Annotated in this window: 55 protein-coding genes and 1 tRNA gene; 18 read left to right on the top strand and 38 right to left on the bottom strand. The window is 47.1% G+C overall.

From position 1 onward, the window contains the following. Positions 1-12 precede the first annotated feature (12 nt). Positions 13-858, top strand: a complete 846-nt coding sequence (locus M3630_RS28720; protein WP_251254461.1) for a DegV family protein — start codon at positions 13-15, stop codon at positions 856-858. A gap of 80 nt (positions 859-938) precedes the next feature. Here M3630_RS28720 and M3630_RS28715 read toward each other — a convergent pair whose 3' ends face one another. The 3 genes from M3630_RS28715 to M3630_RS28705 form a co-directional block, all read right to left on the bottom strand. Then, a complete protein-coding gene (locus M3630_RS28715; protein ID WP_251254460.1) occupies positions 939-1,853 on the bottom strand; it encodes an NAD(P)-dependent alcohol dehydrogenase in 915 nt (304 codons plus the stop codon). Positions 1,854-1,934: 81 nt separating this feature from the next. Then, positions 1,935-4,556, bottom strand: coding sequence for a winged helix-turn-helix domain-containing protein (locus M3630_RS28710; RefSeq protein WP_251254459.1), 2,622 nt, complete (start codon positions 4,554-4,556; stop codon positions 1,935-1,937). A 90-nt stretch (positions 4,557-4,646) separates the two neighbouring features. Continuing rightward, positions 4,647-5,150 carry a hypothetical protein gene (locus M3630_RS28705; RefSeq protein ID WP_251254458.1) on the bottom strand — a complete coding sequence of 168 codons (504 nt, stop codon included), beginning with the start codon at positions 5,148-5,150 and terminating at the stop codon, positions 4,647-4,649. A 145-nt stretch (positions 5,151-5,295) separates the two neighbouring features. Between M3630_RS28705 and M3630_RS28700 the strand changes: the two genes are divergently transcribed. Both M3630_RS28700 and M3630_RS28695 read left to right on the top strand, forming a co-directional pair. Then, positions 5,296-5,997 carry a response regulator transcription factor gene (locus tag M3630_RS28700; protein WP_251254457.1) on the top strand — a complete coding sequence of 234 codons (702 nt, stop codon included), beginning with the start codon at positions 5,296-5,298 and terminating at the stop codon, positions 5,995-5,997. Then, positions 5,987-7,345, top strand: coding sequence for a sensor histidine kinase (locus M3630_RS28695; protein ID WP_251254456.1), 1,359 nt, complete (start codon positions 5,987-5,989; stop codon positions 7,343-7,345). Before M3630_RS28700 ends, M3630_RS28695 begins: the two co-directional genes overlap by 11 nt. Positions 7,346-7,389: 44 nt before the next feature. Here the strand turns inward: M3630_RS28695 and M3630_RS28690 are convergent, their stop codons facing one another. The 4 genes from M3630_RS28690 to M3630_RS28675 all read right to left on the bottom strand — a co-directional run bounded on the left by M3630_RS28690 (position 7,390) and on the right by M3630_RS28675 (position 11,591). After that, positions 7,390-7,836 carry an SRPBCC family protein gene (locus tag M3630_RS28690; RefSeq protein ID WP_251254455.1) on the bottom strand — a complete coding sequence of 149 codons (447 nt, stop codon included), beginning with the start codon at positions 7,834-7,836 and terminating at the stop codon, positions 7,390-7,392. 87 nt (positions 7,837-7,923) lie between these two features. Next, positions 7,924-8,685, bottom strand: a complete 762-nt coding sequence (locus M3630_RS28685; RefSeq protein WP_251254454.1) for a DUF4253 domain-containing protein — start codon at positions 8,683-8,685, stop codon at positions 7,924-7,926. Between the two features lie 151 nt (positions 8,686-8,836). Beyond that, on the bottom strand, positions 8,837-10,933 hold the full coding sequence (locus M3630_RS28680) for an S-layer homology domain-containing protein (RefSeq protein WP_251254453.1): 2,097 nt from the start codon (positions 10,931-10,933) through the stop codon (positions 8,837-8,839). Between the two features lie 211 nt (positions 10,934-11,144). Beyond that, on the bottom strand, positions 11,145-11,591 hold the full coding sequence (locus M3630_RS28675; RefSeq protein WP_251254452.1) for an SRPBCC family protein: 447 nt from the start codon (positions 11,589-11,591) through the stop codon (positions 11,145-11,147). Positions 11,592-11,775: 184 nt separating this feature from the next. Between M3630_RS28675 and M3630_RS28670 the strand changes: the two genes are divergently transcribed. Then, entirely contained in the window at positions 11,776-12,159 is a 384-nt protein-coding gene (locus M3630_RS28670) for a nuclear transport factor 2 family protein (RefSeq protein ID WP_251254451.1), read from the top strand. 129 nt (positions 12,160-12,288) lie between these two features. Continuing rightward, positions 12,289-13,761, top strand: coding sequence for an MFS transporter (locus tag M3630_RS28665; RefSeq protein WP_251254450.1), 1,473 nt, complete (start codon positions 12,289-12,291; stop codon positions 13,759-13,761). 35 nt (positions 13,762-13,796) lie between these two features. On the opposite strand, the gene M3630_RS28660 is transcribed toward M3630_RS28665, so the two are convergent. The 6 genes from M3630_RS28660 to M3630_RS28635 all read right to left on the bottom strand — a co-directional run bounded on the left by M3630_RS28660 (position 13,797) and on the right by M3630_RS28635 (position 18,541). After that, positions 13,797-15,002, bottom strand: a complete 1,206-nt coding sequence (locus tag M3630_RS28660; RefSeq protein WP_251254449.1) for an MFS transporter — start codon at positions 15,000-15,002, stop codon at positions 13,797-13,799. Positions 15,003-15,076: 74 nt separating this feature from the next. Then, positions 15,077-15,628: a MarR family winged helix-turn-helix transcriptional regulator gene (locus M3630_RS28655; protein ID WP_251254448.1), complete on the bottom strand. Its 552-nt coding sequence runs from the start codon at positions 15,626-15,628 to the stop codon at positions 15,077-15,079. Positions 15,629-15,665: 37 nt separating this feature from the next. After that, positions 15,666-16,355, bottom strand: a complete 690-nt coding sequence (locus M3630_RS28650; protein ID WP_251254447.1) for a formylglycine-generating enzyme family protein — start codon at positions 16,353-16,355, stop codon at positions 15,666-15,668. Positions 16,356-16,362: 7 nt separating this feature from the next. Beyond that, positions 16,363-16,725, bottom strand: a complete 363-nt coding sequence (locus tag M3630_RS28645) for a DUF4180 domain-containing protein (RefSeq protein WP_251254446.1) — start codon at positions 16,723-16,725, stop codon at positions 16,363-16,365. An 11-nt stretch (positions 16,726-16,736) separates the two neighbouring features. Continuing rightward, positions 16,737-17,393 (bottom strand): TetR/AcrR family transcriptional regulator, encoded by a 657-nt coding sequence (locus M3630_RS28640; RefSeq protein ID WP_251254445.1) that lies wholly within the window; start codon positions 17,391-17,393, stop codon positions 16,737-16,739. A 128-nt stretch (positions 17,394-17,521) separates the two neighbouring features. Next, a complete protein-coding gene (locus tag M3630_RS28635; protein ID WP_251254444.1) occupies positions 17,522-18,541 on the bottom strand; it encodes an AraC family transcriptional regulator in 1,020 nt (339 codons plus the stop codon). A gap of 142 nt (positions 18,542-18,683) precedes the next feature. On the opposite strand from M3630_RS28635, the gene M3630_RS28630 reads away from it, so the two are divergent. Together M3630_RS28630 and M3630_RS28625 are read left to right on the top strand one after the other, a co-directional pair. Then, a complete protein-coding gene (locus M3630_RS28630; protein ID WP_251254443.1) occupies positions 18,684-19,259 on the top strand; it encodes an NAD(P)H-dependent oxidoreductase in 576 nt (191 codons plus the stop codon). 317 nt (positions 19,260-19,576) lie between these two features. After that, the gene (locus M3630_RS28625; RefSeq protein WP_173630126.1) at positions 19,577-20,107 is read left to right on the top strand and encodes an ECF transporter S component; all 531 of its coding nucleotides are present in this window, start codon (positions 19,577-19,579) and stop codon (positions 20,105-20,107) included. Positions 20,108-20,224: 117 nt separating this feature from the next. On the opposite strand, the gene M3630_RS31040 is transcribed toward M3630_RS28625, so the two are convergent. Further along, positions 20,225-20,347, bottom strand: a complete 123-nt coding sequence (locus tag M3630_RS31040; protein WP_285862874.1) for a hypothetical protein — start codon at positions 20,345-20,347, stop codon at positions 20,225-20,227. Between the two features lie 306 nt (positions 20,348-20,653). On the opposite strand from M3630_RS31040, the gene M3630_RS28620 reads away from it, so the two are divergent. Continuing rightward, on the top strand, positions 20,654-20,953 hold the full coding sequence (locus M3630_RS28620) for a hypothetical protein (protein ID WP_251254442.1): 300 nt from the start codon (positions 20,654-20,656) through the stop codon (positions 20,951-20,953). A gap of 322 nt (positions 20,954-21,275) precedes the next feature. Next, positions 21,276-21,593, top strand: coding sequence for a hypothetical protein (locus tag M3630_RS28615; protein ID WP_251254441.1), 318 nt, complete (start codon positions 21,276-21,278; stop codon positions 21,591-21,593). A gap of 240 nt (positions 21,594-21,833) precedes the next feature. On the opposite strand, the gene M3630_RS31035 is transcribed toward M3630_RS28615, so the two are convergent. Then, positions 21,834-21,962 (bottom strand): hypothetical protein, encoded by a 129-nt coding sequence (locus M3630_RS31035; protein WP_285862872.1) that lies wholly within the window; start codon positions 21,960-21,962, stop codon positions 21,834-21,836. 718 nt (positions 21,963-22,680) lie between these two features. On the opposite strand from M3630_RS31035, the gene M3630_RS28610 reads away from it, so the two are divergent. Together M3630_RS28610 and M3630_RS28605 are read left to right on the top strand one after the other, a co-directional pair. Further along, the gene (locus tag M3630_RS28610) at positions 22,681-22,920 is read left to right on the top strand and encodes a hypothetical protein (RefSeq protein WP_251254440.1); all 240 of its coding nucleotides are present in this window, start codon (positions 22,681-22,683) and stop codon (positions 22,918-22,920) included. A 98-nt stretch (positions 22,921-23,018) separates the two neighbouring features. After that, positions 23,019-23,324 (top strand): NIPSNAP family protein, encoded by a 306-nt coding sequence (locus tag M3630_RS28605; RefSeq protein ID WP_173608843.1) that lies wholly within the window; start codon positions 23,019-23,021, stop codon positions 23,322-23,324. A gap of 557 nt (positions 23,325-23,881) precedes the next feature. On the opposite strand, the gene M3630_RS28595 is transcribed toward M3630_RS28605, so the two are convergent. Continuing rightward, complete coding sequence (locus M3630_RS28595) at positions 23,882-25,195, bottom strand: MFS transporter (protein WP_251254439.1); 1,314 nt, start codon at positions 25,193-25,195, stop codon at positions 23,882-23,884. A 270-nt stretch (positions 25,196-25,465) separates the two neighbouring features. Here M3630_RS28595 and M3630_RS28590 point away from each other — a divergent pair, with 270 nt between their 5' ends. Together M3630_RS28590 and M3630_RS28585 are read left to right on the top strand one after the other, a co-directional pair. Further along, complete coding sequence (locus M3630_RS28590; protein WP_251254438.1) at positions 25,466-27,181, top strand: LytS/YhcK type 5TM receptor domain-containing protein; 1,716 nt, start codon at positions 25,466-25,468, stop codon at positions 27,179-27,181. Then, positions 27,153-27,896, top strand: a complete 744-nt coding sequence (locus M3630_RS28585) for a LytR/AlgR family response regulator transcription factor (RefSeq protein WP_251254437.1) — start codon at positions 27,153-27,155, stop codon at positions 27,894-27,896. The genes M3630_RS28590 and M3630_RS28585 overlap by 29 nt, the downstream gene beginning before the upstream one ends. A 343-nt stretch (positions 27,897-28,239) precedes the next feature. Here M3630_RS28585 and M3630_RS28580 read toward each other — a convergent pair whose 3' ends face one another. The 4 genes from M3630_RS28580 to M3630_RS28565 form a co-directional block, all read right to left on the bottom strand. Then, positions 28,240-29,085 (bottom strand): GIY-YIG nuclease family protein, encoded by an 846-nt coding sequence (locus M3630_RS28580; protein ID WP_251254436.1) that lies wholly within the window; start codon positions 29,083-29,085, stop codon positions 28,240-28,242. Between the two features lie 585 nt (positions 29,086-29,670). Beyond that, positions 29,671-29,859: a hypothetical protein gene (locus M3630_RS28575; RefSeq protein WP_251254435.1), complete on the bottom strand. Its 189-nt coding sequence runs from the start codon at positions 29,857-29,859 to the stop codon at positions 29,671-29,673. A gap of 71 nt (positions 29,860-29,930) precedes the next feature. After that, positions 29,931-30,006: transfer RNA gene (locus tag M3630_RS28570), tRNA-Ala, on the bottom strand. Positions 30,007-30,178: 172 nt separating this feature from the next. Further along, entirely contained in the window at positions 30,179-32,770 is a 2,592-nt protein-coding gene (locus tag M3630_RS28565; RefSeq protein WP_251254434.1) for an Ig-like domain-containing protein, read from the bottom strand. A gap of 180 nt (positions 32,771-32,950) precedes the next feature. On the opposite strand from M3630_RS28565, the gene M3630_RS28560 reads away from it, so the two are divergent. Then, positions 32,951-33,592, top strand: a complete 642-nt coding sequence (locus M3630_RS28560) for a YdcF family protein (protein WP_251254433.1) — start codon at positions 32,951-32,953, stop codon at positions 33,590-33,592. Here the strand turns inward: M3630_RS28560 and dnaI are convergent. The 3 genes from dnaI to nrdR form a co-directional block, all read right to left on the bottom strand. Next, positions 33,569-34,501 carry a primosomal protein DnaI gene (gene dnaI / locus M3630_RS28555; RefSeq protein ID WP_173608851.1) on the bottom strand — a complete coding sequence of 311 codons (933 nt, stop codon included), beginning with the start codon at positions 34,499-34,501 and terminating at the stop codon, positions 33,569-33,571. The genes M3630_RS28560 and dnaI overlap by 24 nt on opposite strands. Before the next feature lie 15 nt (positions 34,502-34,516). Beyond that, positions 34,517-35,956 carry a replication initiation and membrane attachment family protein gene (locus M3630_RS28550; protein WP_232773460.1) on the bottom strand — a complete coding sequence of 480 codons (1,440 nt, stop codon included), beginning with the start codon at positions 35,954-35,956 and terminating at the stop codon, positions 34,517-34,519. A 151-nt stretch (positions 35,957-36,107) separates the two neighbouring features. Next, complete coding sequence (gene nrdR / locus M3630_RS28545) at positions 36,108-36,587, bottom strand: transcriptional regulator NrdR (protein WP_012685137.1); 480 nt, start codon at positions 36,585-36,587, stop codon at positions 36,108-36,110. 137 nt (positions 36,588-36,724) lie between these two features. Here nrdR and M3630_RS28540 point away from each other — a divergent pair, with 137 nt between their 5' ends. Continuing rightward, on the top strand, positions 36,725-37,858 hold the full coding sequence (locus M3630_RS28540; RefSeq protein WP_232773461.1) for an HD-GYP domain-containing protein: 1,134 nt from the start codon (positions 36,725-36,727) through the stop codon (positions 37,856-37,858). 61 nt (positions 37,859-37,919) lie between these two features. Here the strand turns inward: M3630_RS28540 and M3630_RS28535 are convergent, their stop codons facing one another. The 5 genes from M3630_RS28535 to polA all read right to left on the bottom strand — a co-directional run bounded on the left by M3630_RS28535 (position 37,920) and on the right by polA (position 43,856). Further along, positions 37,920-38,966: a glyceraldehyde-3-phosphate dehydrogenase gene (locus M3630_RS28535; protein ID WP_106654629.1), complete on the bottom strand. Its 1,047-nt coding sequence runs from the start codon at positions 38,964-38,966 to the stop codon at positions 37,920-37,922. A 175-nt stretch (positions 38,967-39,141) separates the two neighbouring features. Continuing rightward, positions 39,142-39,705 (bottom strand): lytic transglycosylase domain-containing protein, encoded by a 564-nt coding sequence (locus M3630_RS28530; RefSeq protein ID WP_173608854.1) that lies wholly within the window; start codon positions 39,703-39,705, stop codon positions 39,142-39,144. Then, on the bottom strand, positions 39,702-40,310 hold the full coding sequence (gene coaE, locus M3630_RS28525; protein WP_012685133.1) for a dephospho-CoA kinase: 609 nt from the start codon (positions 40,308-40,310) through the stop codon (positions 39,702-39,704). Before coaE ends, M3630_RS28530 begins: the two co-directional genes overlap by 4 nt. A gap of 21 nt (positions 40,311-40,331) precedes the next feature. Then, a complete protein-coding gene (gene mutM, locus M3630_RS28520; RefSeq protein WP_251254432.1) occupies positions 40,332-41,159 on the bottom strand; it encodes a DNA-formamidopyrimidine glycosylase in 828 nt (275 codons plus the stop codon). Positions 41,160-41,207: 48 nt separating this feature from the next. Next, positions 41,208-43,856, bottom strand: a complete 2,649-nt coding sequence (gene polA / locus M3630_RS28515; RefSeq protein WP_251254431.1) for a DNA polymerase I — start codon at positions 43,854-43,856, stop codon at positions 41,208-41,210. Between the two features lie 141 nt (positions 43,857-43,997). Between polA and M3630_RS28510 the strand changes: the two genes are divergently transcribed. Then, positions 43,998-44,780, top strand: coding sequence for a divergent polysaccharide deacetylase family protein (locus M3630_RS28510; RefSeq protein WP_229087980.1), 783 nt, complete (start codon positions 43,998-44,000; stop codon positions 44,778-44,780). On the opposite strand, the gene M3630_RS28505 is transcribed toward M3630_RS28510, so the two are convergent. Beyond that, a complete protein-coding gene (locus M3630_RS28505; RefSeq protein ID WP_251254430.1) occupies positions 44,751-45,494 on the bottom strand; it encodes an N-acetylmuramoyl-L-alanine amidase family protein in 744 nt (247 codons plus the stop codon). The genes M3630_RS28510 and M3630_RS28505 overlap by 30 nt on opposite strands. Before the next feature lie 130 nt (positions 45,495-45,624). On the opposite strand from M3630_RS28505, the gene M3630_RS28500 reads away from it, so the two are divergent. Together M3630_RS28500 and M3630_RS28495 are read left to right on the top strand one after the other, a co-directional pair. Further along, positions 45,625-46,569 carry a DMT family transporter gene (locus M3630_RS28500; RefSeq protein WP_251254429.1) on the top strand — a complete coding sequence of 315 codons (945 nt, stop codon included), beginning with the start codon at positions 45,625-45,627 and terminating at the stop codon, positions 46,567-46,569. Next, positions 46,532-46,672 carry a hypothetical protein gene (locus tag M3630_RS28495; RefSeq protein WP_157696726.1) on the top strand — a complete coding sequence of 47 codons (141 nt, stop codon included), beginning with the start codon at positions 46,532-46,534 and terminating at the stop codon, positions 46,670-46,672. Before M3630_RS28500 ends, M3630_RS28495 begins: the two co-directional genes overlap by 38 nt. A 61-nt stretch (positions 46,673-46,733) precedes the next feature. Here the strand turns inward: M3630_RS28495 and M3630_RS28490 are convergent, their stop codons facing one another. From M3630_RS28490 to M3630_RS28450, 9 genes are all read right to left on the bottom strand, one after another. Then, positions 46,734-48,311, bottom strand: a complete 1,578-nt coding sequence (locus M3630_RS28490; protein ID WP_251254428.1) for a DHA2 family efflux MFS transporter permease subunit — start codon at positions 48,309-48,311, stop codon at positions 46,734-46,736. A 15-nt stretch (positions 48,312-48,326) separates the two neighbouring features. Further along, positions 48,327-49,556 (bottom strand): efflux RND transporter periplasmic adaptor subunit, encoded by a 1,230-nt coding sequence (locus M3630_RS28485; RefSeq protein WP_251254427.1) that lies wholly within the window; start codon positions 49,554-49,556, stop codon positions 48,327-48,329. A gap of 6 nt (positions 49,557-49,562) precedes the next feature. Beyond that, positions 49,563-50,222, bottom strand: coding sequence for an HlyD family secretion protein (locus tag M3630_RS28480; protein WP_251254426.1), 660 nt, complete (start codon positions 50,220-50,222; stop codon positions 49,563-49,565). Positions 50,223-50,231: 9 nt separating this feature from the next. Continuing rightward, positions 50,232-50,660 carry a MarR family winged helix-turn-helix transcriptional regulator gene (locus M3630_RS28475; protein WP_251254425.1) on the bottom strand — a complete coding sequence of 143 codons (429 nt, stop codon included), beginning with the start codon at positions 50,658-50,660 and terminating at the stop codon, positions 50,232-50,234. Positions 50,661-51,326: 666 nt separating this feature from the next. Continuing rightward, complete coding sequence (locus M3630_RS28470; RefSeq protein WP_251254424.1) at positions 51,327-52,271, bottom strand: VanW family protein; 945 nt, start codon at positions 52,269-52,271, stop codon at positions 51,327-51,329. Positions 52,272-52,363: 92 nt separating this feature from the next. Next, complete coding sequence (locus M3630_RS28465; RefSeq protein WP_173608863.1) at positions 52,364-53,452, bottom strand: PRK06851 family protein; 1,089 nt, start codon at positions 53,450-53,452, stop codon at positions 52,364-52,366. A gap of 255 nt (positions 53,453-53,707) precedes the next feature. After that, complete coding sequence (phoU, locus tag M3630_RS28460) at positions 53,708-54,364, bottom strand: phosphate signaling complex protein PhoU (protein ID WP_016738714.1); 657 nt, start codon at positions 54,362-54,364, stop codon at positions 53,708-53,710. A 108-nt stretch (positions 54,365-54,472) separates the two neighbouring features. Next, positions 54,473-56,236, bottom strand: a complete 1,764-nt coding sequence (pnpS, locus tag M3630_RS28455; protein WP_251254423.1) for a two-component system histidine kinase PnpS — start codon at positions 56,234-56,236, stop codon at positions 54,473-54,475. 13 nt (positions 56,237-56,249) lie between these two features. Beyond that, positions 56,250-56,945 (bottom strand): response regulator transcription factor, encoded by a 696-nt coding sequence (locus M3630_RS28450; protein ID WP_251254422.1) that lies wholly within the window; start codon positions 56,943-56,945, stop codon positions 56,250-56,252. Between the last annotated feature and the right edge of the window lie 600 nt (positions 56,946-57,545).

The following is a 57,545-nucleotide window of genomic DNA, read 5'->3' as shown; positions in this document are numbered from 1 at the left end:
GGACATGTTTCCTTGAAGAAAAAAATTGCCTGGGTTACAGACAGTACCGCACTCATACCTGATCACATCTTGGAAGAGCATGACATCTACGTCGTTCCACTGGAGATTATCTTTGAAGATGGCACTTATGAAGACGGCATTGATTTAGCGCCTGAACAGCTTTATCAAAAAATTGTACAGGCCAATTATGCTCCCAAAACGTCGCAGCCATGCTTAGGAAAATTTGTGACCCTCTACGAACGATTAAAGGAAGAGTATGAATGCGCGATTGCTGTACACCTCTCCCCTGATCTGAGTGGGACCTACAATACAAGCGCCACAGCAGCCAAGATGGTAGACTTTCCTGTCGAGTCGGTAGATTCCAAGCTGATGTCGTACCCGATTACCTCGATTATCTTAAACGGAATCGAGCAAGCCAAAGAAGGGAAAGGCTACCAAGAGATTGCGGCTTCCTTGCGCAAGGAATACAAAAAGTTCGAGAACTATATCCTCGTCGGCAGTCTCGACCAGTTTTACAAGGGAGGCCGAATGACCGGCTTGCAATATTTCATCGGCAATCTGCTTCAGATCAAGCCTATTTTTCAAATTAAGGATGGACTGTTTGAAGTATATGAAAAGGTTCGTACCGAAGGGAAAGCGGTCAAGCGCATGCTGGAACAGCTGGAGAACGCCAAGCAGAATTACACCGTGAAGCACGTTCAGATTTTGCATGGCAACGTTTTGGACAAAGCGCTGGAACTGAAAGAGAAAATTCAGAGCAAATACTCCGATGTCGAGGTATTGGTTGGACCAATCAGTTCCACGATTGGGGCACATGCCGGGATGGGGACGCTGGCGTTGGCTTGGCGGAATGAATAAGAGTGAAATGGGGCAGTCTCACATGCCAATTTTTTCGGCAAAGAGCTGCCCCCCTTTGACTTTATTTTGGCACAATTTCATCATGTTCCAACCTTAATCACTACATTCCCCTTCTTCCGCCCTGTCTCCACATATCGATGTGCCTCCGGTACTTGCTCCAGCGAATAACGTCTATCAATAACCGCTTTTATCTGCCCTGCTTCCATCAACTCTTTAAGAAAATCCAAATCCTCCGTCCGCACCTTTGCAATCCCTTGCCCATCGACTGTCAGGAATATCCCGTCAGGCGCCAGTGCTTTTACGCAATGGGACTTCGTTGCTTTCCCAACGGCATCAAATATAACGTCATACCGCTCTTCTTTTTTCGTAAAATCTTCTTTCGTGTAATCGATGACGGTATCGGCACCCAACGATTTCACCAAATCGAAATTGGCAGAGCTACATACCGCTGTCACCTCAGCGCCAAAATACTTGGCAAGCTGTACCGCGGAGGTCCCTACCGATCCAGAAGCTCCGTAGATCAGCATTTTTTGTCCCTTTTGCAGCTTTCCTTTTCGAAAAAAATGCAAGGCGGTCGTACCCCCAAAAGGAATCGCGGCGGCTTCTTCATGTGTTACATTTGTCGGCTTTACCCCCACGATTGCGTTTTCACGCAGACAGATGTACTCCGCATGCGCACCGCATCGCATCCCGCTTAATGCATAGACTTCGTCGCCTTCTTTAAATCGTTTGACATGTTTGCCGATCGCTTCGACTTCCCCAGATAGCTCCACGCCGAGAATTGGATTTCTCGGTTTTGTGAGTCCGAGCACGAGGCGCATGGGAATCCAGAGCAAGAACGGACTTTTGAAGGCGCGGATTCTACAGTCTCCGGATGTAACCGTTGTTGCATGAATTTTTATCAGGATTTCATTATCTTTAGGCATAGGCTTCTCTACTTCTCTTAGCTCCAAAACATCTGGTGATCCGTATTTCGTGCACACCACGGCTCTCATTGACATCCCCCTATCCGCTTTGCCATCAGTATAGCGGGAGTGCGGTATTGGAATACAGATACTTAAGTATTGTTTTGGAATTTACAGCAAGCCTAACTGGCGAGCCCGTGCGACTGCTTCTGTACGCCGCTGTACCTGCAGCTTGTCAAAGATATTCCGGTTATGCCCTTTCACCGTGCTAAGTGCGAGGAACAAGTGCCGGGCAATGTCACGATTCGATAATCCTTTTTCGATGAGCTGCAAAATTTCAAGTTCTCGCTCACTAAGCGGCTCGATCAGGGAATCAGTATGGTGGGGCTTGAATTCCGCAAGTAGTTTTTCTATATAGCTTGGCTTCGTTCCATGAACTGCCGCATCACACAATAGCCTTTTCATCGTGATACCTTCGTCGACAAAAGTACGTATGAATCCCCCCGGCTCCGCTAGTACTATTGCGTCTTTCACCATTTGCGCAGCTTTTACTTGATCGCCCAGCGCATACAGAACAACCGCTAGTAAAACCATGATCTTGAGTCGTTCATCCTCTAGCTGTTTTTCCTCTGCCTGTGCGAGTAATGGTTCGAGAACCGCAAGTGCTGCGGACGTATCTCCCTGTGCCAGAAGTACACGGGCTTGGAGTATTCGAAGGTCGTGCCTCTGTGCCAATCGGGCTGCCGCTGTCAGGTTGTCCTGCTGAAGCAAGATAAGGACTTGTGCTTCGGCAATAGGAGGCATTTGCATAAAAAAGCCATGCTTGCGAGCCACATACTCCGCATTTGCAATCATGGTAGCCGCTCCACTAACGTCCCCTCGTGCTAGCTTCAGTCTTGCGAGAAACACCTGCGCTGCTACGACTCTGTCCGTCTGTTCCAGCTGACCTGCTAATTGAATGGACAGTAGACCATGATGCTCCGCTGTACTCAGGTCGTTCCATTCATAAAAAATCCGGGCCAAGCCCAGATGCGCTTCACAAGCTGCTGGCAAGGGAGGGGAACCAGCCAATTTTCGTACTTGCTGATAAGTCTCAGCCGCCATGAGGAACTGATTATCTGCCTCCTGTAGCTTCGCTAATCCAAGCGTAGCCATCATGGTGATCACGACATGGCCAATCTTCTCGCTGATCGATAATGCCTCATGGTAAGCCTTGGTGGCTGCGGTACGATTCCCTTGCAGGTGATAAGCGTACCCCAGCGACCAAGAAGTGGCTGTGCGGACAGGCAAGTTGTCGGGATGCAGGTACTCTAAGGCTCGCTTGGCCTCTGCCATGATGTCCTCTGATTGGTGCTTACTAACAGCCAATGTTGCGCGTATGGCAGCGATATGCCCAAGAATATCTCTGGACCTGGCATCTGGCTCGAACCCTTGCAGTACTTTTTCGGCAGCTAACAATTTCGGTTCAACGCCAGTCATTTGACCAGTCATTAGCAAGGCTGAGGCGTACATCGCCCACAGCGCTGGCCTTGCATCCATCTCCTCATGTGGTAAAGACTCCAGCCAGTTCAGTACAGGAACTACCCCTCCACGAAAGAGCAGCGGCATCCTCTCTCCCTCCACCAGTATGGCTGCTCGCGATGTATCATTGGCGGCCACTGCATGGTGAAAAGCTTCCATCTCAAAACCATTGTCTTCATACCAAATACTTGCACGAGTATGTAATTCTGCCACGATTCGCTTGCCTTCGCTTGTTGTCGATGAAAAACGTTGACGGAGCCTCTGCCGCAGCAAATCAGCAAAAAGATGGTGATAGCGGTACCAACGCCGTTCGCTGTCTAGCGGGACGATAAACAAATTAGCCCGTTCGAGGAATTCGAGCGTTTCCTGTCCTAAGCTAGAACAGATATCACTTTGGCCCAAAACAGCGTCACAAAGAGGACCGGACAATCGGTCAAGGATGGATGTCTGCAGCAAAAATGCCTGAATGCTTGCAGATTGCTTGGTAAGCACTTCTTCAACCAAATAGTCGAGTATAAAATGGTGACTGCCCGAAAAAGTTGGAAGGAAGGTTGCGACATCTATTTGTTCTTTCATGGAAAGAGCAGCTAACTGTAGACCGGCAATCCAGCCTTCTGTGCGGGATTCGAGCAGGGCGATGTTTTCTGACGACAGGTGCAGACCCATGACATTAACTAAAAATTCTGCTGTCTCCGAATAAGTAAATCGCAAGTCTGAGGCCCGTACTTCGGTCAATTGGTTCCTAACACGAAGCCTGGCGACCGGAAATCGTGGTTCCTCGCGTGTGGAGATAACCAGATGCATCTGTGGAGGCATACGTTCGAGAAGCAAAGTGATGGCCTCGTCGATCGGGCCAGCCTTGATCAGGTGGTAATCATCAAGAACGAGAACAAATTGGATGGGAATAGCGGTTATTTCATGAAGCAGTGTCGTCACTATCGATTCGATTTGGGGTATTTGAGGGGATTGGAGCAAAAGAAACAAGCCTGCTCCAATATTCCGCTCAATCGTTTGTAATGCAGCGATGAGGTATGAGAGAAATCGTGCAGGGTCATGATCCCGTTCGTCCAGCGAAATCCAGGCGACAGGGCGATTGCAACCCATAAGCCACTCGCTCGTCAGCGTCGTTTTTCCGAAGCCAGCGTGCGCGGAAATCAATGTCAGTTTCCGATGTAGACCCTCATTTAGCAGTCCAATCAGTCGTTGACGGGTAACGACATTTAAATGTAACGGTGGCATGTATAGTTTTGTGGTTATCAATGGCATCTTCATACGGGAATTATAATAATCGCAATCTTACAGCGTCAACAAAGAGTCAGTTTTGTCTTCTTTCATGGGTAGACTGTCCCTTTCAAGCGTTGATCATTTTTTGATTTTACCGAACGGTTTAAGATAAGAGATGGCGATCATAAAGACAAGTGCCACGATATTTGCGACGGCACCCCCGAGCAAGGAATAGCTCGTCGTGAGAAACCCTGCATCTTTCAGAGCCACAATTCTCATTTGATCCGCCCCTTGAATGAGATTGGATAACCAGTTGCCCATGAACTTGATCCCAAACAAAATCAAGAAAACCGTCAAAATGAGCTTGATGACAATCCAGTAATGTTTGAAGAGTCCCCATTGTGTCCATATGGAAAGGACAATACCGGATAGGAAAGCGACCAACGCCGTATATCGAATCAAGACCACATCGATCAAATGCATATTGTCCAGTGTGTAATATAGCTGCTCTCCATTACCAGACAATAGCATGTAAGAGCCGAGTACAAACATGCAAATGGCCCCTCCCAGCCAACATACAACTGACAGAACATGAATTGTAATGATCCATTGCTTTTGTTTAATCGAAAATTTGAATTTCATTTTCCAATCCTCCCCTTTTGCTGTTGATGCTACCACCAAAATGTTGCGAACTTATGGTGACGATCTGGAGAGGTTATGATGGCTCTATGCACGCTCCTATCCTGTTGTATAATAGGAAAAAATTGAAAAAGATAGGGGTTTGGAAATGGGGATCAAGGTTTTGATCGTGGAAGATGAGGAGAAGATCTTGTCACTGATGGAAGCCTTCCTTCAGTCGGAAGGGTACGATATCTTTACCGCACAGGACGGAAAAACCGCTATACAGCTTTTTACCCAAATCAAGCCGGATATTGTCATCCTGGATTGGATGCTCCCCCATATGAACGGTCTGGATCTATGTCGTCACTTTAGACAGCTCGGCGAGCCGGGAATTATCATGGTCACGGCCAAAACAGAGGAAACAGATAAAATCGTCGGCTTGGAAATGGGGGCAGACGATTACTTGACGAAACCTTTCAGCTTGCGAGAACTATCCGCCCGAATCCGCTCTTTGTTACGGAGAATGAACAAAGGTGGAAAAGACCACGAACAGCCTTCTGTCCTCCGAAGAGGCGAACTAACGATTCACGAGGAAAGCTTGCAAGTATTTAAAGGCAAGCAAGAACTGCGGTTAACTCCAACCGAATTCAAGCTCCTTCACCTGCTGGCATCCAAGCCTGGTCGGGTATACAGTCGAATGCAATTGCTTCAACACGCCTTTGAGGAAGAATTCGTCATCGACGAACGAACGGTTGATTCTCATATTAGCAAGCTGCGCAAGAAAATAGAGGATGATGCCGACCATAATGTGTACATCCAAACGGTTTACGGATTTGGATACCGGTTCGGAGCAAACTATGAAAATTAGAACGAAGCTGATGCTGTCGATGAGCATTTTGATCGTCTTCATCATACTCTGTCTACTCGCTGTCACGCACATCCAGTTTTACATTGATCGCGATCTTGTTTATTTGGAGGAAAGAGCGCTTTTTGATTCGTTGCGAGAGGAGTTCGAGCAATACTATGTGAATCACGGTGAATCCTGGGGAGGGATTGAGGTTCAGGCAGGAGCATTCGGACACAGCCGTGAATTTGTCGAGATTGCCTTAGTTGCAGATGATAAGATGCTTTATCAGCAAGGGAGCTTGAGCCTTCGTGATCTCCGGGATCAAGGCTATAAATTAACCCTATACGGCCACAACGAGCAGAAAATCGGGCAGCTATATCTCATGAATGACGCCCAATATAAAACGTACGAATTCAAAACGATGTGGTACAGCATTGTGCCTGCCATCGTTCGCGTATCGATCCTCTTCACTTGCCTTGCTGCTTTGGTCACCATTTTCATTTTGTCCTGGAGGCTGACTAGACCAATACGCGAAATTATTCAAGGAATCGATTTGATCAAAAGCGGGAATCAAGAGGTTTCCTTTCCCATTCACAGAAAGGATGAATTCGGGGCGATTTCGAGAGCTTTACAGGAGATGAACGATAGCCTCACAAGCCTGGAACGATCCCGAAAGCAGTTACTATCCGATATCACTCATGAATTGAAAACACCGCTCATGATTATTCAGGGGGAGTTGGAGCTCGCTCAAGATACGGGGACTGCGCTTTCCTTTGAAAAGCAATCGTCGCTGCTCGATGAAGTGTTGCGGTTATCGCGCATGGTGAATGAAGTCTTGGATCTGTCCAAGCTGGAAGCTGGGGGCACGCAACTGTATCCGAAAACCGAGAACATCGTCATGATTCTGAATCAGTTGGTGGAAAAAACCCAATTCTTGGCGGAAGATAAGCAAATCCGTCTCACCACGCATATCTCAGAGGAAGTCATAGAGGTGTCCGTAGAGAAGCAACGTATTCTTCAAGCTCTTTACAATCTTTTGATCAATGCCCTCCATTACACAAACCAAGAGGGATACGTAAAGGTGCATGTTGACCGGGTTTACAGGCAAGACCGCCAGAATGAGTATGTCCGAATCCTAATAGAAGATAACGGGACGGGCATACCCGAGGAGGACCTGGCTCTTATCTTTAACCGCTTTTACAGAGCAGACCATTCCAGAGCTCGTCCAAGCGGCGGTACAGGTCTTGGGCTCGCGATCGCACAACAAAATATCTTCGTGCATCATGGGTGGATTGAAGTTCATAGCGAGGTGGGGAAAGGTACTACGTTTTCGGTGTTTTTGCCAGCACTTCCTGTTATCCGTGAGTGAAGATGTTTCGACAAGCAAAAAACACGCCTCGAAGGCGTGTTTTTTTACCTGGTAACGGAATGGAGGCGCTTTGCGATCGCATCCACCAATTCTCTCGTTGTCTTGGGAAGATTGGACTTCAGAATAGAATTGATCATGGGGCCCTTCACACCATGGGCGGTGATGTCGAGACACCCCGTCATTTTCGTACGTGCCTCCCCCAATGCCTTCGCTTTGAAATAGCCATGCCCAGTGAAATTCCCACTGATCCCCGTCAAGGTAAACTTGACCTCGGTCGGAGGCGTCCATTCGGTGATATCCACCTGCAGGCTGATGGTCTTCTTCATGATGCCGATATCGCCTGTAAACGTCCAAGCGACACGACGTTCATTGATTACCTCGTGGCTGATGTAGCCAGGTACCAGTGGGACCCAATTCTCCACTATGCTTACAAACTGCCATACCGCCCCGATGGGCAGGTTCAGCTCCACATCATGTATTCCTTGAGGCATGATTTGCTCATTCCTTCCCCCAGTGTTCTTTGGTATCTTGTTATGTTTATTGCCAGAACACGGGAGATATTTCAGGAATATGGCGGGTTAATCCCACCAAAAATACCAAACATCCTGTTTCATTAAATAATCGGCGTAATGCCCTAATGAAGGAAACTCATCCAGGACGTACTGACAAAAGATGAAATGCTCTTGTGCCAGCTTGAGTGCTTCCTGATGGGTCTTCGGTCTTGAACCAGCTTGAAAAATCCAGGTATCCTCTGTCACAGCGAGAATCTTGATCCCATACGCCTCCTGCCAGTGCTTTACGATAACGGACTGGTAAACGGGCAGTGGGCATTCATTATAGCCGCCCATTGGGACCCACAGTGGTGCTTCATAACCAGATGCTATCGGCAATTCAAGGACAATCAGGGCATCATCTTCCAACCGATCCTGCACCCATTTTTCACTTATAAGAAAGGACTCCGTCTCTGTTTCACTGAGTTGTTCATTGAGCAGCTCATCACCCTCCCATATCAGGGAATATGCCTGATAGATGCCTTCAAAGCTCTTTCCTTCCAAACTTTTCAACTCGGCTTCAATGTCTGTATACAAAAGACGAGACTTCACAATTCGCCGAAAGACATCCTCTACAGGTAAGCCGTGAACCTCCTCTAGCTGGTTATGTACATAATCAGCGAGTGATCCCTCTTCGTCCACCGCTTCCTCTATCATCTCTAGTATATTATAGCTAGGCAGGACCAAAATGCTGTGCTTATCTTCCTTTATAGCCGGTACCGTGAAATCCTCCGCAGCAACCACTTTTATGTCACATTCTTTTAGGTAATTCGACAACTCCTCTACCATCGTCACACCTCTTTTTTCTGTTGGTTTGTGCAACTCATAGGATTACTCGTCTATTTTACTTCAATTTCCAGATTGAGTGGAAATGAACAAAAAGCAAAAAAACGCTTGTGTTCGGAGTATGGGCGTAAAAAGTGGGAAGCAAACTGCATCCCTACTCTTGCTCTGTGCTTCTCGAATAGAATTTCAATTCCATTAATAAACGAGCTACATCAGCCTTTGTCAAAATCTTAGTAGGCTGCCCGGCAATTGAAAGAGCTCCGTTCTTTTCTCCACTCCTTTGTAGCAGCCTGGAAATCATCTCTTTTGCTTCCGCGTTTGTGAGACTGCGATCTGGATCGAATTGCTTATTGTTGGTGGTAGCTTGTATCAAACCTCTTTCTATCGCATCTTTCACAATTTCATAGAGGGGATGACCTTTATCGATATCCGTAAAAAATTGCTCCTCTCCCGCTACTTCATAATAGTCTGGAAAGAAGTCGTAGGACTCCTGGGCTTTGAGCACAATGCGTAGAAACTCTCCACGGGTAACAGGCTGATCAGGATCAAGATTGCTGTTTGTTACAGGAAAATAACCGTCTTTCACAGCGTACAAAAGCGCCCAATAGTGAGGGTGCGCAGCAATATCCTCCGGAATTTTTGACTGCTTGTAAGCCGTATAGCTCACCCATTCTCCAGAATCCGCATCAACCACACCATCGTCTCCTACCATTCTGTAAACCAGCTTTGGCTCACGACTAACCAGATAGGTTCCCTGTCGCCATTCTGGATATGGCATGAAATAGGTGAGTCTAAGCTCCTTGTTTTCCTTTTCTACCTGCTTTGCTTTTTGTTCATCGATTCTAGGTTTTTGTACCTGAATCATCTCGAGTGGTTGATAGGCTGGAAAAGTGTGCATCCCCTTTACCTCTCCATTTACAGGATCTACGATTACCCCCGTTTCGAGGCCTTGGATAGGTATTCCTTGCTTTAACCAACCAAAAGTAATGTAGTAGCCGCCATTTCGCTGAAACAGCCATTTCTTGCTCTCTTCTGTTGGCGGGAGATGGATCGCATACAGCTCTCCTTGTCGATCAGGATAGAGTTTCTTCATAAAATCGGTTGCAGCTACTTGTGCTTTTTCGTAAGGAATGGGATTGGGATAGATTCGATTCTCTATTTCAGAAGGTTCTTCCTCCACCGAAAAAATCGTAACCTCTCCGTAATCATCCATCCCTAACTGGAACTTCATTTCCTTTTCTTTTCCTTGGGCTGGACGAGCATAATAAAAAGACTTTGCACTACTGGAGCTAACCTCCCAAAATCCATTCCATGATATTGCAGTACTGCCCCCAACCTTTGTTTGACGATCAGGTATAGCCTGGAACATCGTACGTGCAATCTCGTCGGCCTTCTCTCTCTTCTCATCATCCATCAGCCTTTTTCGTTCTTTGCCCAACGTTCTGGTTGATGTTCCTAGTGGGATTCGCGACTGCTGACTACTCTCCCCCAAAATCGTCATGGGTTGATTCGTCATCGCATCGATGAAGACCGATGCTTTTTCATCGTAAGCATATGCCAAAATCATTTTTCTATGGGGCAATCCATATTTTCCGATCTGCTCCCCTGTATACACATAATGAAGGGCTGGCTTCATCGCCTCGTCCCACCGTCTATTTGCCTCCTCCGCTGATATGGCTGGAACAGGAGATGGCAACTCTCCATTGTACCATTGGCGACTATAAGAACCGATTTCACCTTGAGAATCGACGATTACCTGAAGATAGTTCTCCAAGAATGGAATGTCATTTTCTACGCGAACAAAATGAAAAACATGATCCATTACCTGCGGAGGAAGGGAATCGTCAACCTGATATTCATTTGCCTTGGAAATATGCCCTTGCACTTCAGAGGCAACTGTATTTACGAATGCTCCTGCCTTTTTCAAAGCCTCTTTTTCTGAAATGATGTTCACAGCCGTTTCTTTTGGCTTATTAACTGTAGATTTTGCAAACCGGACCAACTTGCCTGTTGTTGCGTCTATATCTATGAATAGACTTTCATTCCCGCCTTTATCTTTGACCCAATAGCTCGTCCAAACCGCTCCGTTTTGACCAAAAGCGACTGTATCGTTAAGATAGATATCTTCCACAACGTAGCCCTTCGTATCGATAGGTATCTTTTTCATGAGTGAGATAGCCTGTTCCTTTGTAAGATAAGAAGCAGGTTCCGCTGCAAATGCAGTTGTCACGATACCTGTTTTTTTATTCATCGTTGGTACGCTGAAAAAAAAACAGCCCATGATTGCTAGCATTGTTGCTGATTTTATGAAAAGAGAACATTTCATCATCTCACCCTGTTTTTATATATTTCTCTTGATTATACCAGTAACAGGAAAATATGTTTGTATTTTCATCACGAAAGATCACAAAAAAACTGCACCCCATTGTGAAACATAGAAACGGGAGGTGCAGTTTAAAAGCTTATTCGCTCTCCATCATGGAGACATTTTGCCTGATCTCATTCAGAACTTCTTCCCAGTGAAGCTTCATTTGCTCTCTTGTGTTCATGTCATCCAAGTTCTCTTGGTGAAAACTAATGGTCGTTCGGTCAGGCTTATCGGATATCAGCCGGATTTGCAATGTGGATGGCTTTTCCCATTCCTTCATCGACCACTTCAACCGAAACTGCCGGAGCGGCTTTACAACACGAAATTGACCCGATATTCCATCGCAGGAAGCAAAGGCCTCCCCCTCGCTAAAGGTAAGGCTCGGTACATGTCCAAGCCATAACTTCACCCCTTCGGACGAGGTTAAAAACGCCCATGCCTGTTCCGGGGTAATGGGCATCGTCCTGCGTACACCTACCTGGAAGCCTGTCGCTGCCGTTTGACCAACGATTTTGTTAGATTCGGTATTTTGCTTCTTCATCGGGACACCTCGCCAATCAAGTTTGTTAGCAAGAACTTTCACGAATACCAAAAATCGCGTAACAAATGAAAATATATGACTTGAAATCCCTTCAAAAACTTATGTAAATTGTAAACAATCGCCAATAAAATGTCACTCATAAACGGAAGACCAAGTCGTTGATTCCCTGAGGAGGAGCATGACCATGACGAATGAAGAGGTAAAAGGAATCGTTGAAAATTATGTGCAGGCCTACAATTCATTTGATGTCGAAGGTATAGTGAGACACTTGCATACGGATATTGTTTTCAGGAATTATTCCAACGGACAACTGGACACAGAAACAAAAGGAATAGAAGCGTTTAGAGAGCTAGCTGAAAAGTCTGCGAAAATTTTCTCGAGTCGGCGTCAGACCATTCTCGCCTACCTCGTGATGGATGACAGAGCAGAAGTGCAAATTGATTATGAAGGAATACTCGCGATTGATTTGCCAAACGGACTTAAGGCTGGAGATACGCTCCAATTAAAAGGGAAATCGATTTTTATGATGAAAGAAGGAAAAGTCTCCCTGATTGAAGATTACAGTTAAGAACACGGCAAAAGAAATACACCGCCCTCATGATATCGACACAGGAATGACCCGAATTTGTTCACTTTCTTCATCAAAAAAAATGTTAGGATAGAGGCATCACTTCATAAAAAATGAGGAGAGTCACAAGTGCGGGTACATCCAATTTACTTTTTACGTCTTACAGGCCTACTCGATGGCCTTTCCTTGTTAGTATTGATGGGCATCGCGATGCCCTTGAAATACGTGTGGGGCTTAGACAAAGCCGTAACCATCACAGGAAGTATTCACGGCGGGATTTTTTGCTTGTATGCTCTGGCGATACTCTATGCGGCCATTCGCGTGAGATGGAGCCTGCTCTGGCCTCTTGCTGCGTTACTCGCCGCTTTTGTACCGTTTGGGAACTTCTTTCTGGATCGCAGACTGAAAACGGCACAGGATATGTATCCTCTGAAGCCGTTTAACAATGCCGTGCTCGTATACGGCATCGTTTTTTTCTCGTTCTTTGATTTGTTCTCGCAACTGCCGGTCATGAGTACATTTGCTGCTTCCGTAGGTGCCAGCTCATTTGTGATAGGTTTTGTCATCGGTCTGTATTCGTTAGCCAATACCTTTGGCAATATTATCTCAGGCATGCTGACAGATAAGGTTGGGCCATCCAAGCCACTGTTGATCGGATTGGTTTTATCGAGCTGTGCCTTGCTGCTGTATCACATTGTCGATCAGCCGTTTCTGTTGGTTATCGTGCGAATCATTCACGGATTTGTCGCCGGTTTGATCGTTCCTGCTGCTTTTACTTTCTCTGCGAATAACACTGCACATGAGCAGCAAGGACGAAAGGTTGCTTTCACCGGTACCTTTGTAGGACTCGCGGCGATTATCGGACCTGCATTCAGCGGCATTATGGCAAGCAAAACCTCCGTGCCTTTTGTCTTTACATGTGTCGCTGTTATGGGCTTTTTCCTAGCCATCCTGTCCGTCATTTTTCTGCGATCCACTAAGGCCTGCAAGAAAGAGAAGCTTAAGAAGGACATTCCGACCTCAGCCTTGATCTTCAATGCTGGGATTATCAAGGCTTACGGCGGTGCCTTTTTGCTCATGTTTTCACAAGGTGTGATCGCTTACCTTTTGCCCTTGCATGTGCAATCGCTTGGATACGATTCGAAATTAAGCGGTACATTAATGAGCACTTTTGGGATGATTGCCGTCTTGCTTTTTGTCCTTCCGACCAACCAGATTTTTGATCGTGTGGCCCCTTCCAAAACGATGTCCATCGGAATTGGCTTCATGGGCGTGAGTCAGTTGCTTATTGGTCAATCCAACACGACATTGGCCCTGTATTGCATGTTAGGACTATATGGGATAGGCTTTGCTCTCTTGTTTCCTTCTGTCAATACGATGCTCATTCAATCGACGCCGCAAGAATTGCGGGGGAAAGCACACGGTTACTTATACGCTTTCTTCTCTCTCGGTGTAGTCGTCGGTTCAGGCCTGTTAGGTTGGCTGCCCTTCTCCATCGAGGAAGGGTTTCTGTTCACAGGATGTCTCCTGCTCGTGTTTGCCGCTTTCATAGCCATGCATAAGCAGCGAGAACGCTTGCTGAATCAACAAAATAATCGATAGCAGCCATCGTTTACACAACAAAACCTCCTCAACCACTAAGCTAGTGGCGAAGGAGGTTTTGTGCTACTGCTTTCAACCGCGGAATCACTGCGAATCAGGCATGCAGCTAAAAAGCCAATTCCTAGTACGATTGCAAGCAAGACAAAAGTAAGTTCATAGCTGCCAACATTCATAAAACGGATGGACAATATCGGCCCAAGACTTGTTCCCGAAAACAGGATAAACGTATAAACCGAAACCGCAATTCCCCGCGATTTGCCCCCTAGCTGTCCAATAAGCGTGATCACGGAAGGAACAGATAGCGCAATTCCGGCAACGAAAAGCACACTCGTACCGATCAAAAGAGACAAGTTAGATATTAGACCGAGGGAAGCCATACTGATCACTGCCAGACCTAATCCGAAGCGTAGCACGTTACGTAAGCCAAACCGTTTTGCCAGCCCGCCCGCCAGCGGGGAAATAAGCATGCCCACTATACCAATCGTTCGAACAAGCAGAATCTCCTTGTTGCTAAGCCCAAAATCAGATCCCGCCAAATAACTGCCCAAGACCGTATACATATTAACAAATGACATAAGCAATACAAGAGCGATTATGTAGCCCAAGACGATATTTTTTTGTTTGAACAGGGAGGGAATTCGCTTAATCGGCTCCCACATATTAACGGTAGCAAGGGGACTCTCTTCTTTTGGCAGCCACCTCATCACCACGAGCAGCGTCACGAAATAGATAGCGGCAAGCATATAGAATACGGCGTGCCAACTGAATTGTTGACTCATTACGGTACTGATCACTTGACCAATGATTCCTGCCGCCAAAAATCCTGTGCTGATAAATCCAATTGCTGTTACCCGTTTTGCCGCAGGGAACATTTCCACGGCATAGGCGAGTGCAACAGGCGAGAACGTAGCAGCGGCAGCACCTTGCAAGCTCCTGAGTACAATGATCCATGCGAAATCATTTGCACTACCAAGCAACAAAGAAAAGAGAGTCAGGGCAATCATCCCGATCACAATAACGTTCTTGCGGCCATACTTTTCGGACAACGGTCCATAAATCAGGCACCCTATGGCAAACCCAACCGAAAATGCGCTGCCTACTGCTGCAGCCTGTGTCAACGTAATACTGAAAAGATCGGCAAATATGGTCATAAGGGGAATCGTAACGTATAAGCTCGACATGACGACGATTCCAGACCAGCATAGGATTGCCGTCATGAGTGAGTAGTTTCGCTGTGACATCGCACACCTCTTTTTCAAATATTTACACACATTATAGTTAGATTATCTAATTATATTCACAAAAAAATATGATCTTATCTTCCCACCCCCAGTTTCTCTTCCATGCTGCTATTCAACTTCATCAAGATTTTTTCCAACAGCATCCGTTCTTCCTCTTCTAATTCGCTCATAATGGAGGAGCAAGCAGACCAAAAAACTGGCAGTACGCTGGTTACCAATTCTCTGCCTTCTTGCGTTATTTTGACATGAATCTTGCGACCGTCCAGCGTGCTTTGCTCCCTGATGATCCAGTGCCTTTTTTCCAGCCAGTCCAGCAAAGCTGTAACAGAGGCACGCCGAATCCCCAGCCTGTCTGCAAGCGAAGAGGGAGTGATAAGTTCTCTGTCTTCATGTAACGTAAGCAACAGCAATACGTCCCATTTACACTCCGTTATGCCGAATTTCTCCAAATTCAAATCAATGACGTCTATGGCGTTATCCCCCAGCCATAGCATCAATAATCCCAAATGAGCCAATTTGCGATCCGTATTTTGCAGAGCAGTTGTTTCCATCAGATGCAAATATGGCTGAATACCAAGTTTCGGCAATTGATCGGATGTATGCTCACACTTGTTTTTTCTGCTCATAATCCACCTTGACTATAATTAGATTATCTAACTAAAATCAATATAAAGGATTTTTTTGGATTTTGCAACCACCCCTGGCAAGACGAAAACCGAGATCATCTATTCGAAACGTGGGGTGACTGCGTCTGCGGCATGTCGCCCCACAGCCTCTGGCCTCTTCCGCCCAACTACCACCGCGAAAAATTCGGTAGGAGCCATAGACGTTTACATCGTAAAGGTCCCAGCACCACTCCCAAACATTCCCCAACATGTCATAGAGCCCCCACGCATTCGGCAGCTTTTGTCCTACCGCATGTGCTGTACCTTCAGCATTCCCTTCGTACCATGCGATCTCATCCAGCTCGCCGTACCGATAACCGCCCGTCCCTGCTTTGCAAGCGTACTGCCATTCCGCCTCTGTCGGCAGTCGGTAGCCATCCGCTTCCTCGTTCCAACCAACACACTCACCATCTTCACGGATCGAGTAGCATTCCGTGAGACCTGCTTGCTGAGAAAGCAGATTGCAAAACGAAATCGCATCGTTCCACGAGACATTCACGACAGGAGCCTCTGGGTGGTCACTCGGTCCAGCTGCTTTTTGTACAACCGAGAAGTATAACGCATTTGTGACAGGAACAGGTGCGAGTAAAAAGGCGTTCACCTCGATTGTCCATGTCGCCTTGATCCGATCGTCCCGTAATTCGATATGCCCTGCTGGGATGCTCACCATGGTGGACGGTCGCTCCATCTCTATTTCACCTGGCTAACTTCTCGATCGCCTGCTCTTCGGTCGGCAAGAAAAAGATGTCGTTTCCCTTGTTGGATTCATAGATGAAGTCTTTTAGACTTTTACTTGTGTACACCGAAAAATCTCCTACAATTGCCACTTTCACCCGATAATTGATGAACTTCTGAAGGATTTCGCCAGCAAGGCGTGTTTTCAAATCGAAAAAGCTTTCGTTTAGCAATGATTTGTTGAGTACAATACGCTCACTGTCTGCTTGATAGTGTACCGTTGCAATCAGGTCCAATGCGGACTGCACATCCTCTATAATTACCTCGCTACCACTCACAATGGCAATATTTTTCCCGCCAGCTTCCACCTTTGTAATATTCATGTGTACTCTCCTCATCTTCTATTGGTCATCTGCCTTACAAAGTCCTCACAAATATATCGATTGTCTTCACCGTTTGCTGGCGAAACCCTCGCCACTCGAAAGAAGCTCAAGCCCACAACCATTGCCATGAGTCCGTAGGCAGCGCTTTGTGAATCCTCTACAGACATAAGCCCGGTTTGCTTGCCGTATTCAAAAATCTTGGTGATACCCTGCAAATCTCTCTTATAACTATTCTCAACCACTTCTTGCAGCTTGGGGTCCAATGCGGCTTTGGAGAAGAATTGGACAAAGAGTCTTGCTTGATCTTCATGCGGGATGTACATCTCAGCGATGCCATCCAGCTGTGAAACATTGATCCGTTTTTCCTTGTCGTTCACGTATGGCGGCAAGATATGAGCAAGCGTAACATCCATCATTTCCTGAGCGGTCATGGTGTTCTCAATGTCAGCTTCGATTTTCAAGCCATAATAGGCCAAGAATGCCTGAAAGGCTTCACTCGTCAAATTATCCTTATTCTTAAAATAATACGTGACGACACCTTTTGAGCAGTCCGCATACTCCGCCACCTTATCCAGCGTCATGCCATCAATCCCGTGATTGCTAATGCAAGTGAGGGTCGCATTGATGACATCTGCTCGGCGCTTTGGTTCCATTCCTAATTTGGGCATGATCTTACCTCGTTTATTTATACTGTACGGTCGGAATAAAAAAAGTGTACACCATCATTTTCCAATTTGTCAAACAAAGAGGGGCCACAACAAAAAAACACGCTTACGCAGCGTGTTCCATCATGACGTTACATGGCAAGTGCTTGGCGACTGATCCGATATTGTCCCGGTGTCAGCCCCGTCCATTTCTTGAAAGCATTTTGAAAGGCGCTTGGATCTGAAAAATGCAGCAGGTAGGCAATCTCTCCGATGGAATGCTCCCCTTGCTGTAAATACCCCATTGCCATTTCTTTGCGAACATTCGTGGACAATTCATGATAGGAAGTGTCCTCTGCCTTTAGTTTCGCTTGCAGGGATCTCGTACTCATATGAAAAGCAGCGGCAGTCTGCTGTAAGGTCGGGAAAGCCGCAGGCATACATCCCATCATCCATTGAAACACACGGTCCGAAAATTCCCGCCCCCTGATCAGCCTCTCTCTACTTTCTTCCGCGATTGGTTCAAAAGCTTTGCGCAGCCGGACATCTGAATACAGAATCGGGTATTGCAAAACTTCTTTGCCTACCAAGAGCCCATTTTCTTCTTCACCAAAGTAAGGCTTCATCCCGAACACATTCACATAAGGTTCGATATCCGTCGTAGCGTCATGTGTGAATTGTATCGCCTGTAACGGAATAGACCGATGACTCATACGGACGATCAAATGGTACAAGGAACTGACCATGTCCTCCATGCAATGTCGAGAAACGCTCCCAGGGCTTTGTCTATGAAACCGCAGGAAAACATGGTTCCCCCGCTCTTCCCAATCCAGCTCGTACCCGCTGCAAAGGATCACGTGATACCGCTGATAAGCCTTCAATGCATCGACGATTTTTTCCGAATGCATCATGACATAGCCAAGAATGCCCAGATCGGCAATATCAGTTAACTGCCCTTGATGCAGTCCGAGATAGTCATCTTGCGTGTAAATGGCCGCTTCCTTCATCAAACGCTCGAGCTCCGCTTCATCAATGCGCGCCTCTACATCTTTTAGCAAGCTGCTATCAAAAGAAATATGCTCACAAAAGCGTTCAAAATCAAGCTTCTTGTGAGTAATTGTCTTCATAATCGGATAAACCATCGAAATCGCAAATCCATGCGCATTTTCCAAGTACGGAACCTCCTTTGCGTGAATCCACAACATTTATGCGCTCTCGATCATTCCTCTGTTTCCTTCCACACGATATGCTGAATACAGTTCAGTTTACCACGATCTGTCGCTTATGGAATCAACTCTACAGGGGGATATGAAAATGAACATTCTCGTTATCATCGGACATCCAGATCCCGAGAGCTATTGCTCTGCGTTGGCGCATGCCTATATGAAAGGAGCCGAAGGCAAAGACGCGCAGATTCGCACCATTGATTTGAGCCAAATCGCTTTCGACCCAAATTTGAAGTACGGATATCGGAAAAGAACGGAGCTGGAGGATGACCTAAAAGAAGCGCAGGATCTCATCCGTTGGGCGGATCATCTGGTCATTGTCTATCCGACCTGGTGGGGCACGATGCCCGCTATCTTGAAGGGATTTTTCGATCGTGTCTTATTACCCGGATTCGCCTATAAATATCGGGAAGGCTCTCCACTATGGGATAAGCTGTTGACGGGCAAAACCGCGCATCTGATTTTGACCATGGATACCCCATCTTGGTACAACCGATTGATCTACTGGCAAGCCGGACACCTCGTGATGAAACGCAACATTTTGAAGTTTTGCGGGATTAAGCCTGTAAAGGTTACGGAGATTAGTGGAGTGAATGCCTCGGCGGAGGAAAAGCGCAAGAAGTGGCTGGAGAAAGTGAAGCAGCTTGGGGAGAGACTTGCCTAAACGTACGGTGAAAAGGCCTAAATAGAGCGACAAAACAAAAACTCAAGCCGATTTCAGCTTGAGTTTTTCACGTTGCCTTACTTATCGAGGTGCTTTTGCACACTTTCCAAAACTTGATTCGACTATATGCTGGACCGCCTTCCAGCAGCGGATTTATCCAAATCTGTTACTGTCCTGCACCTGCTTCCTAGCCTTTCTCCAGCGTGTCTCTTTCGTTGGAATGATTTACCTAGGCAAATAAATCGTGCAAAGTGTATTTATTATGTAGCTGATTGTGAGTATGATAATAGTAAAAATAATAAGAAAGAGGCTATCATATGGATTCTACTTTTTCAGCAAGAAAAGCATCAAAGACGAAAACCTTGGTTATCAACGCCCTTTTTATCGCTTTTACTCTCGCAGCCACCATGTTTATCAATTTACGACTCCCGATCATGGGGAACGGTGGCCTCATTCATCTCGGTAACGTGCCTCTTTTAATCGCAGCTTTTGTGTATGGCAGAAAAACAGGAGCGATTGCTGGAGCTTTTGGTATGGGCCTCTTTGACCTTATCTCCGGTTGGACAGCATGGGCGCCGTTTACGTTCGTAATCGTAGGTGCAATGGGCTATGTTGCTGGCCTTATCGCCGAGAAGGTACCTGGCAATCGGGTATTTGTGTACGCACTCGCAGTTGTCGCTGCATTGGTGATTAAGATCGTGGGCTACTACTTTGTTGAGGTTATTCTTTACGGGAACTGGATTCAGCCGTTTGGCTCTATTCCGGGGAACGTTTTGCAGGTGGTTGTAGCAGCGGTTATAGTTATCCCGCTGGTGGGACGGTTGAAGAAGATTGTGGGTCAAGGTTAAAAAAGGAAGGATGGGGCAGAGCTCCATCCTTCCTTTTTTACAAATATAAAAAGATCGGGAACCGTGTGGGGGCAGCACAAAAACCAGATTATCGCCCAACTGCGCCAACTTTGGTATTCAACACCATCTGAACTTTTCGTCTTCTTGAGAAATCCATCTTTCCATAATCACCGAGACACCATCAGGGTCTTCAATCAAAAAGCGCTGGTTTTCATCGAGTTCTAAAACGATTTCTGTCATGCACGAACCTATCCTTTACATTTTGTTAATCCCTCATCACTTGGATCCATCATGTTGAAATCAAAATCTATAAATATTTACATATTTGTAGTACGCTTATTTTGCCCGTTGTAAAAATCTTTCTTATCCGTTGATGGAACGCCGTGTGCGATGAAAGTCGCCCGCACGGTGTAGGCTCGAACGAAAACCCTCACGAAGAGAAGGGAATAAGTCGAGAATAGCTATACTGATCCAATATTCACTTTGCAAGACAATCTAAATGGTCAATATCCCTACCATTTCGTTGAAGGCTCCTCCCAATACCTTATGCCAAAATTTCTCGCCACCCAGCCATTAAGAAACGCGACTCTAACTTTTGATTTGAATGATGTTTTCACTCCAGATGCAACCGATTTGTATTACATTGCTGCTGATCGCAATGAAATTGGTGCTGATAAAATTAATGGCTCCGTAATTACGATTCCTAATGTTACTCTTGATAAAGGACAGTTAATCATTTTTGACTTAGGATCTTACACAATGCCTTCCGCAGGAACGTATAAATTTTTCATTTCTATTGATTCAAAACACACGCAAGAAATGGTATTGGATATTTCTAAAAATTAATTATCCATCAACAGCCCTCGGGATGGACCCGGGGGATATTTTTTCGTCGAGACTGAAGGCTCGCCCCCCGCTGCAACTACCCCTCTATTTATCAAATCATTGTTTTGTTAACCTCAGCTCTTTAATAACACAATCACAGAAAGTTATAACTTTAGTTAGCGGACAATTTAGATTGATTGGCGTAGCGTTATATTTGCCCGTTGTAAAACATTCTTTCTTATCCGTTGATGGAACGCCGTGTGCGATGAAAGTCGCCTGCACGGTGTAGGCTCGAACGAAGACCCTCACATTTAGTAGGGAATAAGTCGGGAATAGCTATGAATTGATTGCCAGACCTGCTATAATTTTGCAACCAGCTGGACTTGCGATTAGCCAAGCAAACGTCATCGTTAAGTATGGTGAGTATACGTATTGGTCGTATACCCCTTCATCGAATGACCTCGTTTTGGTTGTCGTCGCATTTGATTCCAACAATCAGGAAGTCAAACGCTGGGAAGTTCCTGGTTATAGGTATACAATCGACATTGGGATCGATAACCAAAATAAAACAGTGGTGTTCTACATGTGGCAAAAGGTAGGAGTCTTTGAAAACGGTTCTTATCCGGTTTCGTTTACCTGGGAACAGTTGAAAATCAACTAATCCACCATCAACGGCCCCCGGGTTAATCCCGGGGTATTTTTCTCACCAAGTTGGGGAATTTCCTACTTTCTACAATTACCGTTTTGTTAAAGTGACCACTTTCAGTGCTGCGTTACAGATCGCTTCTTGTACCGTCATCCCAGTGCCGATCTTCTTGACAGACACATCATCAAAGTCTGCTTGCCAAGCGTACTTTCATTGTCCTCGGCGTAACTAAGGACAAAGAAGTACGTTTGTTCTTTAATCTTCTCCACCACTTGCCACGCATTGGCTATGTTTTGGAGTGAGTTCCAGTCTTTTTCCTTTGTTGCCAAGCTCCCATCCCATCACCTTCGTTGCCAGCGTTTCTATGATTTGTTTTTCGGTCATTGTCATTATCCACCCAACCCTATTTTCATCGGCTCCAACACTTCCCCTGTGTCCACATCTACAATCTGCCACTTGTAAAAGCTGTCGGCGTACCACCTAGCTACATACGAAACGTGCCTGAAGTCGCTCCAATGAGTAGCTTCCTCGATACTCTCCACATCATCATACGGATAGGCGCACGGATTGTAGTTCCCGTTATGCTTCAGAAACGACTTAGTCTCCTTTCATTAGCCATCATCGTACTTTCTACAGCTAACAAAATGTCTTCGCTTTCCTTTCGGGTAGGTCGCCAACCAGCAGCCCACATCTTGATCCTGACTTCTTCCAGCATATCGGGAGGTAATCTCCAACCCTTTATTGCATCTTCCGCGCTAGCTCTAGGAAACATATCTTTCGCCCCTGATTTTTGTTTGGAAAGAAACTCGGTAGTTTCTTATGTTTGTCGCAAGCGTTGACGGTTACAGGTGCCAGTCTATCGCTCTTGCCCTTCTTCGTGAACACCGTCCCTTTCGTCGTAGCCTTTTCCGTGCATCCGTTGTAATTGCAGTCGCCCACTTCGTTCACTCCCTAGCTATTTCGATAAACCCATCGACACATATCTCTTTCATTTCTGATAAGATTGATAAGTTGCCAACTTGTCGTTTCCCACCCGGTTTTCATTACTGTGATATAATGAAAATAAAAACAATGGGGTGTATTGTTGAAGAGACAGTTTTTGATGATTGTAAGTGATGTAACAAAACCACAAATGGATAGAGTCACCGAAGCAGTAAAAGATTTTAACGAATTCATTGACTTGATTCCAATTGAGTCTAAATCTGATGGAGGCTATAGCCTATACATCGATATTCAAAAAGGCGATGTTGCTATAACAGTCTCAGATACACGAACATTCCTGAGAAATTGGTTTAAGCCTTTAAAAATAGAATGTGATTCAAATCCACGAGACTTTTATTAAAAGTCCTTTTTAAATACACATTTTGTAAAACCATATCCCTTCTTGTTTCTAATATTGATGTACAGTAAGATTTAGGAAAACCATTAGGGAGTAGAAAAATGGTCACTTGTTATTTGAAATATGTTATTGACCCATATCAGGTAAGTGTTTTTGAAGAATATGCAAAGATGTGGATACCTCTTGTCAACAAGTTTGGCGGACATCATCATGGCTATTTCCTTCCTCATGAAGGTGCTAATAATATTGCTTATGCCTTATTTAGTTTTCCTAGTTTGGCAGAATATGAGGATTATCGAAAGAGAATACTGGTCGATGAAGATTGCCAACTTGCCTTCTCACTCGCAGAGCAAACAAAGTGCATCATCAGTTACGAGCGAAGTTTCTTGCGTCCGGTGTTTGAATAATTTTCCTTCAACCTTGTCCATCCTTAAGATAGGATGGGCTTTTTTATATAATGAGCATTTAGCATCCATCCGCTATATGCCGGGCAGCGAGAAGATTGTCTGCTGACCCACTTGATCAGCTGCCACTGGATTGATCCAGATAACTTCTGTTCTAATGCGCCCCGTTTTATAAATCATTATCGTAACCACTTAGTATCACGGATCCCGGATATTCGTCTAATGCGTCGAGCAATTCAATATGGTCCGCGGAACTCCTGGTTAGCATTCTCTGCTTGTTCAGCAGTCCGCACCCCTTGAACGAACATCTTCTTCTCTAGGGTTCCTTTTGCGTTATCCCAAGCCAATAAATCCTTCTATAACCCGTCATCGAGATAGCTATGTAGTAAGTATGATGGTTGGATTTGTGTCGAAGTTGAAATACTGCTTGTGGGACCTCATTTTTTGAGCGAGTTTTTACTCATTATTAAAGCTAGAATTTTGGAATGCAATCTTTCCAGGTCGGTACATGCAAAAAAACGGCATCTCTGCCGTTTTTCGTAGCCCCTATATTCACCAATCTAGTCCTTTGCTGTATTCAGCTCTGCTTCAATCTGGGAGTTTTTCGACGACTCACCCATACGCCAGTAAACGAGGAGGCTTATTGCAATACAAGCTGCTACATAGTAATAGAAGAGAGACTCGTTCCCGATACTTTTGAACCATAGCGCGATGAACTCCGCTGTTCCTCCAAAGATCGCGACTGTCACCCCGTATGGAAAGCCTACACCCAGAGCACGAATGGCGGTAGGAAACATCTCGGCTTTCACGATTGCGTTGATGGACGTATAACCGGTAACAATGATAAGACCAGACAGCATCAGCAGGAAAGCGATATATGGGCTAGTCGTTTGTTCCAGGAGCATAAACATCGGTACGGTCCACAATGTTCCAAGAATACCGAAACCAATCAACAGCGGGCGCCGTCCAATTCGGTCGGACAGCATACCAGCAAGCGGCTGCAAGACGACAAATACGAGCAATGCGGTAAAGTTAATCCAGCTAACGATATCTTTCGGCAGTCCTACCGTAATCACCATGAATTTTTGCAAATAGGTCGTGTAGGTGTTAAAGGCAATGGTTCCCCCGAGCGTAAGACCAACGACTGCCAATACCGCCTTCGGATGCTTCATCAGCTCTCGAAGCGTACCCGCCTTTTCCTTGTTTTTCGACTCCATTTTGGTATACTGCTCTGATTCGTCCATACTGCGGCGCAACCACAACACGGCTACTGCGCCAAACGCTCCGATGATGAACGGAATTCGCCAGCCCCATGCCATCATCGCTTCTTCCGGGAGTATTTGCTGCAAGATAATTTGCACACCCAGCGCCAGCAATTGTCCACTGATCAGCGTGACGTACTGGAAGCTAGAATAGAACCCTCGGCGACCACTCGAAGCCATCTCGGACAAGTACGTGGCAGATGTTCCGTATTCCCCGCCAAGCGAAAGACCTTGGAGCAGGCGGGCAAGAACGAGAATAATAGGCGCAAACACGCCGATGGTTTCATAGTTTGGTGTTACGGCAATCACCAGAGAACCACCTGCCATGATGGTAACAGACAGCGTCAACGCAGCACGGCGTCCGTGACGGTCAGCGTATCGGCCAAGGAGCAAGCTCCCAATCGGTCTCATTAAAAATCCAATAGCAAAAACAGCGGCAGTATTCAATAACTGGCTGGTAGCGTCTCCTTTTGGAAAAAACTGAGACGAGAAGTACACCGCAAAAGCTGCATAGACATACCAGTCATACCATTCAATCAGGTTCCCCAGTGAACCTTTAAAGATGTTGCTTGTGATTCGCCGCGTATTTTCACGATCACTCGTTGGCTTCATTGCTGCCCCCTCCTTATGTTTGACCCGAATCCATTCGAAATTGGCATCGTTTAACCGCTTACAAATCAAACCATGCTTTGAAAGGGTTTACATATTCACCAGGATGGATTCTCGAAGAACTGTTTTTATTTTAAGTTGTTTGTTTTGCTAGAATCTATTGAATACTTCCAGATGTGCAAAAACGGCATCCGAGCTGCCGAAAAACCCAGTTGAGTTACATTGATTTTTCGACCAGTTCGGGCTACCCTTTTCCATAGGGAGGCGGCTGTTATGACAATCACTATGCTTCTGGGACTGCTTGAAAACATCTCTGTAATTGCAGTCATCGCCCTTATCATCGGCCAACTCGATTACTTTCGGAACATCATGTACGGGAAAAACAACTGGATGCGGATCGTGATCCTCTCCACCCTGTTCGGGTTCCTGTCGGTAATCGGAACGGAGAATGGGCTACGGGTCAATGACGCACTCGCCAATACGCGCATTGTGGGTGCCGTCGCGGGCGGGTTGATCGGAGGGCCAGTCGTCGGTTTTTTGGCCGGCCTTATCGGAGGTATTCATCGCTATTCGATCGGTGGATTTACCGCATTCGCCTGTGCCATCTCGACCGTAATGAACGGCTATTTGGCCGGGATCGTCAGCACGAAAATGAATATGCTGCGTCTGAAATGGCAGCATATCGTACTGATTGGCGTCACAGCCGAGCTCATTCAAAAAGTTATGGTGCTTCTTATGGCCAAGCCTTTTTCAGCGGCACTCGAACTGGAAGTAAAAATCGCAATCCCGACCACGATTATGACCATTGCAGGGCTGTTGCTTTTCACGCGCGTTTTCCAAAATCTCAAAATGATGCAAGACCAGTCCGGCGCATTGGGGGCAAACCTTGCCTTGTCGATTGCCAGCCAGACGTTGCCTCATCTACGGACCGGGCTTAATGAATATTCTGCGAAAAAAACCGCTGAGCTGATCCGTGAAATGGCCAGAGTGGATGCTGTCGCCATTACCGACCGCGAAAAGCTGCTCAGTGCAAAAGGCCATGAACTGGAGAATCATGTGCAAAAAGAGACGCTGTGCGCACAGGTAGCGGAAGCTGTTTTGACCCACCCTACTGGGGAATGGTGCGACAAAGATTTTGCTCTTCCGCGTCCGCCCCGCCTAAAATCGATCAGCGCCGCGTCGTTATATCATCAAAACCAGAAAATCGGGACGTTGCAATTCTACTATAAAACCTCTTCCTCCAAGACGTCCCAGACTAACGAGAAGTTGGTGGACGGCCTGGCCAAGCTGCTGTCGGTCCAAATTGAGCTCGCGGAGATTGAGCATCAAGCGAAAATGCGGAAGCAGGCTGAAGTAAGCGCCCTGCAAGCACAAATCAACCCGCATTTTCTGTTCAACACCTTGGGGACGATTATGTCCTACTGTCGTACAGACCCTGATCAGGCGAGAAACTTGATCGGTCATTTAAGCAACATCTTCAGGCGCAATTTGAAAAGCAAGGGAAATCATCACAGCTTGCAGGAAGAGCTGGACGGAATCAAGTCGTATTTGGAAATCGAGAAGGTCAGATTTAGCAACCGTTTAAAGGTGAACATGGAGATCGACGAATCTCTGCTGGAGTGCAAATTGCCTGTCCTGACTTTGCAGCCAATCGTGGAAAATGCCATTCACCATGGACTTTCCCCAAAAGTTAGCGATTGTCTGCTCACGATTCGAGTGGAACCGTTTGGCCAAGAAGTGAAAATCAGCATTGAAGACAATGGAGTTGGAATCAGTGAAGAGCGTTTGGCCGAAATCTGGAACAGCCAATCGAAAGGCATCGGCCTTGTCAATGTCCATTCACGGCTGCAATCCATTTATGGCAAAAAATATGGCCTCACGATTCAAAGCAAGCCCGGTTTGGGAACAGTCGTATCCTTTGTCGCTCCGTTAACCGCATTTGAAAAGGAAGTGCATCCAGATGCTCCTGAAAACAATCATCATCGATGACGAGCCAGCCATTTGTTCCGAATTGGAATATTTGCTGAAAAAATATATCGATATCCAGGTGGACGCAATTTATACCAATCCCTTGGAAGCATTGCCTCATATCATCAATTCCGAGCCTGATTTGCTCATGCTCGATATTCAGATGCCCGGAATGAATGGGCTTGAATTTGCCAAAACATTGAATCAGATGTCCAATCCCCCCTTGATCGTTTTTTCGACTGCCTATCATGAACACGCTCTGGAGGCTTTTTCCACGCTGGCAGTGGGCTATTTGACCAAACCGATCATGGAATCGAAATTGGACGATGTGATCCAAAAAGTGAGGACACTGAGGAAGCGATCGGCCATGAATGACCGCGCCGCGACAGTTCTCCCGATGGAAGAGCATGTCTGCATCCGGAAGACCAACAAGATCATCCCGATCCCTGTAGGGCAGATTTACTTTGCGTTTGTGCGGGAGAAAGATTTATATGTGGCGACAAAAGAGAGTATCGATAAGTGTGATTTGTCCTTAAATGAGCTAGAGGAGATTTTGAATCGGTCCCGTTCTTTTTTTAGAAGTCATCGGAATTATATTTTGAATGTGAAGTATATTAAAGAGATTATTCCGTGGTTTAATAATACGTATTTGATTAAGATGAATGATGATAGTCAGATGGATATTCCCGTTAGCAGGGGGAGGATGAAAGCGTTTCGGGGGTTGATGAATTTGTGAGTTTTGGGGGAAGAACAATGATGAACGGGGCGGGGAGAGAGTATCTCTTCGCTTCGTTTTTCAGCGAAGCGCGAGCATATTCGAGTTCCATGATAGCTACTCAAAGCTTTAAGCTTTCTAAAACATCCGTAGGACCTAGGGGATTTGTTATACAAAAAGATACAAAAAACGGCATCTCTGCCGTTTCAGTTATGGCTATATGATGGAGCATAGCGGAATCGAACCGCTGACCTACCTGTCAGTAAGTCTAGTACGATTTTTTTATTAGTTTTGATGAGATGTCCTAAGTTGGTGTAATCGTTGATACAGTTGGCAGACAAGTAGCATACAAAGAACAAGGATTTTACTCTCTTATTAACTGGTGCAACGTCTTCCCATCATCCCGCTTCCATTCTATCCATCCATTAGAACTTCTCGCTAAAACTACATCGGCTGCTGAGCTAGGTGAACTGAAAATATGATCTTGGTCAAATACATACAGATTACCTTTTTGCACTAACACTCCAGCATCCAATAACCTTTTTCTAAGGCTTTTGGAAGTACCGCTTGCCGATGAAGATTCGTTGAAATTTGCTGTTGAACCTTTGAATACCACAAATCCTTCATCCGTATATTCTCCAGTAGCTAATGCGTCTTTTCCTTTACAGAACAATAGCTCTTTCTGTTTAACCCGAGTTATATCTTCAAAGACCGGAAAACCAAGTGTAGCCAATAGTATTTTGATTGACTCAAAATCATCTAATAAGTCCGCTTCCATTGATTCCGTAATATATGATTTTGTTGGAATCGTCGAATTTTCTAGCTCATACCGTCCAATCGCTTTTGCCTGGGTGTAGCAAAACCATTCAAGGAATTTAATGTGTGATTTCGTCAAGGAGTTGGTCTTGGAAGTAACTATTGCACAAGTATTCCAAAAATCTTTTGCTTTGTTATGTTGCTTTATCCTATGATAACAGTCTTCTGCCTCACCTACATATACCAAGGGGCGTCCAGAAACTTCAGATTCTCCAAAGAGAAAATACACACCCACATCATTCACTTCTGGTCTATTACCAACTACATCCATTTTATTCCTCGGAAAGGAAATAATCTTCATTACTCTACTGGTAAATTCTGCAATTCGAATGCTACGTGGAGAACCGTCTGGAAGAAAAATTTGAATGGTTTTTGCTGTGTTTATCCTGTCCATATTATCCACCTTTGGCTACCTAATGGCTAAAGATTGCATTACAACTGTTAATGATATAAAGAAGTTTTATCCTTCAGCTAAATTACAATTAATATAAGTGTAACTTATTAACAGCAAAACTTAAATCTGCAATTCAGTATGCCGTCTTGTTTTACTTGTGGCTTATCAGTTTTAATAAAAGCAAGAGGATGACTAGCAAATGGAGAGATACGATGCAAGATGTGCCAGGCCGAAATAATGTGACATTACGATTTAGCTTCCGGAACCTTCCTAAAGGTTTGTCCGCAGCTTTCCTTTAACTTGATTTTTGGGAGCTGATCATTTTCCTCCCCGATTTGCCCAAATAATAACCTGTGTCATAGCGCTCATTTCGAAGCTGTTTAAATTTCACCTCATCTTCTATAAGACTCTTTGTGCGTTCCTGTCGCAACCAAGGCAATGAAGTCGCTTAATATGCGATCTACTCAAGAAACTGAATCTTTCCAGGCTGTGGAAGATTTGTTCTTGTCTTTCTATCCTGTTGACTTTGGCTATCATCTATCTTCTCCTTTCTTAATTGGATAATAAGATGAGGACTTTTCGCCGTTACGACTCGTGAAGCGGTACTATTTTGAACTCAAAAACAAAGCTTCGCATTGCTATTTGGGTTGCCTTGACCTGGAATAACATCTCCAATTGTGGGTACTGGGTAGCTAATACTTGCCAGTAGTTAAGACCAGCTCCCAATCGGGCGAGGCACCGTTCCTTTAGTTCTTTCTCTGCTTTGGTAAACAAAATTAAAAAGGCCACCTTTTCAGGTGACCTCTCAAAGTTGGATAGACCTAGTCGTATCAATGCTTTAAGTATGGTGGAGCATAGCGGGATCGAACCGCTGACCTCTACACTGCCAGTGTAGCGCTCTCCCAGCTGAGCTAATGCCCCATATGTATGGTACTTCCAGCGTTTACCGCCTCAGTGAAATCAGTATAGCATACGCCCGCCGTACACTGCAAGCGAAAAAATCTGATAAATCCCCGTCCCAATTGAAAAAAACCACGAAAAAAAGCCAACCGATTTCCACCGATTGGCTCCTCTCTTTTCCCTCTCAATCCCACTATCTCACCGTCACCACAATCGGTGTCTTCTTCCCACCATATTGCACGTAAATCGTCGCTTTACCCGACCCTGTAGCCTTGATGATGCCATCTTTCACATCGGCTACCAACAGGCGAGAAGTGGTCCAGAGAGCTGGCTTGGATACATCTTGCTCAGAGCCATCTGCATACGTCGCGATGGCTTTCACTTGCTTCGTTTCACCTTTGTTCATCACGAGCTGAACGACATCTGTCTTCAAGTATTTCAACGTATCTACATCCACTGGGATGGACACGCTCTTGTCGTTGTACCTAGCTGTAACCGTAGCTTTTCCGAAGGCACGTCCTGATACGAGGCCTTTGGTTACGTCAGCTACCTTGTAGTTGCTCGTCTTCCAGTCAGCCAGATTGGTCACATCCATGGTGCGGCCATCGGAGAAGGTAGCTGTCAAGGTTACTTGTACGTTGCTGTTCGACTTCGTAGATACAAAGCGCTTGTCTGCTTCGAGCTTGCTTACGATTCCGACTTCTACCGGAATGCTGATCGATTTGCCACCGTATTTCGCGGTGATCGTCGCACGTCCGTTTGAGAGGCCTGTTACGCGGCCGTTTACCACATCCGCTACTTTCAGCGAGGACGAGGACCATTCTGCATCGTTGGTCACATTGTCCGAATTGCCAGCGGAGTTTGTTGCGCTCAGCTTGATGTCTTTTGATTCATTGACGTTCAAGATCAGCATGCGAGGATCAACAGAGAGATTCGTCGCTTGGTCTACTTCTACTGCAATGGAAACCGACTTGCCATCAAAGGTACCTGTTACGGTCGTTTTCCCTGCTCCTGTCGCCGTGATCTTTCCGTTCATTACTTCTGCTACAGCAGCAGAAGCTGTGCTCCATGTCGCTGTATCTGTTACATCCTTAGTCGTTCCATCTGCGTACGCTGCTGTCAGCTTGACGATTTCGGACTTGCCATTGCCAAGCACGATCTTTTTCTTGTCTACCGTCAATGTCTGCATGACGCCAACGGATACGGAAATGTTCACTGTGCGTGTTCCGTATGTAGCGGTCACTGTCGCTGCACCTGTGGACACACCTGTGATCAAGCCTTGACGCACGCTTGCTACGCTAGGTGCACTCGATGACCATACGACTTTTTGTGTGACATCTTCGGCAGAGCTTCCATCTGGATACGAAGCCTTTACCGTCACTTGCTTCGCGCCACCGACAGGGATTGCTACTGTCGTGATATCTGCGGTCAAGTTTTGCGGTACATCTACATCGACAACCAGTGTCGCTGTTTTTCCGCCGTATTTTGCCGTTACATTCGCTGTTCCAGCCTTGTAGGCGGATACGGTCTTGCCATTTGCAAATACGACATCTGCATTATCCGAAGACCACTCTACTTTTGAAGTGACATCTTCACTTGTACCATTCGCGAAGGACGCGTTTACAACCACATCTTTCGTTGTCCCGCTTTTCATCGTCAAGAAAGCAGGATTGATATACAAGGAACGGGGTACTTCTACATCTACGCGTACCTGAACGGATTTGTTTCCGTATTTCGCAGTAATCACCGCTTCACCGGACTTCACCGCATGGATTTTTCCGTTGCTGTAGTAAGCAACATCCTCGCGATCTGAGGACCATTCGGCCTTATCGTTCACTACTGTGGAACCGCCATTATTGGCATAAGTTGCTTTCAGCTCGATGTCTTCTTCTTTGCCTACATTCATGAAAATGTTTTGCTTGTTGAGTTCCAGCTTTTGCGTTGTATCCACATCGACTTTGATCGTCGCTGTTTTTGTTCCATACTTCGCCGTAATGGTTGCTGTGCCTGCGCCATAAGCCTTGATCGTACCTTTTAGCGCATCGGCTACTGCGGTATTGTCTGAAGACCATTCAGCCTTGTCAGAGACGTCTTCCGTTACACTTCCATCCGGGAAAATGGCTTTGAGCTTGATTTTTTCTTCGCCGTTCAGCAAGAGTGAAACCTGGTTTTTGCTAGGCTCCAGTCTGTGTGCAATCTCTACATTGACAGAGATAGTCGTCGTCTGGCTGCCGAATTTTGCTGTCACTGTACCAGATCCTGAATTCAGACCTTTGATTGCTCCATTTACTACAGTCGCAATCGCAGGATTATCGATGGACCAGTCTGCTTTAGTCGTTACGTCTTCTGTTGTCCCATCGCTGTATACAGCTGTCAGCTTTACATTTTCCGTGCTGCCAATTCTCACGTTCAACGTTTGTTCTTCTGTTGTCAGTGCCTTTACCTTTTTGGTTACAGTCACACCCACTACGACAGGCTTACCCATGTAAGTAGCTGTAATGGTAGATTTCCCTACCGATTTGGCTGTGATCTGTCCGGCATAAACAGTAGCGATATTCGCGTCCTGTGTCGTCCATTCTGTCTTGACGGTGACGTCTTCCGTTTTTCCGCTCACATAAATAGCGGTAGCCGTCAGGTTAGTAGAATCTCCATTTTCCAGTGTTACCTCGTTCTTGGACAGAACGAGTCGGCTGATTTCATCGGCAGCCAATCCTACCCCTGCGTTTCCAGTCCCCACTAATAGAAAGACGGCCAGAAACAAGAGCATCGTTTTTTTCCAGAACATTGCTAGCCTCCCTCGCAAGTATGAAATTTGCTGTTCTTCGAAACCATTCCACCATTACTATATCGGCAAAGAGCAAGAAACAATTTACTAGTTTTTCGTGTCAGGCATATGTCAAACTTTGTAACTAGACCTCATTTCAAACGTCTAAATAAAGAGAGACTACGAGGGAGATATCGAAAAATGAAAAATCGAACGATAAACGCACAGCGTCCTTGCTGGCGCAGGATATGGATCGTGTTGGGGATTGTCACGCTGCTCGGTTTACTATGGTCGGGCTACAACTGGTACCGTATCGAACAAATGATTAAGAACGCCAACGCCAGACACGCAACCGTCGGCATTGTCCTTGGTGCAGCCGTCTGGGGTGAGGGACCTAGTCCTGGTCTGCGCGAACGTCTGGAGCAGGCGGCGACCCTATATGAAGAAGGCTATGTATCGAAGCTGCTGGTCACAGGCGGCCTTGGTGCAGGCAAAACGATCACGGAAGCTGCGGTAAGCAAAAATTACTTGGTGGCCAAGGGAATTCCCGAAGAAGACATTTTGCTAGAAAGCAAGTCTACCAGCACATACGAAAACCTGCTTTACGGCCAGCAGGTCTTGGAGGAACATCATATTCAAGACGCCCTGATCATCAGCCACGACTACCACTTGGCCCGTGCCATGATCATGGCTGATTCACTGGGAATTGTCGCCTCGCCTGTGGGGACGACGTCACACGTCCTGTTTGGACCGTATCATAAGGCGCGAGAAGTACTCGCCCTCACGCATTGGGAGCTCTCTCGCATCTGGACACACGTGCTAGGAACGGTGGTTCTCGCGTAAAATTTCATACACATCGACAAAATGGCGGATTCGCTCCATGATGCGAGCCGCTTTTGTTTGTTCGATCCGATTTCCGTTGGAGATAGACAAATGCTCTTGCAGTTCAGTAAGCGAGTAGTTGGAAGTAAACAGCGTAGGTAAATGGTTGTTTGCCCGCTGATTCAGTATAACCCCCAAAATCTCGTCCCGAACCCATGGCGTCAGGTTCTCCGCGCCGATATCATCGAGGATTAGGACCGGTACTTCTTTCAGCAACTCCAGCTTGCCCGCATACGATTGATCCGAGATAGAGTCCTTCATCTCCCGGATAAAGTCAGGCACATACACCAGCAAGGAAGCGACATTGCGCTCTGAGAGCTCGCGACCGATTGCTCCCATGATGTAGCTTTTCCCAACACCAAACGGACCGTGCAAATAAAGTCCTTTTACCCGCTCGCCTGTTCCGACTTTTTCACAGAATTGAATCGCGGCATCTACGGTTGCCAAATTCCCGGAGTCAATGACCAAGCCCTCAAAGCTCGCGTTCAAGGTCTCTTCGGAAACGTAGTAGCTGCGCATCAGTCGACGGCGGCGAATCTCTTCCTCATACGACAGTTGCTTGGAGCAGGGCGTCATCGAGCTGATAATATGCTGATGAGCCAGCTCCAAATGAGTGCTATGCCCCTTGACCAGATTCGGGCATTCGCCAAGACCCGGACAACGTTCACACCAATACTGCTCCTTGACTGCCGTATAGATGTTGGAGAGCGAGCGAAGGTAATCGTCTCTGGTCAATGCGGGATGCTCTTGTTGAAATGCTTTTAAATACGCTGACGAACGGAACATTTTATCTAACTGCTGATCCGGTGTCAGCAGCTGACGCGGTGTTCGTTTCGCGAGCTCTTGCATAAACTCACTGATAGATTCCACGTTCCCTCACACTCCTTATTTCCGTTTTCGCAAGGTTTCCAGTCTTTTCTGCAAGTCTGGAAAATCCTGAATGGACTGTTTCTTTTCTGCGTCCGATGCGGTTTTCTCCTGAGATAGCTGCCACTCGACAGATGCCGGCAGCTTGTCCTGCAAGATAGCTCTACCGTTGCGTCTGACAGGAGCCGTTTCCTTCTTGCCCGCTTTTGCCTTCTCGGCTGTTTGTGCCCGTTGATCCGCACGTTCGAGGATCTGCTTGACTGCCTCGTCAACTGTTGCGATCCGTTTGGCTTTCCAGCTGTCGCGGATCGTTTCCATGTATGCTTTTGGCAGTTCCATTTGCATGCTGGCCAGCGTATGGAGCAGCAGCGCATTGACGACTTCCGGCTGCATCCCATCCGCAAATACAAGCGTCTCAGCCCGCTCCAAAAACACCTTGCTGATTCTGCCACCGACGACCTTTTCCAACAGGGTCACCGGAGATAACTGGCGGCAAGCACGGATAAAGGCTTCGCTCCCAGGCTCAGGCAAGCGACCGGGTCCCCATCCATCCTCTGCCGTGTCAGTTGCAGGCGCAGTCCGGTATAGCTTGTCTTCTGTGTAGCGTTGAACCAAACGCTTGCGTAAAACTTCTCCGTCCAAACTCCGATCCGATTTGTACAGCGTCCAATCACGCAGCTCCTGCCCCATCCCCCAGCTGTCTAGTTGATAGAAGTGGCACAGCGAGAACAAAAGCTCCATGCTTTTGCCTTCCAATACTTTGACCGAGTCGGCATTATCCGGCAAGTACAGGCGCAAGGACGACACACTCAGCGAATGGTTGACTTGTGCCTCGTAGCCAGATTTCATCGGCGCTTGCGGGAAGTTGGTGTCCATCTCGGTTAAAAACTGATCCCGCTCCGAACCTTTTTTCACTTCCAGCTCCGATGGTTTCAACGACTGGAACACATCATGGAAGTCTTTCGTGACGTTTTCCACAATAGAGTATTCTTGATCCAACTGACTGCCAAGCGTATCTGCATAATGCTGGCGCAGTTGCGAATAGCGAACGTTTTCGATTTTATTTAGCAACATCAGCGACAGGACATAGTCTGCAAAAAACTCAGCCGGACTAAGCGGCGGTTTGATCAAATACTCGTAATAATAGTCTCGCTGCTGATTTTCCCTGCGGCGTACCTCGACTAGCCCGATTGCCTCCAGACGTTCACGCGCATCCAATAGCCGATCCAGAGAAAGCGAAGTCGTCAGCATCAAACTGCGATGGGTCCCCTCCGAGGAGGCTCCGCTCACCTCCTGCACGCCATGGACGAGCAGTTGATAGAGAGCGTACGATTCGACACCGATGATCGGCAAGTATAGCTGCGTAACAAAGCCCATTTCGGCAAAGCCAATCGGTCTTGCCATCCGCACCAGATAACGATCCTTCGGCAACAACTCGTTCCAAACTAAACGACGCATCAGATCTTTCCTTCCTGACAAAATTCGATTCTTTTATTATAGCATGACTACCCATTCATTCACGGAAAAATGAGTTGGAAAACCAAAGAAGCCCTGGCGGATCGGCCGCAAGAGCGAGAGAGAAGTTGCCAGTCTGGCAGAAAAAGCTTATCTATTCTTTTGGAAACGAGCTGTTGCGCGCTTGAGCCAATAGCTCCTCCAGCTCTTTCATAAATACATTGATATCTTTGAATTGGCGGTATACGGAGGCGAAGCGCACATAGGCAACCTCATCGACATGGTACAAACGCTCCATGACCTTCTCCCCAACGTCATTGCTCGGGATCTCTGCCTGTCCACAGCTGCGCAATTCTTTTTCAATATCGTTCACTACATTTTCAAGCACTTCCAACGGTACGGGACGCTTTTCGCAAGCGCGCACCAACCCGCGCAATATCTTGTCTCGACTGAATTCCTCGCGTGTTCCGTCCTTTTTCACAATTAACAAAGGTGTTTCTTCTACCATTTCAAAGGTAGTAAACCGGCGTTCGCAGGCTTCGCACTCGCGGCGACGACGAATGGATTTATTATGATTGAAAGGACGTGAATCCAGGACTCTAGTCCCATTATATTCGCAAAATGGACAACGCATATCAGAATCAACTCCAATACTGACAATACTTGTCTACAGTGTCCCTCATATTCCTGTCAGAAGTCAAGTCAATCCTTGTACCTATTTAAAGCATAAGTCGAATGGAGTACAATTATGGTACTGTTGGAGGGATAGTCATGCGTTTAGTATCTTTAAAACACCTACAGCCTGGAATGAAATTGGGACGTACAGTCTTCACTGAAGATGGAAAGGTGCTGCTTGGAACCGGTATGCAATTAACGGAACGACTCATTTCCGGATTAGAGCGAGCTGGTGTTGATTCGGTGTATATCGATGATCCCCGTACCAATGACATCGTTGTGGAAGAAGTGATTCGCCCACAAACCAGACAAATAGCTGTGGAAGCCATCGAGAAGACGATCAAGCAAATTACAAACTCAAACAAGCTGGCCCGGAAAATTTCCTTAAAAGAAATGGGCCTTCATTTTCAGCGTGCCTTTAGCTCAATTTTGGACGACCTGATGCAAAACAAGCAAATGGTTGGACATTTGACGACGATCTCTTCTCATTCACCATCCTTATACCATCACTCCGTGAATGTGGCCGTGCTGGCGACTGCTGTAGGCATGTCTCTGGGCTACAATCGCACACAGCTCATAAACCTGGGGATAGGCGCCATGCTGCACGATATCGGCAAAGTAAGCCTGCCTGAAGAGCTGTTGCAAAAAACAGAGCGTTGGACAGACGAAGAGAAGGAAATCGCCAAACAACACACGATGCTTGGCTTTAATTTGTTGCGAAAGCAGCATGACATCTCGCTTTTGTCAGCCCACGTCTGCTTGCAGCACCATGAACGGCTAAATGGAAGTGGCTATCCACAGGGATTATCCGGCAAGCAAATTCACGAATTCGCGCAAATCGTTGGTCTCTGTGATATTTATGACTCTTTGACTTCCCCACGTCCATGGCGCAAACGGTACATGCCACAGGATGCTGTGGAATACCTGTTTGGATCTGGCGGTACGCTGTTCGAGCACCATCTAGTAAATGCCTTTATCAAGCACATTGCTATCTTCCCGATTGGTAGCAGCGTCGTTTTGAATACCGGAGAAGTCGGGGTAGTGAGTCGGGTTGATCCGGATTATTCGCATCGCCCAACTGTACGTGTGATAAAAGACGGTCGCGGAAACGACGTCCCTAGCCCTTATGACCTTGATCTCAAGGCGAACATCCGACTGTTTATTGTCGGCTTTGAAGATGATGATCTGTTTAACGTGAACTCATTAGAAGAATCTCCTACCTCATCGTAAATACGAAGCAACGAAAAACCCCTTTGCTCGAAAATCGGCAAAGGGGTTTTGTTTATGCTTTTTATTTTACACCAACAGCAGCAGCTTCTTTTGTTGCAGCTTGATTATGCTGCTCGGATACGTGGCGAACCAGGTCTACGACACGGCAGGAGTAGCCCCACTCGTTATCGTACCAAGCAATCACTTTTACCTGATTGTCTCCCATTACCATTGTAGACAGACCGTCGATGATCGAGGAGTGATCGTTGCCATTGAAATCGCTGGATACGAGCGGCTCGTCGCAGAACTCGAGGTAGCCTTTCATGCTGCCTTCGCTTGCTTCACGCAGGACGCGGTTTACTTCGTCCAATGTAACTGGCTTCTTCGTATTGACCACCAAGTCTACTACAGAAACGTTTGGAGTCGGTACGCGCAAGGAAAAACCGTTCAGCTTGCCATTCAATTCTGGCAAAACGATTCCTACTGCACGAGCAGCTCCTGTCGTCGTTGGAATGATGGACTCGCTAGCTGCACGTGCACGACGCAGGTCTTTATGCGGATTGTCGAGATTCACCTGATCGTTTGTAAACGAGTGAATGGTAGTCATGAGACCTTGTTCGATACCGAATGCATCGTTAAGCACTTTTGCCACAGGTGCGAGACAGTTGGTTGTGCAGGAAGCATTGGAGATAATGTGGTGATTGGCATGGTCGTAGGTGCCTTCGTTTACACCCATCACGATCGTCACGTCTTCTTCTTTCGCTGGTGCTGTAATCACAACTTTTTTCGCACCGCTTTGCAGGTGCTTGCCAGCGCCTTCGCGATTGTTGAACTTGCCTGTAGCTTCTACGACGATCTCTACTCCGAGGTCACCCCAAGGCAGCTTCAGCGGATCACGGTCAGACAGTACAACTGTTGCTTTTCCATCTACGATAATCTTGTTGTCTTGGACTTCCACTTTATTTTGCAGGCGTCCGTGGATCGTGTCATATTTCAACAAATGTGCAAGCGTCTCCGCTGGATAGCTGGCGTTGATTGCAACGATTTCAATGTTGGGGTCCTGGATAGCGCGGCGGAATACCATGCGGCCAATACGTCCGAAACCATTAATACCGATTTTAATTGTCATATATAGAAACCCCTTTCGAATTGAGTTACGCTTATCTGATACTTTTATTATAATAAGTATGACACAATTATCAATGTGTTTTACTGAAAAATAAATATTTGGACGATTTACCCTACCCAAAAAAAGAGGAAAAGCCGCTCTCTAATCCGTACGAGAAGCGGCTTTTCATTGATTTTTAACGTAATTGAAAGTCGTATATATTTTTGTATCGATCATGGTAATAGAGCACTCGTTGAACATATTGACGAGTCTCCCCATATGGAATGTCCTCAATCGTCTCTCGAGTTCCGTTCCATTGCTCACTCGCGAGCCATCCGTTTACTTTTCCCGGACCGGCGTTGTAGGCGGCAATGACTTTGACGATATCGCCATCATAGCGTGACAGCAAAAATTCGAGATACCATGTCCCAATCTCGATGTTCATGACAGGGTCGTACAAGTATTGATTGTCCTTTGGACGAAAGTCTGCCTCCCTGACGATCCATTGCGCTGTTTCCGGCATGATTTGCATGAGCCCGATCGCACCTTTTTTCGAAACGCGATCTGTCGCAAACCCACTCTCGGAACGAATGACGGCCAGTACCAAATGAGGGTCCACCTTATATTTCAGTGCAGCCGTTACAATCTGTTGCTCATATTTGATCGGGTACATCCATTTCCACACCAATGGCGTGTTTAGCAGCAAAAATACACTCGCCAAAACGAGCACGATCAATGCTGCACGTTTGCCAAAACTCATGATTGACGCTCCGATCGAATCGCGGCCAATACCGCCTCCACTTGACGCTCGGTTTCTTCACGCGAACCAGAATTATCGATCAAAAAGTCTGCGCCCTGCTTCTTCTGATCAATGGGAAACTGCGCCCGCAGTCTTTTTCGTGCTTGTTCTTCTTCCAATTCGTCGCGCTCCAGCATTCTCGCCAATTGCATCTCGTAGGGCGCATAGACGACCACGATTTTTTCTACCATATGTGTAAGCTTGCTCTCATACAGTAGAGGAATGTCCATAAAGACGATCTCGGCTCCATTCGCTTCCGCTGATTCGGCCTCTTCCCGCATGACCCGGCGTACTTCGGGATGGACAATGGCGTTCAGCTTTTGACGCTCGGACTCGTCCGAAAACACGATCTCACCTAGTTTTTTCCGATCAATTTGACCATCTTCCAATAGGATTTCTCGTCCAAAATGGCGCACGATCGCTTCATAGGCTAATTTACCTGGTTCTACGACCTCTCTGGCGATTTGGTCAGCGTCAATGACAGGAATTCCACGCTCTCGAAGCATACCTGTCACCGTGCTTTTCCCAGTGGCAATTCCGCCTGTTAACCCTAGTATCATGCCCATCCTCCTCCCTTGGTCGAACTGTTATAGCTTTTGACAATCAGGGCAAATATGCGTCCCTCTGCCGCCGACTACAAACCGAATGATTTCGGCCCCGCACCTTGTACATGCCTCATCTTTTCGTCCATAAACTAATAGAGATTGCTGGAACATTCCCATCTCGCCCTGTCCGTTCACATATGACTTGATGGAGCTACCACCTTGTTCTACCGCTTCTTGCAAAGTGGAGACGATGCTTTCGTGCAGTCGGTTAACTTCTTTATCTGTCAGCTTTCCTGCTGGTTTCTCCGGATGAATGCCTGCTTTAAAGAGTGACTCGTCCACATAAATATTCCCCAGCCCTACAATACATTCCTGGTTTAGGAGAAGCGGCTTAATTTTTGTTGACCGTCCTTTTAACAATTTCCCCAAAACTTCAGGAGTAAAACTTTTATCTAGCGGTTCTACCCCCAGTTTTGCCAAAGGTCCGACGGTTGTTTCCTTCCCCTTAGGGAAAAGATCCATCGTCCCGAACTGGCGAACATCCCGATAACGCAGCTCCGTTCCGTCCGTAAAATGGAAGACGACATGGGTATGCTTCTCAACGGGATCATCTGCCTGATACACGCCATAGCGCCCTTCCATTCGCAAATGGGACACGAGCACGTCCTCATTTAAGAAAAACTGAATGAATTTTGCCCGCCGTTGGATATCCTGGATGGTTTGTCCCACCAAGAGAGATTTGAAAGCTTCCACGTCATCTGGCTGACGCACAATACGCGCCAAATGAACACTTACTCTCTCAATCGTTTTTCCCATAACCAAGCCACGCAGAGTCCGTACGACGGTTTCTACCTCCGGCAATTCTGGCATATGCCCTCCTCCTCTCGCTGTCTATCGATCTTTATGTTCTAGGCATGCCTACTTCGCATCGTACCAGGTACGTCCGTCACTGACGTCCACCTTGAGCGGGACGTCGAGGGACAACGCACTCTCCATCACTTCTGGCACCAGCTTGCGCATGACCTCCAGCTCATTTTCTGGCACTTCAAATACAAGCTCATCGTGCACCTGCAAAAGCATGCGGCTCGCGAGACCTTTCTCCTCGATTGCCTCCTGCATGCGAATCATCGCCAGCTTGATCACATCGGCAGCAGTACCCTGGATCGGCGTGTTCATCGCAGTACGCTCGGCAAACGAACGCAGGTTAAAGTTGCTGCTGCGAATATCAGGCAGGTAGCGGCGGCGATTCAACAAGGTCGTCACATAGCCATCCGCTTTCGCCTGTTGAACAATCTCGTCCATCCAGCGCTTCACGCCGGAGAAGACATCAAAGTAGCGCTCAATGAAGTCCCCGGCTTCTTTACGGGTAATATTGAGATTTTGCGACAGACCGTAGTCGCTGATGCCGTATACGATCCCGAAGTTGACCGCTTTGGCCTGACGGCGCATCAGCGAGGTTACTTCTTCCTCACTTACACCAAAAACGTCCATGGCGGTGCGGGTATGAATATCCATTCCTTTTTGGAAGGCGTCAATCAAGTTTTCGTCTTGCGAAATATGGGCCAAAATCCGCAGCTCAATCTGGGAATAGTCGGCCGCCAGCATATACCAGCCGTCCTCTGACGGGATAAACGCCTCGCGAATCTTGCGTCCTTCCTCCATACGGATCGGGATATTTTGCAGATTCGGCTCCGTACTGGACAGGCGCCCTGTCGCCGTGGTCGCTTGGTTGTAAAGCGTATGCACCTTGCTCGTCTTCGTATGGATTTCCTTGGTCAAGCCCTCAATATACGTCGAACGGAGCTTGCCGAGCTGACGGAAGGTCAGGATCGCATCGATGATCGGGTGATAAGGGGCGAGCTTCTCCAATACATCCGCACTGGTAGAAGGGCCTGTTTTGGTCTTTTTCAATACAGGCAGAGACAAGCGGTCAAACAAAATTTCGCCCAATTGCTTCGGCGAGTTGATGTTGAATGCCCCACCCGCCAACTCGTAAATCTGATCTGTCAGACCCGCGAGCTTTTTATCCAAGTCTTCCCCCATTTGCACAAGACGCTCACTGTTTACCTTCACGCCTTGCTTTTCCATGAGAGCCAATACCATACTCAGCGGAGCTTCCAATTCGCCGAGCAGCTTCTCCATTTCGTTTTCCGCCAGTTGCTCGCGCAATACAGGCACGCTCTGCCAGATGGCTGCCGCTTTATGCGCCACATGCTCGCTCAGCACGTCCATTTCAGGAACAAGACGCTTGGCCCCCTTGCCGTACACCTCTTCATCTGACAATACCCGTGTCTGTGCGTATTGTGCCGCAATGCTATCCAACGTCGGGTTGCTTTCAGCCGCATTCAGCAGGTAAGAGGCGAGGTACACGTCAAAGTTAATGCCTTTTATCGCGAAATCATGCCAAGCGAGTCCAACCGTGTCCCGCTTGCCGTCAAATACCCACTTCTCCTTCGCCGGATCAGCCAACCACTCACAGAGCACCTTCCATTCCTTGGCTACGTCCCAAGGAACGAACATCACCGTATCTTCCGCAGCCAGTCCAATCCCGAGGAAAGGCGCATGATGATAGTTTTCCCCGTCCATTTCAATGTAAAGAGCCATTGGCGAAGTCAGTTTGGACTCGTACGCCGCTTTGTTTTCCTCTGAAATCACTTCAAACGAAAATGGCTTGGCATCTGGATGTCCGCTTCCGTCGGCTGGTTGTGCTACTTTGATCTTGGACAAGAGCGATTTGAACTCCATCTTTTTAAAGAACTCGCTGACAGGTACCCCATCATAGCCTTCAAAGCCAGTCTCTTGCACATCCAGCTCCACAGGCGCTTCCCGCAAAATGGTTGCCAAAGCTTTACTCATGTTCGCCTTGTCTACATTCTCACGCAGGTTCTCTTGCAGCTTTTTGCCAGAGACTTTATCGATGTTTTCCAGAACTTGCTCGACAGAGCCGTATTCGTGCAGCAGCTTCAGAGCTGTTTTTTCCCCGACACCAGGGACACCTGGAATGTTGTCGGACGAATCGCCCATCAAGCCTTTCAAATCAATTATTTGCAGCGGCTTAAGGCCGTACTTTTCATGAATTTCTTGCGGAGTGTACAGCTCGATTTCGCTGACTCCCTTGCGCGTCAAAGCGACGGATACATGCTCGGACACGAGTTGCAGCATATCTTTGTCTCCGGTGATGACAGTCGTTTTCCAGGCTTGCTCATCTGCCTGCTTCGTCAACGTACCGATAATGTCATCCGCCTCGTAGCCTTCCAGCTCGAAGCGTTTGATTGAGAAGGCATCCAACAGCTCCCGAATCAGTGGAAACTGTTCAGACAGCTCCGGCGGAGTTTTGCTGCGTCCCCCTTTGTACTCTGCATACTCGCTATGGCGAAACACGACTTTTCCCGCGTCAAAAGCAACCATGATATGCGTCGGCTTCATTTCCTCCAACACTTTTAACAGCATAGTCGTAAAGCCCAGCACTGCGTTCGTATGCAGTCCTGCCGATGTGGACAATAAAGGGAGCGCATAAAACGCCCGGTTCGCAACACTGTTTCCATCAATCAACACAAAATGACTCAAGGAATTCGACCCCTCTCGTTACAAAACTACTATCTTTAATCGTAACATAGGGCAAACATCAAAGCCAAGCCGCAGATATGGCGGGTAAAGCACAAGATGATTGAACAGACTATGAAAAAAATGAACAAGGAAGGTGATCTTATGTATGGGAGGAAATTGATTCCGATCTTGCTCACGCTTTTTCTTTCCCTTGGGGCGATTCCAGTGACAGCTACCCCAAATCCGGCCCCCGCACCCGCTGTCAAAAAGCTGATGGCATTTGTGATTGATGATTTCGGGAACAACATGCAAGGGACGGAGGAAATATTGTCGATGCCAGTCCCTCTTACTGTTGCCGTCATGCCGTTTCTGCCCAGCACGAAGCAGGATGCCGAGCTCGCCCATCAAAAAGGACACGATGTACTCGTTCACATGCCGATGGAGCCCATGAAAGGAAAGCGCTCCTGGCTCGGTCCTGGAGCCATTACGGCTGATCTGTCCGACGATGAGATTCGCAGTCGTGTGGAGAAAGCGATTGACAATGTGCCACATGCGATTGGCATGAACAACCATATGGGCTCAAAAATAACGGCTGACGAGCGAATCATGCGGATCATCATGAAGGTCGTCAAAGAACGCGGTCTTATCTACCTGGATAGCAAGACTACCGATAAAAGCGTGGCGGGGAAAGTCGCAGCTGAAATGGGCGTCCCCCATGCAGTGAATCAAATTTTTCTGGATGATGTATACTCTGTCCCGCATATTACAAAGCAAATGGAGCTCGTCTGCAAAAAAATCCACAACCATCCCATATGTATCGCAATTGGTCATGTAGGACCTCCCGGCAAGAAAACAGCCTCCCTTCTGCGCCAGTACATCCCGCGAATTCAGAAGGAGGCCGAATTTGTAACCATTTCAAAGCTTATCCAGCAAACTGCTCATTAATTTTCTCCACCAGCTCTCCTGCACACTAGCCTCCGTTTTCAGATTTCCCGACAGCTTTACATATTCGCTCACGGCCTCTGTAATGGCCTGAGCGATTTTTTCTTGTGCTTTGGGATTCGTTAACATTTCTCGGTCCTGCGCGTTGCTGATAAACCCCATCTCCACAATGACAGACGGACAGTAGTTATGACGGAGCATGTAGTACGTCTTGCCCTTGACTGGCTTTTCGTTGGACCCTGTGAGCTTGTTCAGCGAGTTTTGCAGCAGTCCTGCCAACAAGTAGCTTTCTTCTGTGTTTTGATGCAAAATAATCGCTCCCCTGCGCCTGGGACTGGGTGACCAGTTTACATGCAAGCTGAGCATCATCTGCGGACCAATTTCTTTTGCCAAGTTCTTGCGCTGAGCCAGGTCACGAATATGGCGGGATCGGTTGTCCAACCAACGATTGTCATCACTCAGGGCAACATCCTTGTGGCGGTTCAAAGCCACGGTGTAACCCGCAGCTGTGAGTTGTTGGTAGAGTCGTTTGGCAATTTGCAGATTGATGTCCTTTTCGTACAAATCCCCAAAAGAAGTTCCCGAATCTACACCTCCATGTCCAACATCAATCAAAATATGAAAGGGAGTGAGCGGCAATGCCTCGCTTCGCGTCGGGATACAGATGAGGATAAGCATGAAAGCAGTTATACGGAAAATAGCCAGTAAGTTTCTCATGCCAGTAGGATAACCGGATTGAAAAGAAACCTTTCAAGCGGCAAGGTACACATAACATTGTGAATTTTTTAATCCAACTGTACAATTACAATAATGAACCATGACCTTACCCGCATAAGAAGGTGTACTGATGAATCAATCTTTGGAAAAACCGTTATTCCCCCCGTATTTGGCTCTCTTGATTGGGGTGATCGCCATTTCCTCTTCTGCGATCTTTGTAAAGCTGTCGGATGCACCTGCTCCGATTATCGCTACGTATCGCCTGGTTTTTTCCGTTCTCTTAACGCTTCCTTTTTTATTCTGGAATCGTGGTGCCATCGCAGAGATTGGAAAAATGTCCAAAAAAGCGTGGCTACTCTGTATTTTATCTGGCGCCTTTTTGGCAAGCCACTTTCTGTTGTGGTTTGAATCGCTGAATTACACATCTGTAGCCAGTTCTACAGTGCTCGTTACGTTGCAGCCATTATTTGCCTTCATCGGCGGTTATCTCTTTTTTGGTGAAAAGGTTCGATTTCTGGCTCTATCAGGCGGCTTTCTGGCGATTGCAGGAAGCTTTGTGATTGGCTGGGGGGATTTTCAAGTAGGCGGTATGGCTCTGTGGGGTGATTTCCTCGCATTGATGGGAGCTGTCACTGTGACGGGTTACTGGCTGGTCGGGCAGTACGTTCGCCAGCATATGTCCTCCTTTGCCTACACACTCGTTGTCTATACGGCCACCAGCGTGATTCTGGTCGCCTATGATCTGGCTCTCGGGTATTCGCTCGTCGGTTACCCTGCGGCGGATTGGGGCTGGTTCTTCTGTCTCGCCCTATTCCCTACCCTGCTTGGGCATTCTATATTTAACTGGATTATTAAATGGCTCAATACGACGACGATCTCCATGGGGATTTTGGGAGAACCGATCGGGACTGCGATACTCGCTTACTTCATCTTGGGTGAAGTGGTAACGCCTCCGCAATGGATCGGCGGCTTGATCATTATCGCCGGCATTTATGTGTTCATTCGTTTTAACCAACCTGCTAAAGGAGTGTCCTCCAATGAACAAGCAACCAGAGAACCGAAAAAGCTTGCGTGAATTCGTCAAGGGACTAAGTATTTGGGCGAAGATTGGCTGGACAATTCTGCTGGGCTACATCGTCGGACGGATTTTGTACTGGTTATTTAAAATGATGTCCTAACAGGCAAAAGGGGCAATTCCAATGAAGTCTTCGATAAGACTTGCGGAATTGCCCCTTGCTATTAGGCTGTTGCCTTCTCGGTTGCTGGCACCTGTTGCTGTGTTTTTTTCGGCTTTTTATGCAGGAAGTACAGAAGTGGAATCGAGAGGACAATCGGGATAACGGAGACGAGGAAAGTATCCCCGATTCCTTGGACCAACGATTCTTTTGCCATCATTCCGTACAAAATCGTGCTGGCTCCCCCTGTCGCACTCGCCGTATCTACCCCTACTTGTGCATACATTCCTGAAATGCCACTGATAAACTGCGTCGCCATATCCGTATTCAAGTTGTCAGAGATGGAAGCCATGTGGAAATTTTGACGCGCCTGCATGATCACTGTCAAAATCGCAATGGCAAACGAACTCATGACCTGACGCAATACGTTAGACAGCGGAGAGGCATCCCCTACACTTGTACGAGGAACGGCGTTCATCCCTACGGTGGACAGCGTCATCATGCACAATCCGATTCCGATCCCGCGAATGGTCAAGATCATATCAATCCACGAATGCATGCTGTCAGCAGATAGATTGTGCAGTTCATACGTCGTGACGCTCATGATAGTCAAGCCGACCAATCCAATCGGTCCGATCCCGTATTTATCCATCAGCTTTCCGCTGATTGGCATCATGATCGCCATAGCAATCGATTGCGGCATCAGCAGGATTCCTGACTCCATAGCCGTCAAACCCTGAATGTTTTGGAGGAAAATCGGCATCAGGAAGATACCGCCCATCATCCCCATCATGACGAAGCCGGAAGTCAAAATACTGATGGTGAAGGTAGGAATCTTCAAAAGCCGCAAATCGAGCAGCGGACTTTCCTTCCCCAGCTCGACCCAGACGAACAGGATCAAGCTCATTACCGCAATGAAAAACAAACCGACGATGAAAAAGGAGGTCCAGCCCTCTGCTTGCCCTTTACTTAAAGCGAGCAACAGCGTCCCGAAACCGACGATGGCAAGAAAGGCTCCCAAGAAGTCGAACTTCAACTCTGGCTTTTTCGGCGTTTCCTTGAGCAGAACGATACTCATGATCACCGCAAAAATACCAAAGGGTACACCGACCAGAAAAAGAAATTGCCAGCTTAAAAATTCGATGAGATACCCACCCAATGTCGGGCCCAACGCAGGGGCTGTCATGGCAGCAATCCCGAATATCCCCAAAGCCATTCCGATCTTTTCACGCGGAACGATCATGTAAATCATCGACATCCCGAGTGGCATGATCATCCCCCCGCTTACACCTTGCACGACGCGAAAAGCAATTAGCGAAGAGTCACTCCACGCCAAGGCACAAAGGATGGATGAAAAAGTAAATGCAGATAAGGAAAGTACAAATATTTTTTTCGCTCCGAATTTAGCGGACAACGAGCCGCTCATGGGAATCATGACGGCGTTTGCCAGCATATATCCGGTCAATACCCACTGCATGGTCTCGGTAGATGAACCAAAAATATTGACCATGGCAGGCAGGGCAACGTTAATCAAGCTATTGTTCAGAATCGCAACGAAGGTTCCTGAGAGGATTGCGAGAAGAGACAGCCACATGCCGCCGTTCCCGCTTTTCTCCTCTCGGTGTGCCACCGCTTCCGCCATGTGTCAACACCCCCGTTAGTTTGCGATCACCTTGCTGCCCTCGGACAGTTTGTCTGTCGGGTTCAGCACAATTTGATCATTGTCTTTGACGCCATTCATGACAGTTGTCCAGTCGCCGCTAGCGTTCTCCACTGCAACTTCGACCTGGTGTACAACGTTGTTGTCTACGGTATAGACGTAATGCTTGCTGTCTTTTTCCAGCACGGCCGACGTCGGTAATTTTGTTCCTGGCGTTGCCTGGCCTTGGAGCATGACCTCTGCCACCATACCTGCGCGCAGCAAGCCGTCCTGATTATTTACCTTCACTTTGACTGGGAACGAACTGCTGTTGGTATCCGAAATCGGAGAGACAAACTCAACAGTACCTTTCAGCACTTTCCCACCCAGACTGCCTACCTTCACATCAACGGTAGAGCCGACCTTCACTTGGTTAATTTGGTTTTCCGGTACGCTTGCTTCTACTTTGACATCTGCCATATTCACCAGCACCATGAGAGGTGTCCCCGCTGCTGCCATTTCTCCCGGATCAACCGAGCGCTTGGCAACGATACCTGTGATTGGCGCACGAATAATGGTATTGTCATAGTTGCTTTTCGCCAGCTCGAGACTGGAGCCCAAACGGCTTACTTCTGCTTGCAAACCCGCTACCGTGTCGGCAGTTGGGCCTGCTTTTGCCAGATCGTATTGGGCTTGCGCCTGTTCAAGACCTGTGCGCGCCTTTTCCAATTCCAGCGAAGATTTCTCCAGTTCAGCCTGGGACAATGCGCCTGCATCAAACAGTGCTTTCATCCGATTGTAGTTGCTCTCAACCACCTTCAGGCTGGCTTCTGCCTGCGTGACAATACTTCCAAGCTGCGTCAGTTGCTCATTGCGTGCACCTGCTTTCGTATCTCTCAGCTTTGCTTGAGCGCCTGCAATGGCTGCCTGTGCCTGATTGATTTGCTGCTGATAATCAGCTGCCTCCAGCGTGACCAGAACATCGCCCTGCTTGACGACTGCACCTTCTTTTACATTCACGCTCGCTGCTTTTCCAGATACTTTAGAAACGACTTGGATCTCCTCAGATGCTGCCACCTTACCACTGGCGATAACGCCCGTAGAAGCAGAGGTCACCTTCCACGTCTTTACGACAGGGACGTTCTCGCTCGTTTGCGATGCAGAAGATGTCTCACTACAGCCCGACGCAATAAGCGAAACGGCCGCCATGACTGCAGCGATTGTTTTCCATTGTGCTGTCTTTTTCATTCTTGATTACATCTCCTTCACGTGCACTTTGATCTCGGCGTTCAATCCGGCAACGAGGTCCAAACCTGCTGTGTCATCTATAGCGATTTTGATCGGGATACGCTGGGTTACCTTGGTGAAGTTCCCACTCGTGTTGGCCGCTGGCATCAAGGAAAATGTAGAGTTCGTCGCCTTTCCGATCTCCATCAAATGACCGCCTAATTTCTTACCTGGGTAAGCGTCAACCGTAAAATCAACTTTTTGGCCGAGTTTCAAGCGTTCGATCTCTGTCTCTTCCAAATTGGCGGAGATGTACAATTTGCTTTCGTCAATTACGAGAGCTACCGATTGCCCTGTCGAAACAATCTCTCCCTCTTTTGCTTGCGTTTTAATCACGGTACCTGTAATGGGGGAACGCAACACGCTGTTTTCCAGCATTGTCGTTGCTACATTGGTTGTATCTTGCTGCCCTACGATTTGATCCGCTATAACGGTGTCGCCTTCTTTGACAGCGAGTCCGGTCAGTTTGCCTGTCATTTTCGGCATGACGCGATAAATGTCTCCCGCGATCCGGGCATCTTGTGTGGTCACATAATGTGCACCCTGATACCAATAGTAGTAACCGATTCCTCCACCACCTGCCACGAACAGGAGCAAAATGACATACAAAACCAGTTTTCGCTTCATGGTTTCTCCTCAACTTTCTCGTTCTTCTAGTTTCGCAATCAATGTTTCCATCGACTGAATAATGATGTCTAAATCCTCATCGGAAAATCCATGGAAAATACGTTTGTAAAAGTTCTCTGAGAAAAAATCAACCTTTGCGAACAACTCGGAAATCTTCGGTGTTTTACGAATCCAGACAACACGCCGGTCATTCTCATCACGTACACGTTCTACGAGTTGTTCTCGTTCCAAACGATCTATGATGCCAGAAACGGTGCTGTAGGATAAGTCTACGGCTTTGCTTATCTGACCGATCGTTTTGGGATCAGGATGTATTTCTCGAATGACCATTAGCTGCGGGACAGTCACACCATATTGGGACAGTTCTTTTGTGGCCATCGTGCCAAATGTCTTGTTCAACCGTTTTAACAAGTCCCGAATACGCAGTGATTTATTCATAGTACACTCCTTTCTTAAGTAATATTTCGTGTGCGAAATTTATCACATGAAAACTATACGATGTTTTTTTATCCGTGGCAACTATTTCTTTAGGTTAAACTTTAACTAGGCAACCTTTTAAAAGCATGCGTTGGTCGGGCTGTAGTGGTGGGGAGGAAACAGGAGAAAACGCTCAGATTCTAGGTCCACCCGCTGAGGGATTGATTGTCCGGCTCCATGAAAAAAAGCGAAACCCGCGTCCAAAGTGGTCCATTCAGGGGGTGTCTCAGAGGTGGACGCTAAAAGCTTGTTTCTCTTTTTTTCATTGCGCCTCAGGCGGTGTTCCTAAGATCTTCGCTTTTTTCTCCTGTTTCCTCTACGAGCTTTCCGTGTTAAACGGATTTTAAAAGCCTTAAAAGAATGAAGAATGTAATCAGTTACGACAGAGAAGAATATTTCCAGACGTAGCGACTTGTGGAGTCCTACCAAGCGGAGAAGGGATTCGCGGGCAACAGAAACGCAACCGTGCCCATACGTCGTAGAGGCTACCACTTTTGCGTTTCCCCGCGAATCCCTTCGGAGCGGACAGTCTCTACCCTCAGTGGGACGGAGCCTGGAGCCTAGACTGGAAATATTCTTCTCCCCACCGCAGCCTCGTACCCAAGACACAAAAAAACCGACACATCTCTAAGGAATGGTCGGTCCATTTTCATTTAAAATAGATGGAGAATCCGGAGCTTCTTCAGGCGTCGAGCGGCGTACACTTGGAACATGTCGTGGCTCATGCTCCATTTCTGGAAAAGAGTGAACCGTCACGTACATGCTTCCGTTGTTCGCAATCGCACGAATCAAAACCGGATAGGCGTATTTGTTTTGAAACACAAAATCGGGGCCGTACCAGCTCACGGTTGCATCTCGCCCTGGAGGTACGTACGCTACGTTTCGACTGTGAGAATAACGCTGCATAATGTGCAAGCCTGCCTGGTCTACCGCATTGAACAGCGTAGACGATACTTGGCAGATTCCTCCCCCAATGCCTTCCGACAGCTCTCCCCTGACAATGATAGGCGCCTGCAAATACCCTTTTTCTTTCGTACGCTGGCCCACTACCTTATTAAAAGAAAAAATTTCTCCTGGCAATACCACGTAATTGTTAATCGCCTGCGAGGCGAGCTTGATGTTGTGTACACGATTCCGGTTACTTGCATTGAAATAGGTCGCATATTGCCCGATCCTTTTTTTCCGCACCTGACTCATGAGAGCCTTGTCTACCTTCGGGAATACCTCTTTGTAGCTGACATTCATGCTTGCGGCTCCCGTACCATAAAAATAATCGTAAAAACGTCCGCGAAATGCCAGGTCATCCAGCTTTCTTCCCTTGGCTTCCGGAACGATGGCCCCGGCGTTATTAATCGTTGCATTGATCGGCTCGATGTAAGCTTTTTTCGCCAGCTCTTCTACCATTCGCGCAAGCTTGCTGTCATCGACCAAAGGAACGCCATCAAAGGGAAGAGAATAATCAGCCCGATTGAGCATAGCTACCGTCTTGCCCTCCATCTCTATCTGCAAAAAATTCGTCGGGTCGAGGGGATTCATTAACAGTAACAGAGCCAACGTCATAGCAAAACCCATCCGGCTGCTCACCTCCATTCTCCAACAACGATCATCTTCCGTTATGGTAGTATGAGCAGTCGAACGGGTTTCATTCTAAGATCGGAATGACATTAGCCCATCTTTGTCAGCCTGCTGACAATTGCTTGCGTAACTGCCTTGAGACGCTGCTGGTCCACCGCTTCCTGGTAAGTATTATTCAACTGGTCGCGCAGTTCCTTGGCAGCCAGAAGATTCGCTGTTGCTTCTTTCACTTTTTGCTTATACCTTACCTTGACATCCATTAATTCCTCTTCATATACCTCATCTGTGCCAGGCTCAATTGCCCTTTCATACATATCGATAACCTCATCTGTATCTTTACTTGGAAAATACTCGTGAGGTGCGGTGCTGTCAAAAATAGCGAGGCCCTTCTCAGGAACAATGACCATATCAAGGCTGTGCGGGTCTAGTCCACAGTGGTATACTTCCACGTCAAAGCCGCGTGTCTTGGCTTCCTCCACCAACTTTTTCAGCATAGTGGACTTGCCAGAGCCTGGCCTGCCCTTGATAAAGTAGCGCTTCTCCAAATGGTCAGTCAGCTTCATGATATGATCTACAGGCCCCTGCGGCGTCGCTGCCCCCAAATACATACGCCGTACCTTTGCTTTCTTTTCCAGTTGCTCCTCTCCGAAGAACAAAGCTTTTACTTCTTCCGTAACGCAATTGGCTTCTTCTCTGTTGAGGTGCTCAATGTAGGGAGCCTCCCACTCATCGTGGATGCGCAAGGCCTCGCCAAAAGCTTGATATGCCTCTTCACTCTTCCTAAAAATCTCTTCGTACCAGCCGGCAATCTGGTCTTTGTAATCCACTAGCTGATCAATGTTGACCATGGACTGCAAATTGACCTGAATTTCCTTTACACCCGGCGAAGCGGGTCTCCAAATCCGTGGATAGCTACCATCCATAATCGCCACTTTATATTTGGGAAAAATAACACCATCAAACTGTCCATTCACAAAAGGAGAATGAATCCACTCCACTTCGTCTGTTTTTCGTGCCATTTGATTACCAATCGACTCGATCAGTGGCGACGTAATTCCTTCCACTGTCCCTGTCAAAATATAAACACGCTCCAAGCCTTCCAATACGGAGTCATAAAACGTCTTGTATCCTCGCGCAGTATTCCCTGCGGCATATATATGGCGCACTTTTGTGGTCATTGCCTTTCCCTCCTGTACTTCTTCTAACTGCCATTGAATCGATGTATTGTATGCACAAAAGGGAGAATAGGCGTCTGTCTACAACCATAAGAAAACCTCTATCGTGGTTTACTCAAGGATGAGCGACCGCGTTTTAGCTGAATGTTTTCCATAATATCAAGAAGAAACCCGAAGAAGTTTATCCTTTACGATATTATTAAAAAGCCGCTGCTAGCTATTTTTCATAGCTCACAGCGGCTTTTTGTCATTCGGGTATTATTTATTCAGATCCGTCATTTTACCAGTGGACATATAAATAATCCATTCACAGATGTTCGTAACATGATCGGCAATCCGTTCCAAATATTGCGCGACCAAGAGCAAATGTGTTCCTTGCGAAATGGCCTGACTGTTTTTCGTCATCAATTCAATCAGATCATGGAAAATCGTGGAATACAGTTTATCCACAATGTCGTCGCGTGAGGCAATCTCTTCTGCCGCTTCTTTGTTGCGTGCAATATACGCATTTAAACAATCACGCACCATAGCCTTGACGTGATCAGCCATCATCGGAATATCGATGAGGGGTTTCACGTACGGGTCCGCCATCAAGCGTCGGGTCGTCTTGGCAATGGAAACGGCATGATCACCCATTCGCTCCAAATCCGTCACCAGCTTCAACATTGTTCCCAAGCGTCGCAAGTCACCTCCGACTGGCTGCTGCAACGCAATGAGACGGAAGCAATCGCTCTGTATTTCTTGCTCCAGCTCATTGATCACAGGATCGCTTGCGATAACCTGTTCCGCCAGTTGGGCATCCCGCTCAACCAGACTCTTGATGGATTTATGAATGGCTTCTTCCACCAATGTGCCCATCGTCATGAGCTTGCGGTGCAGTACATCCTGCTGTTCTTCAAAAGCGTGCCGTGACATTTCCCTCTTCCCCCTTCTAGTGTCTGACATGTCAAATGGTACAAGGCGATTGTATTGTAGAAGTAAAGCTACTATTTTGTTTGTGTAAATGTTTTTGCAGTTGTTGTTTTAGGTAAGGGGAAGTGTAACTGTGAAGGTTGTCCCTCTTCCTTCCTTGCTCTCCACACTAATTTGTCCGTGCAAATTTTCCACGAGATGCTTCACAATTGCGAGGCCCAAACCTGTTCCACCTGAATCGCGGCTTCTCGCCTTGTCTACGCGATAAAACCGCTCAAAGATACGCGTGAGATCCCTTTCCGGAATGCCGATCCCGGTATCCATGACTTGAATGGTGATGTTTTCGCTGTCTGCCTCTGTCTTGACGTTGATTTTCCCACCTTCTGGCGTATAGGCGATCGCATTCGTCAACAGATTCAAGATAATCTGCTGCAAGCAATCCTTATCCGTCATCAGCCAAATATCTGGCTTTGGTGAAGGGAGCGTGATCGTCAATTCCTTGCGCTGTGCCTGGTCATGCATGATGGCAACCGCCGAACTGATTAGATCCTGCAAGTGAACCTGACTCAGATGCAACGGGATTCGCTTCTGCTCGATTTTGGAGAGGTCCAAAATGTCGCGGATCATCCGGTAGAGCCGCTCGCTCTCATCAGAGATGATTTGCAAGAAATTGCGGCATGTTTCCTCGTCCTGCATCGCCCCTTCAAGCAAGGTTTCCGTGAAGCCCTTGATCGAGGTAATCGGCGTGCGTAGCTCATGCGATACGTTTGCTACGAAGTCACTGCGCATCTTCTCCAGGCGGCGAATGTCGGTGATGTCATGCAGTACTACGACCACACCCCTCGACTCCCCCTTGAAGTTAATATAGGGAGCAAAATTCACGTCAAGAATGCGTTCCTGCGGGTAATAGATGTGTACCTCTTGGCGGAACTTCTCGCTTCTGTCGAGGCACCTGTCGATGTATTGGCTGAGCCCAAAGCTTTTGCCGGCCTCGATATGCAGCTTCCCTACGATTTCATGTCCAGCAGTCCCCAGCAGCTTTTCAACGGCTGGATTGACCAGCATGATCCGGCGTTGTTCAGAAATGAAAATCACGCCACTCGTCATATTGGTCAGCACCCCTGCCAGGCGCTGCTGATTCTCCGAGATTTCGTACATCTGCTGCTCCAGGCTCGATGCCATGAAGTTGATCGCGCCTGCAAGCTGACCGATCTCATCCTTTGCTTTGATTCTCACACGGCTCTCATATTGGCGCTGTGTAATGTTGCGGGCTACCCGGGTGATCTCCTCGATCGGACGAATAATGGAAAAGGAAATGCGAGAAACAACAATCGATCCGACTACCAAAGTAACCAATAAACCTGTGAGTAAGCTGTACCACATTTTGTGGATCGTATCGGTAATATCTTTCATCGACATCGCTGAACGAACAACACCGAATATTTCGTTGTTCAATTCAACAGGTACTGCAACGTACATCATGTCATAGCCGAGCGTCTCACTAAAACGACGGGAAATCCCTGTTTCTCCTTTCAACGCTGCCTTCATCTCTGGTCGGTCATGGTGGTTTTCCATCTCTTCCGGGTGGGAGGAGTTGTCGTACCTCACCTGACCATCCTTGTTGATAATGGTGATCCGTACTTCATCCGTTGGCGCTACTTGTTTGACCCGGTCTGCTAACGTCGCCTTATCGGCAAAGACATCCGGGAAACGGACCGCCTGAGAGATGAGCTTCGACTCGCGGGACAATAGCTCATTCAGTGATTGGAGGTAGGAATTCTCAAGGACTTTGGCAAAATACATCCCCATCACCAATAGTACGAGAGAGATTAAACCCAAAATAGTCAAAGTGAGTTTGATTCGAAAGCGAGTCAAGGTAAATCCTCCGTTATCCTTCCAGTTTGTATCCTAATCCGCGAACGGTTTTGATGTATTTCGGGTTCTTCGTATCATCCTCAAGCTTTTCGCGCAAATGGCTGACATGCACGTCCACGATTCGAGAGTCCCCAATAAAATCGTAGTTCCAAACAGCATTCAACAATTGATCGCGCGTCAATACACGTCCTTGGTGGCTCGCTAAATAGTTGAGCAGCTCGAATTCCTTTGGCGTCAGCTCAACCTTCACGTCTTTACAGAACACTTCGTACTTCTCCGGGTAGATACGAATATCCCCAAATTGGAGCAACACCTCTTGAGGCGCTGTAGTCGCTTCCGGCGTGCTCTGAAACCGCCGCAGAATGGCTTTCACGCGGGCAATTACTTCTCTCGGGCTAAAAGGCTTTGTCAAATAATCATCGGCACCAAGCTCAAGCCCCAAAATCTTGTCGAGCTCATCATCTTTCGCTGTAAGCATCAAGATCGGCGTATTATTGCGTTCCTGGCGCAAGGTTTTGCATACGTCCATTCCATCCATCTTGGGAAGCATCAAATCAAGAATGATAAAATCAGGCTGCTCGCTCTTAACCACTTCCAAGGCCTGTTTACCGTCAAAAGCAGTTACGACTTGAAATCCTGATTTTTCAAGATTAAATTGCAATAGCTTTACAATAGAAGCTTCATCATCCACTACCAATACTTTGATCATCTGTCTGTTTCCCCCTAGCGTTGCAATGCTTGCGCTCGATTTTCTAACCTACGTCCCCTGAAAAATACTTCTCTCTACAATACTCAGTCTGCCAATGCTCATTACGGAAAACAAGTAATTTTTTTGTAAAGACATGCCGTTGGACACATAGAACTTAGTTGCTTGACAGTAGTATTCCTCTTTTAGGTAAAGGTATCTCCTTAAAAAATCCTAGCTGTCTTCCAGCGGTAGAGGTCGGGAGAAGCCCTGCCACATGCTTTCCAGTTGCCTGTATCCTCTCTACGTTCGGGCGGTCTCCTTCAAAACATGTGACAGTGCTTCGTTACAGCTGTGGATGTATGTCTTGCTTTTACAACGTTTTGCAAGTGGGCTCAAAGAAGTTTTCCTTGAGCCCTTTTAAAAAAACTAAAAGCTACGTGGAAGAAGCGAATTTTCAGTCCAAGCGCCTCTGGAGCCCAGCCCAGCTCCGGAATAAATGGCGGGGAATTTCAGCTTCACTGATATGAACGAGGACTGTCAATAGCATGACGGCCCCGTTTTTTCTTTTTTCTTGTTGCTTTATATGGAGAGGCGGGCGTGGTAGACTGCTCTGTTGCGGTC

The sequence above is a fragment of the Brevibacillus sp. MER 51 genome (assembly GCF_023714195.1).
Lineage (GTDB): Bacteria > Bacillota > Bacilli > Brevibacillales > Brevibacillaceae > Brevibacillus.
This window is presented reverse-complemented; position numbering and strand designations above follow the sequence as displayed.

What these genes read in the sequence shown, in the direction of transcription:
- M3630_RS28715 (WP_251254460.1), bottom strand. Translation starts at nt 1,853, where the DNA reads ATGAGAGCCGTGGTGTGCACGAAATACGGATCACCAGATGTTTTGGAG.
- M3630_RS28710 (WP_251254459.1), bottom strand. Translation starts at nt 4,556, where the DNA reads ATGAAGATGCCATTGATAACCACAAAACTATACATGCCACCGTTACAT.
- M3630_RS28705 (WP_251254458.1), bottom strand. Translation starts at nt 5,150, where the DNA reads ATGAAATTCAAATTTTCGATTAAACAAAAGCAATGGATCATTACAATT.
- M3630_RS28700 (WP_251254457.1), top strand. Translation starts at nt 5,296, where the DNA reads ATGGGGATCAAGGTTTTGATCGTGGAAGATGAGGAGAAGATCTTGTCA.
- M3630_RS28695 (WP_251254456.1), top strand. Translation starts at nt 5,987, where the DNA reads ATGAAAATTAGAACGAAGCTGATGCTGTCGATGAGCATTTTGATCGTC.
- M3630_RS28690 (WP_251254455.1), bottom strand. Translation starts at nt 7,836, where the DNA reads ATGCCTCAAGGAATACATGATGTGGAGCTGAACCTGCCCATCGGGGCG.
- M3630_RS28685 (WP_251254454.1), bottom strand. Translation starts at nt 8,685, where the DNA reads ATGGTAGAGGAGTTGTCGAATTACCTAAAAGAATGTGACATAAAAGTG.
- M3630_RS28680 (WP_251254453.1), bottom strand. Translation starts at nt 10,933, where the DNA reads ATGAATAAAAAAACAGGTATCGTGACAACTGCATTTGCAGCGGAACCT.
- M3630_RS28675 (WP_251254452.1), bottom strand. Translation starts at nt 11,591, where the DNA reads ATGAAGAAGCAAAATACCGAATCTAACAAAATCGTTGGTCAAACGGCA.
- M3630_RS28670 (WP_251254451.1), top strand. Translation starts at nt 11,776, where the DNA reads ATGACGAATGAAGAGGTAAAAGGAATCGTTGAAAATTATGTGCAGGCC.
- M3630_RS28660 (WP_251254449.1), bottom strand. Translation starts at nt 15,002, where the DNA reads ATGTCACAGCGAAACTACTCACTCATGACGGCAATCCTATGCTGGTCT.
- M3630_RS28655 (WP_251254448.1), bottom strand. Translation starts at nt 15,628, where the DNA reads ATGAGCAGAAAAAACAAGTGTGAGCATACATCCGATCAATTGCCGAAA.
- M3630_RS28650 (WP_251254447.1), bottom strand. Translation starts at nt 16,355, where the DNA reads ATGGAGCGACCGTCCACCATGGTGAGCATCCCAGCAGGGCATATCGAA.
- M3630_RS28645 (WP_251254446.1), bottom strand. Translation starts at nt 16,725, where the DNA reads ATGAATATTACAAAGGTGGAAGCTGGCGGGAAAAATATTGCCATTGTG.
- M3630_RS28640 (WP_251254445.1), bottom strand. Translation starts at nt 17,393, where the DNA reads ATGCCCAAATTAGGAATGGAACCAAAGCGCCGAGCAGATGTCATCAAT.
- M3630_RS28630 (WP_251254443.1), top strand. Translation starts at nt 18,684, where the DNA reads ATGAACATTCTCGTTATCATCGGACATCCAGATCCCGAGAGCTATTGC.
- M3630_RS28625 (WP_173630126.1), top strand. Translation starts at nt 19,577, where the DNA reads ATGGATTCTACTTTTTCAGCAAGAAAAGCATCAAAGACGAAAACCTTG.
- M3630_RS31040 (WP_285862874.1), bottom strand. Translation starts at nt 20,347, where the DNA reads ATGACAGAAATCGTTTTAGAACTCGATGAAAACCAGCGCTTTTTGATT.
- M3630_RS28620 (WP_251254442.1), top strand. Translation starts at nt 20,654, where the DNA reads ATGCCAAAATTTCTCGCCACCCAGCCATTAAGAAACGCGACTCTAACT.
- M3630_RS31035 (WP_285862872.1), bottom strand. Translation starts at nt 21,962, where the DNA reads ATGACCGAAAAACAAATCATAGAAACGCTGGCAACGAAGGTGATGGGA.
- M3630_RS28610 (WP_251254440.1), top strand. Translation starts at nt 22,681, where the DNA reads ATGATTGTAAGTGATGTAACAAAACCACAAATGGATAGAGTCACCGAA.
- M3630_RS28605 (WP_173608843.1), top strand. Translation starts at nt 23,019, where the DNA reads ATGGTCACTTGTTATTTGAAATATGTTATTGACCCATATCAGGTAAGT.
- M3630_RS28595 (WP_251254439.1), bottom strand. Translation starts at nt 25,195, where the DNA reads ATGAAGCCAACGAGTGATCGTGAAAATACGCGGCGAATCACAAGCAAC.
- M3630_RS28590 (WP_251254438.1), top strand. Translation starts at nt 25,466, where the DNA reads ATGACAATCACTATGCTTCTGGGACTGCTTGAAAACATCTCTGTAATT.
- M3630_RS28585 (WP_251254437.1), top strand. Translation starts at nt 27,153, where the DNA reads ATGCTCCTGAAAACAATCATCATCGATGACGAGCCAGCCATTTGTTCC.
- M3630_RS28580 (WP_251254436.1), bottom strand. Translation starts at nt 29,085, where the DNA reads ATGGACAGGATAAACACAGCAAAAACCATTCAAATTTTTCTTCCAGAC.
- M3630_RS28565 (WP_251254434.1), bottom strand. Translation starts at nt 32,770, where the DNA reads ATGTTCTGGAAAAAAACGATGCTCTTGTTTCTGGCCGTCTTTCTATTA.
- M3630_RS28560 (WP_251254433.1), top strand. Translation starts at nt 32,951, where the DNA reads ATGAAAAATCGAACGATAAACGCACAGCGTCCTTGCTGGCGCAGGATA.
- M3630_RS28550 (WP_232773460.1), bottom strand. Translation starts at nt 35,956, where the DNA reads ATGCGTCGTTTAGTTTGGAACGAGTTGTTGCCGAAGGATCGTTATCTG.
- nrdR (WP_012685137.1), bottom strand. Translation starts at nt 36,587, where the DNA reads ATGCGTTGTCCATTTTGCGAATATAATGGGACTAGAGTCCTGGATTCA.
- M3630_RS28540 (WP_232773461.1), top strand. Translation starts at nt 36,725, where the DNA reads ATGCGTTTAGTATCTTTAAAACACCTACAGCCTGGAATGAAATTGGGA.
- M3630_RS28535 (WP_106654629.1), bottom strand. Translation starts at nt 38,966, where the DNA reads ATGACAATTAAAATCGGTATTAATGGTTTCGGACGTATTGGCCGCATG.
- M3630_RS28530 (WP_173608854.1), bottom strand. Translation starts at nt 39,705, where the DNA reads ATGAGTTTTGGCAAACGTGCAGCATTGATCGTGCTCGTTTTGGCGAGT.
- coaE (WP_012685133.1), bottom strand. Translation starts at nt 40,310, where the DNA reads ATGGGCATGATACTAGGGTTAACAGGCGGAATTGCCACTGGGAAAAGC.
- mutM (WP_251254432.1), bottom strand. Translation starts at nt 41,159, where the DNA reads ATGCCAGAATTGCCGGAGGTAGAAACCGTCGTACGGACTCTGCGTGGC.
- M3630_RS28510 (WP_229087980.1), top strand. Translation starts at nt 43,998, where the DNA reads ATGTATGGGAGGAAATTGATTCCGATCTTGCTCACGCTTTTTCTTTCC.
- M3630_RS28505 (WP_251254430.1), bottom strand. Translation starts at nt 45,494, where the DNA reads ATGAGAAACTTACTGGCTATTTTCCGTATAACTGCTTTCATGCTTATC.
- M3630_RS28500 (WP_251254429.1), top strand. Translation starts at nt 45,625, where the DNA reads ATGAATCAATCTTTGGAAAAACCGTTATTCCCCCCGTATTTGGCTCTC.
- M3630_RS28495 (WP_157696726.1), top strand. Translation starts at nt 46,532, where the DNA reads ATGAACAAGCAACCAGAGAACCGAAAAAGCTTGCGTGAATTCGTCAAG.
- M3630_RS28490 (WP_251254428.1), bottom strand. Translation starts at nt 48,311, where the DNA reads ATGGCGGAAGCGGTGGCACACCGAGAGGAGAAAAGCGGGAACGGCGGC.
- M3630_RS28485 (WP_251254427.1), bottom strand. Translation starts at nt 49,556, where the DNA reads ATGAAAAAGACAGCACAATGGAAAACAATCGCTGCAGTCATGGCGGCC.
- M3630_RS28480 (WP_251254426.1), bottom strand. Translation starts at nt 50,222, where the DNA reads ATGAAGCGAAAACTGGTTTTGTATGTCATTTTGCTCCTGTTCGTGGCA.
- M3630_RS28475 (WP_251254425.1), bottom strand. Translation starts at nt 50,660, where the DNA reads ATGAATAAATCACTGCGTATTCGGGACTTGTTAAAACGGTTGAACAAG.
- M3630_RS28470 (WP_251254424.1), bottom strand. Translation starts at nt 52,271, where the DNA reads ATGGGTTTTGCTATGACGTTGGCTCTGTTACTGTTAATGAATCCCCTC.
- M3630_RS28465 (WP_173608863.1), bottom strand. Translation starts at nt 53,452, where the DNA reads ATGACCACAAAAGTGCGCCATATATATGCCGCAGGGAATACTGCGCGA.
- phoU (WP_016738714.1), bottom strand. Translation starts at nt 54,364, where the DNA reads ATGTCACGGCACGCTTTTGAAGAACAGCAGGATGTACTGCACCGCAAG.
- M3630_RS28450 (WP_251254422.1), bottom strand. Translation starts at nt 56,945, where the DNA reads ATGATCAAAGTATTGGTAGTGGATGATGAAGCTTCTATTGTAAAGCTA.